Here is a 56,700-nt window from a genome sequence, read left to right on the forward strand (position 1 = left end):
GCATCGAACCGGGCGTTCATGTCCGCCAGGGCCAGACCATCGGCTTCCTCGGTCAGACCGGCCTCTCCACCGGTCCGCATCTTCACTACGAGCTGATCGTCAACGGCACCAAGGTCGACCCGATGCGCGTGCGTCTGCCGGTCGGCAAGGTGCTGAAGGGCGACGACCTGGTCGCTTTCAAGCGCGAGCGCGAGCGCATCGATGAACTGCTCAAGCAGGAAGACAGCAATCCGCTGAAGGTCGCGAGCGCCAAGATCGAAGGCTAATGCATGTCGCCCAGAAGTGTGCCGCGGCTCTGGGACAAGGACATGTGTCAAAACAAAGACTTAAAGCGCGTCGTATGAATCCGTTTCAGCGCGACGCGCTTTAAGCCGTCACACTCGACGCCGGCGAATCATAATCGCCCCATCAGAGCATTCCGAATCGGGTCGGCTCCGAATCAGGTCGACTGCTCCTCTTCGGCTCGTGACCAAGGCAGCTTTTGCCCCGAAACGGTGGCCCAGGCGATAATAGCGGCAAGGAGGCAAAGCACGGCCGTCACTGTCGACACGGCCGCGAACGCCGCATCGCTGGCGGCGAGCCGTGTTGCATCAAGGTCTGACGCCAGGCCGGCCAATGCCGGTTCTCCGAACCCCGGAATGCCCGGCCTGACGCTGGTATCGAGCATCGTCGAATAGACCCAGGCCGCGAGCGAGCCCATCGCCGCCACAGCAATCAGCCCGCCAATGCGCGAAACCGCATTGTTGATGCCGGAAGCGGCGCCGGTATCCTTGTCCTCGACCGCGGTCATGACCGCCGTCGACAGCGGCGACACCACCAGCGCCATGCCGAGCCCCATCACCGCCATCAGCGGAAAGATACCGGTCCAGAAATTGTGCATGCCGGCATGAGTGAGCAAAGCCAGCCCGGCAAAGGCGATGGCGACCACCAGGCAGCCGCTGGCGATCGGAAAACGCGGACCGATGCGATCCGACCACTGGCCGACGAGACCCGACAGCAGCGCGATCAACGCCGACAGCGGCAGGAAGATGAAACCGACCTCTTTGGTGCTCAGCCCCCATCCGGCGATCAACAGCATCGGCAGGTAGAACAGATTGGCCGACAGCGCGAAATACAGGAAGAAGGTGGCGAGGTTGGCGCCGGCGAAGGCGCCGATCCGAAACAGCTTGAGATCGATCATCGGCTCGCGCTGCCGAAGCTCGAAGACGATGAAGATGATAAGCAGCACGGCGCCTGCGGCGATGCTCGGCCCCGACATCAGCCCGCTGCCTTCGGCGCTCATCGAGGTCAGTCCGTAGGCAAGCGCCCCGAAGGCAAGCGTGGCGAGAGCGGCGCCGCCGAGATCGAGGCTTCGCTTCTCCGTCGGCGCGTCGGCGGGAATCTTGGCCAGCAGGAGATAGATCGAGATCAGCCCGAGCGGCAGGTTGACGGCGAAGATCGCCCGCCAGATACCGCCGCCAAAGGCCGACAGGACGAAGCCACCGAGCACTGGACCGAGCGCCGTCGTCAGCGCCGAGGCGGCGGCCCAGATGCCGATCGCCCGGCCGCGCTCCTTCTTCGGATAGGCCTTGGCGATGATGGCGAGGCTGCCCGGCACCATGATCGCCGCACCAAGGCCCTGAATGGCGCGAAAGGCGATGAGCACCAGCGCATTCGGCGCCACCGCGCAGGCCAGCGAAGCGACGATGAACAACGCAATGCCGGCAACGAAGGCGCGCCTGAGGCCAAACCGGTCGCCGGCGGCGCCGCCGGCCAGAATCAGCGCCGACAGCGTCAGCGCATAGGCGTTGGAAATCCACTGGACCTCGGCCAGGCTGGCGCCGAGGTCGACGCGCATTGCCGGCATGGCAATGGCCAGGATCGACCCGTCGATGAAGCCGAGCGCTGACGCAAGGATCGCCGCAACCAGCACGAACTTGCGCTGCGACTGCGGGCAAAATGTACCGTTGGAAAGCGACCTGGTCAGGGGAACGGCTGCGGCTTCACTCGGAGACTTCATCAGCGCCTGCTTAGACTTGTTGCGGGCCGGCAACAACCAGCCAGCGCCCTGCGCTCATGAATCCAGCTTAGATGTCGGCCTGCCTTATGGGCAGGCCGACATCACTGCGCTGGAGCGCTCACTTGCTCCGCAACATCATCGGCCGAGGGACCGCCGACGAACTCGACGGTGACGCCCGGCGACACCAGCTTGGCCAGTTCACGCGCATCCCAGTTGGTCAGGCGCACGCAGCCATGGCTTTCGGTCTTGCCGATCTTGGAGGGATCGGGCGTGCCGTGAATGCCATAGGTCGGCTTGTCCAGCGCAATCCACACCGAGCCGACCGGGCCGTTCGGACCCGGCGGGATGGTCAGGATCTTATCGTTCTGGCCCTGCTTGAAATTGATGCTGGGGTTGTAGGTGTAGTTCGGATCGAGCGCGACGCGCGACACCGTATGGGTGCCGGTCGGCGAGGGCGTGTCGGCTGAACCGATGGTGGCCGGATAGGCCGCGACCAGCTTGCCACCGGCGTCATAGGCGAACACCTGCTTCTTGTCCTTGTCGGCGACGATGCGGGCAACCGGCGTCGCCACCAGCCTGCCGAAATTGGCGACCTTGATGATGGTGCCGGGACGGCTGAAGTCGGCCTCGGGATTGAGCCCCTTCAGGTAGTTCTCGTCCATGTGGAACCGTTCGGCCAAGGCTTCGGTGACGGAGGTGTAAGCCATGCGGTCGAGCTGCGCCTTCTGGCTGTAATCCTCCGGTATCGAGGCGACATAAGGCCCGGCCGCGTCTTCGGGCGTGATCGTATAATTGGCGAAAGCATCGCCACCGGTTTGCGCCAGCGCAGCCTGGATGCCGACCGCGTCGGTCGAGCGCAGATTGCTGCCGGTGATCTGGTTATAGGCGGCAAGCGCCTTGTCGACATTGGAGCCGAAGCGCCCGTCGACGACGCCGGGTGAAGCGCCGGCGCGGTCGAGCAGCACCTGCAAGGCGGCTACATCCTGGCGTGCGCCGAGTGAAAGCGAGGGATCGACCACGGTCTTGCCACCGGCTTTCGGCGGCAGCGCGGCCTGGCCGGCGGGCGCCGCCGGTTCGGCGGGATCGATAGAGGCTTCGTTCAGCGGCTGGCGCTTGACGGGCCGCGGTTCAGCGGATTTCGGCGCTTCCGGATAGGTGTCGCTGTCATTGGCATCATCCTGCGGAGCGGCCCCCAGGAATCTGTCGCTTTCAGGATCGTATTCATCAACCGGCGGGCCGGGGATTCGTCCCTGATCGCCCAGTTGCCTGCGGCGGAAACGCGCCATGTCTTCGGGATCGTCGAGATAGTAGCGGTCGTCGTCTTCGACCGGTGCGCGTCCAAGCTCACGTGCCCGCATTTCCCGGCGCAGCGCGCGGCGGTCGAGCCTGGTCTGCGGCGGCTGGATGGCGATGACCTTGCCGGTCTCGGCATCGACGATGACGCGGTTGCCCCTGGCGTCGTAATAGATGTCGAGATTGCCGTCCTGGGCAAGCACAATGCCGCCGCTATCGGCGGCGCGGACGGCCGGCAGTGCGTTGTCCACAGTCGGCGATGCCATGGCGCTGGACGTGAGCAGCCCGGCGGCGAGCACCGAAAAGGCAAGGATCGTGCGGAACATGGTGGTCAAACTCTCCGGTACTTACAGCGCCGCGCGGCCGTTTGGACGCGCAAAGGACGCTGTAACACTTCATGTCTGCGCATGATCCTTTCCGAAAATCGAATTTCGATTTTCGGGGTCATGCGTAATTGCCGCCGCCCGGCAGTGTTCCCACCAGAACGTTCTCGCCACCGTTTGGATGCGCAAGGAACGCCCTGATCGTCAAAAGCCTGCAGGCAAACCCCTTCGCCAGCAAACCACAACATAAGCTTTCCAACATGAACCGGGCATGAAGATGGCGGATTACTGGTTGCTACAGGCCCAATTCCTTGCGCGTCTGCTTCGTCAGCTTGAGGACGACGAGGCGGTGGCTTTCGCCGAGATAGTCCTTCAGCGCATCATCATCCATGCTCTGGCTTGTCTGACGCTGGATCCATTTCATGCCGCGCGAGGCGAGATAGGGCGCCGGCCGGCAGCCGGGCTGATCCTTCAGCACGTCATAAGCCATTTCAGAGCATTTGAAGGTGACGAAGACGCCACCCTCCCGGTCATGGCCGGCGATGGTGAAGACCTTGCCACCGACTTTCCAGACATCGGCCCCGCCCCACTGCACGACGTGCGTCGTCTGCGGCAGCGAGGCGCAGAAGCTGTTGTAGTCGTCCAGCGTCATCTGCACCCCCGTCAAAGGATTGTTGTTTCATAAGAAAATGCCGCGCGTCCGGTCGGACGCGCGGCGTTGGATCAGGCTGCCGCGTCGGTCGGCACCACAGTGGGCCTGGACCGGAAATTCAACCGGTCGGAGCCGGCGGTGACCTTGACGGTCGAGCCGTCGAGTATCTCGCCAAGCAGGATTTTTTCCGCCAGCGGATCTTGCAGGTCCTTCTGCATCACCCGCTTCAGCGGCCGCGCGCCATAGGCCGGGTCGTAGCCCTTCGCCGCCAGCCAGTCGATCGAATCCTGGTCGAGCGACAGTGTGATCTTGCGGTCGGCTAGCAGGCTTTCCAGCCGCTTGAGCTGGATCTCGACGATGCGGCCCATATCCTGCCGGCGCAGCCGGTGGAACAGGATCACCTCGTCGACGCGGTTGAGGAACTCCGGCCTGAACGAGGCTCTCACCACGCTCATAACCTCGTCGCGCACGGCATCGACGTCCTGCTCTTCGCTGAGATTGACCAGATATTCGGCGCCGAGGTTCGACGTCATGACGATCAGCGTGTTGCGGAAGTCGACCGTGCGGCCCTGCCCGTCGGTCAGCCGCCCGTCGTCGAGCACCTGCAACAGCACGTTGAAGATATCCGGATGCGCCTTCTCGATCTCGTCGAACAGCACGACCTGATAGGGCCGGCGCCGCACCGCTTCGGTCAGCGCACCGCCTTCCTCATAGCCGACATAACCGGGAGGCGCTCCGATCAGCCGGGCGACCGAGTGCTTCTCCATGTATTCCGACATGTCGATGCGCACCATAGCGCTCTCGTCGTCGAACAGGAAATTGGCCAGCGCCTTGGTCAGTTCGGTCTTGCCGACGCCGGTCGGTCCGAGGAACATGAACGAGCCGATCGGCCGGTTCGGATCCTGCAGCCCGGCCCGGGCACGACGCACGGCCTTGGACACCGCCTGTACCGCTTCGCCCTGGCCGACGACTCGCTTGCCGATCTCGTCTTCCATGCGCAGCAGCTTGTCGCGCTCGCCCTGCAGCATCTTGTCGACCGGAATGCCGGTCCAGCGCGACACGATATGGGCGACGTGGTCGGGCGTGACCACCTCTTCGACCATGCCGGCCTTGCCGTCCTGGGCTTCGGCTTCCTTCAGCTTCTTTTCCAGTTCCGGGATCTTGCCATAGGCAAGCTCGCCGGCGCGCTGGAATTCACCCTTGCGCTGGGCAATGGCGAGGTCGTTGCGGGCCGCGTCGAGCTGCTTCTTGAGGTCAGCGGCGAGGCCAAGCTTCTGCTTCTCCGACTGCCATTTGGCGGTGATCTCGGTCGATTCCTCCTCGAGGCCGACGAGTTCCTTTTCGAGACGCGCGAGCCGGTCCTTTGACGCCTCGTCCTTCTCGACCTTCAGTGCCTCGCGCTCGATCTTGAGCTGCATGATGCGGCGATCGATTTCGTCCAGCGCCTCGGGCTTGGAATCGACCTGCATCCTCAGCCGCGACGCGGCTTCGTCGACAAGGTCGATCGCCTTGTCCGGCAGGAAACGGTCGGCGATGTAGCGGTTGGACAAGGTCGCCGCCGCGACCAGCGCCGAATCCGAGATGCGCACCTTGTGGTGCTGCTCGTACTTCTCCTTCAGGCCACGCAGGATCGACACGGTATCTTCCACCGACGGCTCGTTGACGAAGACCGGCTGGAACCGGCGGGCAAGGGCCGCGTCCTTCTCGACATGCTTCCTGTATTCATCGAGCGTGGTCGCGCCGACGCAGTGCAGTTCGCCGCGCGCCAGCGCCGGCTTCAACAGGTTCGAAGCGTCCATGGCGCCATCGGCCTTGCCGGCGCCGACCAGCGTGTGCATCTCGTCGATGAACAGGATGATGCCGCCGGCCGCCGAGGTGACTTCGTTGAGCACGGCCTTCAGCCGCTCCTCGAACTCGCCGCGATATTTGGCGCCGGCAATCAGCGCGCCCATGTCGAGCGCCATCAACTGCTTGTCCTTCAGCGATTCGGGCACGTCGCCATTGACGATGCGCAGCGCCAGACCTTCGGCGATCGCCGTTTTGCCGACGCCCGGCTCGCCGATCAGCACCGGGTTGTTCTTGGTACGCCGCGACAGCACCTGGATGGTGCGGCGGATCTCGTCGTCACGGCCAATCACAGGGTCGAGCTTGCCGGCGCGGGCATCGGCGGTGAGGTCGCGCGCGTATTTCTTCAGCGCGTCATAGCCCTGCTCGGCGCTCGCCGAATCGGCGGTACGGCCCTTGCGGACGTCGTTGATCACCTGGTTCAGCGCCTGCGCTGTGACGCCGGCCTTGGACAGGATATCGGCCGTCTTGGCCGACTTCTCCATCGCCAGCGCCTGCAGCAGCCGCTCGACCGTGACAAAACTGTCGCCGGCTTTCTTGGCCAATTCCTCGGCGGTCGAAAACACCTTGGCCAGCGGCTGCGCCAGATAAAGCTGGCCGTTGCCGCCTTCCACCTTGGGCATGGCCTCAAGGGCGGTCTCGACGCCAAGCTTGACGTCGCGCACGTTGCCGCCGGCGCGCTCGATCAGCGAGGCGGCCAGCCCCTCGTCGTCATCGACGAGGACCTTCAGCATATGTTCGGGAGTGAATTGCTGGTGATTGCGCGAGAGCGCCATGGTCTGGGCGGACTGAATGAATCCGCGGACGCGCTCGGAGTATTTTTCGAGGTTCATATCTGTCTCCTTCCATCACCGGCCCGCTTTGCGGCACCGGATCAGATTGCGGTGACGGACCCGCTCATCCGAGCCGGGTCCAGTTCACGCCAGATATGGGGCGCAAGCCATTGCCGCTCAAGACGTCCGGCTGATGATATTGCATGGCCGAGCAAACGAAAACGGCGGAGATCTCTCTCCGCCGTTTCATCGACTTATGTCTTGTGGGTCAGTTGTTGGCGTCGACGGCGAACGGGTCGCCGGCAGGGCTTTCGGCCGGCGCCGCATCAACCACGTCAACAGCGGCAGCGGTCTCGCCGGCGCCATCCACCACCTGGCCACCACCAGACTGTTCGTCACCGACCTGATCGGCATTGTTGCGCGGGCGGCGCGGACGCCGCGGGCGACGGGCAGCGCCGCTCTCGGCGGCTGCCTCATTGAGTTCGGCCCGGGCGGCAAGAGCCGCCGGCGACAGGTTTTCGTACAGCGGCGCCGACTCGGAGAAACCGCTCTCGGCTTCGGGCTCAACCGCGGAAACGGTTTCCGCCTGTGCCGGGGTTTCGGTGAAGCGCTGCTGGTCGCCGCGCTGGCCGTTCTGCTCGCCACGCTGGGCAAAGTCGCCACGCTGGTCGTTCTGGCCATAGCCGCCATTGGGGCGGCGGTCACGGTTGCGGCCATTGTTGTCGCGGCCGTTGTTGTTGCGGCCATTATTGTCACGGCCATTATTGTCACGGCCACTGTTGTTCTCGCGGCCGTTTTCCTGGCCGTATGCGAGTTCGGCCGGCGTGCCCTCAATCGTCGGCTGCGGACCGTTGCCGTGGTTCGCCATCGGCGCTTGCGTCTCGCCGCCATTGCCGCTGCCGGCATTGTCAAAATCGTCGCGATCTTCATCGTCGTCGAATTCGTCGCGGTTCTGCGGGGCATTCTGGATCGGCATCTGCGCCTGTGCGGCGGCAATGATGCGGTTGTAGTGCTCGGCGTGCTGGAGGTAATTTTCCGCCATAACCCGGTCGCCGGAGCTTTGCGCATCACGGGCCAGAGTGGCGTATTTTTCGGCGATCTGCTGAGCCGATCCACGGATTTTCACGTCCGGGCCGTTGCTCTCGTAGTTGCGCGTCAGGGGATTTGGGCCCTTGCGGTTGTTGTTGTTGTTATTGTTGTTGCCACCGCCGCCGCCATTGTTGTTGCGACCGCGCATGCGCCTGTTCTGCTGTTGTGGCCTCATAAGACTCTCTTCATTTTGAAATTTTCGAAAAACGTTTCACGAACGGAGGCGCTCATGCAGCCAGCCGTTTCGTTTCTTCACCGGCGTTCGCCCGCATCAATTGCGTTGGCGCCACGTGTCATCCCGTTCCGGTTACATCACTTGCCGGACGATTCCCGCACGAAGCTTGGGCGTCGTTTGCGCAAGAAGGCAGCTATTTCCAAGGAAAACCGAATCGCTAAGAGCACTGCCTGCTTCGTCTCATCCGGTTAGGGCGGACCCTAGCCGCATTCCCCGGCATTGCCAAGCGCTTTTTTGCACTGCATCAAGGCTTTCCCTGTTCAAACATAAGAACCCTGTCGTTTCCGCCAAGATCGACGAATGCCCCGGCCAGCCTGTAGCCGGCTGCCGCGAATATGTCTCTGACCTCATTGCGCTGCGAGTGGCCGATCTCGACCGCTATCTTGCCTTCTGCTTCCAGAAACTTTGCCGCCTCGGCGGCGATGATCCTGTAGGGGCCAAGACCGTCCACACCGCCATCAAGGGCTCTGTGCGGATCGAAATCGCGGACTTCGTCCTGCAGATTTCCAATGTCTCCAGACGATATATAGGGAGGGTTTGCGGCAATTACATGGTATCGGCCCGAAACTTTTTCGAACCAGTCGGAATGCAGCCCCACGAACCGGCCGGCGAGTCCGAGTTGCTCGGCATTACGTATCGCGGTTGCCAGCGCGTCTTGTGAAATATCGACCCCGGTGGCGGTCGCGGCCGGAACCGCGCTGAGCAGCGCCAGCGCAATCGCGCCGGTACCGGTGCCGAGATCGAGGATACGGCATTCCCCCAGCCTTTCGGCCGTCGCGCCGGCAAAAGGCAGGATCGCCTCGACCAGCGTTTCGGTGTCCGGCCGCGGCTCCAGCGTTTCCGGCGACAGCGACAGCCGCAGGCCGTAAAACTCGCGAAACCCGAGGATGCGGTGAACCGGTTCGCCGGCCATGCGGCGCTGCAGAGCAGCGCCGATTGCGGCAACCGCACCCGCATCGACCGTCCGTTGCGGGTCGGCGATCGCCTGCGTACGGTCCGTGCCGGAAAAATGCTCGACGATAAGCCTGGCATCCAGCGCCGGGTCGGAAAGGCCGGCCGCGGCAAGCCGCTCCCGCGCCACCCGCAACAACGGCCCGAGCGCGCCGGGCAACATGTCAGCCATCGAAGCCGATATCGGCGAGCAGCTTCGACTGATGGTCGGCGATCAGCGCATTGATGACCTCATCGAGCTCGCCCATCATCACCCGGTCGAGCTTGTAGAGCGTCAGGTTGATACGATGGTCGGTAAGGCGGCCCTGCGGGAAGTTGTAGGTGCGGATGCGCTCCGAACGGTCGCCCGAACCAACCTGCGATTTGCGTGACTCCGAGCGCTCCTCGTCCGCCTTGCTGCGCTCGAGGTCGTAAAGCCGCGCACGCAGAATCTGCATGGCTTTCGCCCGGTTCTGATGCTGCGACTTCTCCGCCTGCACCACCATGATGCCGGTCGGCAAATGGGTGATGCGCACCGCAGAATCGGTGGTGTTGACGTGCTGGCCGCCCGAACCCGAGGCGCGCATCGTGTCGATACGGATGTCTTCGGCGCGAATGTCGATGTCGACCTCTTCGGCCTCCGGCAGTACGGCAACCGTCGCCGCCGAAGTGTGGATGCGCCCGCTGGCCTCGGTCGCCGGCACGCGCTGCACGCGGTGCACGCCGGATTCAAACTTCAGATTGGCAAAGACTCCCCTACCGGAAATGGTGGCGATGATTTCCTTGAAGCCGCCGGCGTCGCCGTCGCTGGCCGACACCGTCTCGAAGCGCCAGCCGCGTTCGGCGGCATAGCGCTCATACATGCGAAACAGGTCGCCGGCGAACAATGCCGCCTCATCGCCGCCGGTGCCGGCGCGGATTTCAAGGATGGCGTTCTTGTCGTCGGCCGCGTCCTTGGGCAACAGCAGGATCTGGATGTCCTTCTGCAGCTCTTCGATTCGCGCTTCGACGCCCGGCAAATCTGCCTCCGCCAGGGCCCGCATCTCGGCGTCGGTGCCCTTGTCGGCAAGCATCGCCTCGAGGTCGGCTTGCTCGCGCTCGACTGAGCGCAGTTCCCTGACCTTGGCCACCATGTCCTGCAGCTCGGCATATTCGGAAGCCATCTTCACATAGGCATCGGCTGCCGGGCCGGCCGACATCTGCGCTTCGAGCATCTCGAAACGCTTGACGACCTGATCCATACGCTCGCGGGGAAGATTGACCATGGCTAATGCTATAGCGGGATGGAGCGGTCGTCGGCGAAGGCCTGCAGCAGCGCCCGCATCGGCAGCCCTTGAGCTGGCGCCATCAGATTGTCGGCAAAGAAAGCCTCCAATTCCTCCAGTGGCAGTTCGGTCAACATCGCCTTGACCGGGCCGATCGAGGCTGGAGACATCGAGATCGAGCGGTAGCCGAGGCCGATCAGCGCCATGGCGGAAATGGGTTTTCCGGCAAGCTCGCCGCACAGCGTCACCGGCGTGTGGTTGCGAACCCCGGCGTCGGCGATCTGCTTCAGAACCCGCAGGAACGGCGTCGACAGCGTGTCGAAGCGGTCGGAGAGCTGCGTGTTCCCCCGATCGACCGCCATGACGAACTGGAACAGGTCGTTGGAGCCGACCGAGACGAAATCGACCGCCTTCATCAACTCGTCGAGCTGGAACAGCAGCGACGGCACTTCCAGCATGGCGCCCACCTTGAGGCTGGTCGGCAGATGGTGGGCAAAGCGGGAGAGATGCCGCACTTCGCGGTCGATGATCTCGCGCGCCTGGGCGATTTCGCCGAGCTCGGTCACCATCGGCAGCATCAGCTTCAGTTCGCGCCCGCCGCAGGCCTTCAGCAGAGCGCGGATCTGGGTCCTGAGCAGACCCGGCCGGTCGAGCGTCAGCCGGATCGCGCGCCAGCCGAGCGCAGGGTTTTCTTCCTGGACAGCGCCCTTGAAGTAGGGCAGCACCTTGTCGCCGCCGATGTCGATGGTGCGGAAGGTGACCGGCTTGCCACGCGCCGCGTCCAGCACGTCGCGGTAGAGCCGCTCCTGCGCCTCGGCGCGCGGGAAGGTCGAGGCGACCATGAACTGCAATTCGGTGCGGAACAGGCCGATGCCGGCCGCACCCGCCTCGGCCAGCTGCGGCAGGTCGACGGCCAGGCCCGCATTCATCAGCAGGTCGACCTGGACGCCGTCCTTGGTCACCGACGGCTTCTTGCGCAGTTCCCGGTAGACTTCCTGCCGGCGCGCCCGGAAGCGCACTTTTTCGGCATAGGCAGCTTCGAGGTCGGGCTGCGGCCGCAGATGGATGGTGCCTTCCTCGCCGTCGACGATGATGGCATCGCCGTTTTCCGCCATGGAAACGGCGCCCTTCATCTGGCCGGCGACCGGAATGCCCATGGCGCGCGCTACGATGACGACATGGCTGGTGGCAGCGCCGTCTTCCAGCACCACGCCGCGCAGCTTGTCCCTGGGATAATCAAGCAGTTCGGCCGCGCCCATCGAGCGCGCGACCAGGATGGCATCCTTCGGCAGTGACGCCGCGACGTCGTCAGGCCCGCGCCCCATCAGCTGGCGCAGCAGCCGGTTGGCGAGATCGTCGAAGTCGCTCATCCTCTCGCGCAAATAAGGATCGGTCATGTGCAGCATGCGGGCGCGCATGTCGCTTTGGACCTTTTCCACCGCCGCTTCCGCTGTCAGGCCGTTGCGGATCGCCTCTTCCAGCCGGCGCACCCAGCCGCGGTCGTTGGCAAACATGCGATACGCTTCGAGCACCTCGCGATGTTCGCCCTCGAAGGCGACATCGCGCCGCTCCAGCATGTCGTCGATAGAAAGCCTGAGCGAACCGAGCGACGTCTCCAGCCGGCGCACCTCTTCCTCACTGTCCTCGTTGAACAGATTGGTGACGACGATGCGTGGCTCATGCAGCACGACATGGCCGAGGCCGACGCCCTCGTTGAAGGACAGGCCGGTAAAGCTGACGGGACGGCGCAGGTCGAGTTCGAGGCCGGGCCGGGTCAGGCGAGCGAGATCGCCGGTGGCGATCATCTCGGCGATCACCATGGCGGTCGTTTCCAGCGCCTCGACCTCGTCGTCGCGGTAGTGGCGCATGGTCTTGTTCTGCACCACCAGCACGCCCAGCGTGCGCCCTGCCCTGAGTACGGGCACGCCGAGGAAGGAATTGTAGATCTCTTCGCCCGTCTCCGGCAGGTAGGCGAAGGCCGGATGTTCCTGCGCATTTGAGAGGTTGAGCGGCCGCGCGCTCGCGGCAATGGTGCCGACGAGGCCCTGCCCCAGCCGCAGCTGCGCCAAATGGACGGCGTTCGGGTTCAGACCTTCGGTGGCATAGAGTTCGAGCACCGAATCGGCGCGCAGCACATAGAGCGAGCAGACCTCGGCGACCATGTTGGAGGCGATGTCGCGCACGATCCGGTCGAGCCGCTCCTGCGGCTCCAGCGGCTCCTGCATGAGCTCGCGGAGCCGTTTCAGCAGAACGCGCGGGCCACTGGCCGTATCACGCATCGCGGCTTCTTCTCCAATGGGCATTTTGCCCGCCGCAGTTTCCACTGCGACCGGCGCACACGCAACAACTCAAATCGCTCTCGCTACTGCTTATCCAGACCGTACACGGAATGCAAAGTACGAACCGCGAGTTCCGTGTAGGGACCGTCGATCAGTATCGAAATCTTGATCTCGGAGGTAGTGATGGCGCGGATGTTGATCGCCTTGTCGGCCAGCGCCTTGAAAGCGGTGGCGGCCACACCGGCATGGCTGCGCATGCCGATGCCGATGACCGAAACCTTCGACATGCCGGCTTCCGACTGCACCACGTCATAGCCGATCGAAGCCTTCAGACGCTCCAGAACGGCCAACGCCTTGTCCACGTCGCCGGACGGCACGGTGAAGGTCATGTCGGTGAACTTGCCGTCCTCTGAGATGTTCTGGACGATCATGTCGACATTGATGTTGGCCTCGGCCAGCGGGCCGAAAATGCCGGCGGCAACGCCCGGGCGGTCGCCGACGCGGCGCAGAGAAATCTGCGCTTCGTCCTTGGCGTAGGCAATTCCGGTGACGACCTGCTGTTCCACGATCTCTTCCTCGTCGCAAATGAGCGTTCCCGGAGGATTGAGCAAATCCCCCATTCCGGGCGCATCGGGATCGTCGAAGGACGACCGCACGAACGTACGCACCCTGTGCACCATGGCAAGCTCGACCGAGCGCACCTGCAAGACCTTGGCGCCGAGCGAGGCCATTTCGAGCATTTCCTCGAACGAAATCTTGCTGAGCCGCCGCGCCTTCGGCTCGATCCGCGGATCGGTGGTGTAGACGCCGTCGACATCGGTGTAGATGTCGCAGCGGTCGGCCTTGACCGCCGCGGCAATGGCCACCGCGCTTGTGTCGGAGCCGCCGCGGCCGAGCGTGGCGATGCGGTTGTCCGGGCCGATGCCCTGGAAGCCGGCGACGACAGCCACCTGGCCCTCGCCGAAGCGCTTGATCAGGAACGCGCCGTCAATTTCGAGGATGCGCGCCGCGCCATGCGCGTTGTCGGTCTTGATCGGGATCTGCCAGCCCTGCCAGGAGCGGGCATGGACGCCCATATTCTGCAGTGTGATCGCCAGCAGGCCGGCAGTCACCTGCTCGCCCGAGGCGACCACGGCGTCATACTCGCGCGCGTCGTGCATGGGCGAGGCTTCGCGCGTCCAGCCAACCAGTTCATTGGTCTTGCCCGCCATCGCCGAAACCACGACAGCGATCTCATGGCCGGCATCGACCTCGCGTTTGACGTGACGCGCCACATTGCGGATGCGGGCGATGTCGGCGACGGAGGTTCCGCCGAATTTCATCACGATGCGCGCCATGGAAGCGAAATGCCTTTGACTGAAGCCGGCCCAGGACCGAAAGGGGAAGTAAGCGCTCGACAGAAGCCGGCCGCTGAATGCGCGCCTCCTTAGCCAAATGATCACGGTTTCGCAAGGCTGGCGGCGGATGCCGGCTTCAGGATCGCGGCATATTGCGTTCGGCCCCGCCGCCGCTTACCAAATGCTGCCCGCGGGAAACTCCTTTTGGTCCGGCATATCGAATGATTGTTCGCCTTCGACGCGCCATGCGGTGGCAATCGCTGCCGCTGTTCATCGGCTTCGCCGTGCTGGCGTTGATCGTCGGCACACGCGCCGTGCTGGTCGAGACCCAGAGAGCCAATCGTGAGGCCGCGCGCGAGGCGGTCGAGTATCAGGAATTGCTTTCCGGTTTGCTTGCCATGGCTCAGGAGGCCGAGACCAGCCAGCGCGGCTATCTCCTGACCGGCGAGAAATCCTACCTCCAGCCTCATCGGCAGGCGGTCGACGCCATTCCGGGCCAGCTTGCGCGCATCGACGGCATGACCGCGCCGGACGACGAACTCGTGCAGCAGATCAACCACGTCAAGGACGCGCTTTCACAAAACCAGGCCGAATTGGCTGAGACGATTGCACTCTACGATCGCGGCGATGCGGCAAAAGCTCTGGAACTGGTCCGCAGCGGCCAAGGCAAGGCCGCCATGGACCAGATCCGGGCCAGCATGGACACGATCCGGCGCATTGGCGGCGCAGCCATCGCCGCGCGCGACGCTCATACCGACCGGGTCGAAAACTGGCTGCGAATCGGCTCGATAGCGGCGCTGCTGGCGATCTTCCTGCTTGGCGCCTACACGGTTCGCCTTTCGCGCCGCCGGTTCCGCGCAGTGGCGATCGCCCAGGAAGAGCTGATGCGCAAGAACATCGAGCTCGGCAACGAAATCCAGACGCGTGAAAAGGCCGAATCGCAGATCCGCCAGATGCAGAAGATGGAGGCTGTGGGCCAGCTGACCGGCGGTATCGCCCACGATTTCAACAACATGCTGGCGGTGATCATCAGCGCCATGAACCTCGCCCAGCGCAAGCTGACGCGGGGCGAGCACGACATCATGAAATTCATCGAAGCGGCGACCGATGCGGCGACCCGGGCCGCAAACTTGACGTCACGGCTGCTTGCCTTCTCGCGCCAGCAGCCGCTCGCGCCTCAGGTTGTAGACGCCAATCGTCTGGTCGCCGGCATGTCGGACCTGCTTCGGCGGGCGCTCGGCGAAACCATCCGCATCGAAACCGTGCTGGCTGGCGGCCTGTGGAAGACCCATGCCGATCCGAGCCAGCTCGAAAATGCCATTCTCAATCTGGCGGTCAATGCGCGCGACGCCATGGGCGAGGACGGCAAGATGACCATCGAGACCGCCAACAGCCACCTCGACGAGAGCTACGCCGCCACCCATGCCGAGGTCAAAGACGGCCAGTATGTGATGATCGCGGTCAGCGACACCGGCGCCGGCATGCCGGCGGACGTCATGGAGCGGGCTTTCGAGCCATTTTTCACCACCAAGCCAGTCGACAAGGGCACCGGCCTCGGGCTGAGCCAAGTGTTCGGCTTCGTCAAACAGTCCGGCGGACACGTCAAGATCTACTCGGAACCCGGCCAAGGCACCACGATCAGGATCTACCTGCCGCGCTTCTTCGGCCCGGAAGAGGCCGCCATATCTTCGGAACGAGCCGGAAATCCTGCCGTGCCGGTCACCGAAACCATCCTTGTCGTGGAGGACGATCCACGCGTGCGGGCTTCCACCACCGATGCCATGCGCGAACTCGGCTACACCGTCATTCATGCCGCAAGCGGCCAGGAAGCGCTGGAAAAGCTGGGCGACAACCCTGGTGTGGCGCTCATGTTCACCGATATCGTCATGCCGGTGATGAATGGCCGCAAGCTCGCCGAGGAGGCGCTGGCGCGCATGCCGAAGCTGAAGGTGATCTTCACCACCGGCTTCACCAGGAACGCCGTCGTCCACAATGGCGTGCTCGACCATGACGTGCATTTCCTGGCCAAGCCCTTCACCATCGAGCAGCTGGCGGCGAAATTGCGCGACGTGCTGGACGCAAGATGACCGAGGCCCTGGAAATCGTCACCTTTCGCCTCAAACCTGGAGCGGAAGCGGGCTTTGCCGCCGCCAACAACCTGGTCGCCGACTGGCTGGCGCGGCAACCTGGTTTCGTAAACCGCTGTCTGGCGCGGCGGGACGATGGCGGATGGGTCGATGTGGTGCGCTGGCGAAGTCGCGAGCAGGCTCTCGCCGCCGCAGGCCGGATCATGGCCGAGATCGGCGATTGCGAAGCGATGCGGGCCATCGATCCCGCAAGTGTTGCGATGGAACATTCGGCAATTGTGATCTCGAGGCCATAGGTCGACTAGCCAGCAGTCGCAAAAACCGGCCTTGACTTTCTTGCCCCGGCACCCGACTTCCTAGCGTCCGAGGAGACCCGCCCCATGCCAGAGGCCCGACGATCGACAATCGATGCCGGAGAAGTGGAACGCTTTTCCGCGCTTGCCGCCGAATGGTGGAACCCGAACGGCAAATTCCGTCCGCTGCACAAATTCAACCCGGTCCGGCTGGCCTATATCCGGGACCAGGTGGCGGCGCGCTTCGGCCGCGATCCGCGGGCGGCGCGGCCGTTCGAAGGCCTGCGTTTCCTCGATATCGGCTGCGGCGGTGGATTGTTGTGCGAGCCGATGGCAAGGCTTGGCGCCGAAGTGGTCGGCGCCGACGCCTCGGCAACCAACATCGAGGTGGCGAAGCTGCACGCGGCCGAAGGCGGCGTGACGGTGGATTATCGCGCTACGACCGCTGAGGATTTGGCCGATTCCGGCGAGAAATTCGACGTCGTCCTCAACATGGAAGTCGTCGAGCATGTTGCCGATGTCGACCTGTTCATCGGCAAGTGCGGCGAGATGGTCAAGCCCGGCGGCATCATGTTCGTCGCCACCATCAACCGCACGCTGAAGGCACTGGGCCTGGCCATAATCGGCGCCGAATATGTGCTGCGCTGGCTGCCGCGCGGCACCCACCAGTTCGGCAAGCTGGTGCGGCCCGAAGAGCTTGAAAAGGCGCTCGGCAGCGCCGCCATGACTATCATCGACCGTACCGGCGTGACCTACAATCCTCTCGCCGACCGCTGGGCACGCTCCAAGGACATGGACGTCAACTATATGGTGCTGGCGGAAAAACGATCGGTCTGAACGAAAGGGGGCGGCCGTGGACACTATGAGGGCCCGAGAGCTGGCGCTCGATCTTCCCGAAACGGTCGAGCAATCGCATTTCGGCAAGGCTGACTTCCGCGTCCGCAACCGTATCTTCGTCTCGCTGCCCGAAGCCGACCGTGCTGTCGTCAAGCTCGACCGGGACCAGCAAGAGATGATGGCCGCGGCTGAGCCATCGGTTTTCAGGCCCGTGACAGGCGGCTGGGGCCAAAAGGGATGGACGTCGATCATGCTCGAAGCCTGCGACGAACAGACATTCCGCAGCGCCGTTCGGACGGCCTGGCGAAACGTCGCCCCGCCGGCGCTACGGAAGCGCCTCGACGCGAGCCAAATTTAAACTTGAGCAGTTCGAGCAAAGTGTGAAGCGGTTTTCCCGGGAAAAGCGCATAGCGCTTTGCCTAGGGAATTGCGTAAACCAAAGACCCTATGCCTTCTGGCTCTGCGCCTTGGTGGTGATGATCACGCCGATGGTGATGATCACCGCGCCGGCCCAGGTCAGCAACTGGTAGTGCTCGCCGAGGAAGATGGTTCCGGCAAACAGGCCGACGGCCGCCGCCACATAGCCGATCTGGCTGAGATAGACCGGACCGCCCACGGCCTGCAGCCGGAAGAAGAAGGCAAACATCGCCGAGGCCGAAGCGACTTGCGCCACGACAACCAGCGGCACGGCCCTGAGCGGGGCGAAGGCACTGAGGCCGAACAGCGCGAGAATGCCGATCAGCAGCAGCGTCGCCGAGGCCAGGTGGCTGCCGACGGCCAGTTCGATCGGACCGGTGCCTTCGGGCCAGTCGACGGTGCGATAGATATTGCCGGCGGCAAGGCTGACCGGGATCAAAAGTCCGACCAGCACCCAGTAGACATCGGCCGGCTGGCCGGCCTCGCCGCGCGTCACCGCCACCATGACGGCGCCGATGAAGCCGACGGCGATACCGATACTGCCGAGCGTATTTGGCCGTCGAACGCCGAGCAGGATCGAAAACACCAGTGTGATGACCGGCGACAGCGTGAACATGATGCCGGTATAGCCGGCGCCGAGATGCGGGATAGCCGAAAACATCAGCAGATTGGGCACGGCGTAGGACACGGCGGCGGTGATGAAGAAATAGCGCAGTCTGTGCGAGGTGAGCCGCATGCGCTCGCCGTTCGCGAGCAACGCGCACAGCAGCACGCCCCCGGCGCCGAACGAGATGACGAAGGCCCAGACCATGGCCGGAACGCCGGCAGCCGTCGCCAGCTTGCCGAACGGCAGGGTCAGGCCGAGCAGGCCGCCGGTGACGACCAGCAGGCCAAGCGCCGATTCCCAGAGAAATTTCATCGGATGGTCCCGTCACTCACTTGCGGCACTGGGTCGAAACTGTATCTTGAGGTAGCATACCACAAAGATTCTTAACGTCAAGATACTTAGCGGTGAGACAGATGGATCGCGCGGCAAAGGCGGTGGAGCAATGGAAGCGGGAACGGCCGGACCTGGAGGTGTCGCCGATGCTGGTGCTTGGGCGGCTGAACGAAGCCTCTTCGCTAATCGCCCGCGAGCGCCTCGCCCCGCTGTTTGCCCGTTTCGGACTGCAGGCCGGCGAATTCGATGTGCTGGCGACGCTGCGCCGCTCCGGCCAGCCTTACGCGCTGACACCGACCGCTCTCTACGAGGCGACGATGGTGACCTCCGGCGCCATGACCAACCGGCTCGACCGGCTTGAGAAGGCCGGACTGATCCTGCGCGGCCCGCACCCCAACGACCGGCGTGGCATTGTCGTGCAACTGACCGAAAAAGGTCTGGCCTTGATCGACGAAGCCCTGACCGCCCACGTCGCCAACGAGCATGAAATCCTCGCCGGGCTCACCGGCACGGAGCGGGGGGCACTGGCTCAGTTGCTTGGCAAATTGATCGATAGCGCCAGCTGATCGCTCAATTGCGCTCCTCGGGAAAACTCGGGATCGGCATGAAATCGATGCCATCCTCGGCCAAGCTCTTGGCTTCGTCCAACGTCGCCTCGCCATAGATGCCGCGCGCATCGCTCTCGCCGAAATGGATCTTGCGCGCTTCTTCGGCAAACTTGTCGCCGACATAGTCGGCATTCTCGCGCACCTTCTCGGCCATCGCCTTCAGTTGCGCCAAAGCCTGCTTCTGGGTTTCGCCCATGGCCAGCGCAATTGTTTCCTGCTTCCGCGCGGTGGAGACGGCTGGCGCCATCAGCGCCTTTTGCACCTTGTGCGAGCCGCAGCTCGGGCAATCGACGAAGCCGCGCTTCTTCTGCGTGTCGAAATCGTCATTGCTGCGAAACCAGCCCTCGAATTCGTGCTCGTGCTCGCAGATCAGGGCAAAGCGGATCACGAAGCCGCGCCCCTGAGCCGCGGCGCTTCCACTGCGCCGGCATTGACGGCAAAATCACGCGCGTTCTTGAGATTGGGGATTTTCTTACGCGCGGCCGACGACTGCGCCGTGTCGATCTCGGCGATGATCACCTCCGGATCGTCATGGTCGGCCTCGGCGAGAATTCGACCCCATGGGTCGACGATCAGCGAATGGCCATAGGTTTCGCGGCCATCCTCATGCAGGCCACCTTGTGCTGCAGCAACCACATAGGCGCCGTTCTCGATGGCACGGGCTCGCAGCAGCACATGCCAGTGCGCCTCGCCGGTCTGGCGGGTGAAGGCGGCAGGCACCGACAAGAGGTCGGCGCCGGCCATCGCCTCGGCGCGGAACAGCTGTGGAAAGCGTAGATCGTAGCAGACGGCAAAGCCGAGCCTAGCGCCGTCGATCTCGGTGACGACGGCCTCGGTGCCCGGCTCATAGGCGGCGGATTCGCGCCAGCTCTCGCCATTGTCGAGGTCGACATCGAACATGTGGATCTTGTCGTAGGTGGCAAGGGTGGCGCCGTCCGGCCCAAACAGCAGCGCCCGGTTGGCGAGCTTGCCGTCGGTGCGCAGGATGGCGGTCGAGCCGATGTGCAGGAAGACGCCGAGTTCGCTGGCGAGCTTGCGCGCGGCCGCCACGACGATGTCCTTGTCTTCCAAGGTGCAGGAAGCAGCCCTGGCTTCCTTGTCGCGGATCAGCGCACCGGTCATTTCCGGGGTCTGGATGTAGGTTGCACCGAGGCCTGCCGCTTCGCGCACCAGCCGTTCGAGATCGACCGCGTTGCGCTCGGGGCTCTCGCCCGAACGCATCTGGATCGCCGCCGCCTTGAAAATACCCATCGTCACGTCCTCTTTGAGCAATTCCAGGAAAAGTGTGTAACGGTTTTCCGTCCGAAATTGCATAAAAACAAAGACATAGAGCGGCCCTACGAACCGCTCTTTGTCGTCGAGCCGTTGGCAAGCAGCCTGTCCAGCTGCCCCCGCGCCTCCAATTCGTGGAGGTCGTCGGAGCCGCCGACATGCGTGTCGCCGATGAAAATCTGCGGAAAGGTCGAGCGGCCATGCGCCCGCGAAATCATTTCCTGGCGCAATTCCGGCGAAAACGAAGCGTCATGCTCGGTGTAAGCGACGCCCTTGCGGTCAAGCAGCCGCTTGGCCGCCGCGCAATAGCCGCACATCATACGGGTGTAGATCGTCACATCGAGCATCGGTCCGTGCCTTTCCTTGCCCTTATATAGTCGCGGACTCGTCGGCCCGAAAGTCCCCCGGCAGGACACGCGCGAAGGTCAGCACATCGACCGCTCCGGCGCCGCCCTTCTTCAGCGCCTTGGCGACCGACCGCACGGTAGCGCCGGTGGTGTAGACATCGTCGACCAGAAGCACGCGGCGCCCAGTGATCTCGATTTCGGCTTCCGCAGGCACACGGAAGGCGGCGCGCACATTGTCCTCGCGCTCCTGCCGCTCCAGCCCGACCTGCTGGCGCGTGAGCTTGACGCGCCGGACCGCCGAGGGCGAGAAAGGCAGCCCGCTAAGCTGCGCAACCGCCCTTGCCAACTCCGCCGACTGGTTGAACTGCCGTCGAAAGAAGCGCCGCCAGTGCAATGGCACCGGTACGACGACATCGGCATCCGCGATCAGCTCGGCCCCGGCGCGCAGCATCCATCGCGCCATCCATGGCGCCAGATCCGTGCGGTCCTGGTATTTCAGCCCTTGCACCATCTGGCGGGCGACACCGGAATAGGCCACAGCCGCCCGCGCCCGCTCGAACGGCGGCGGATCGGCGATCGCCTCGGCCGACAGGAATCCCTCGCCCATATCGTGCGTGAATGGCGTGCCCATCACCGCGCACCATGGCCGCTCCAGCAGCCTGAGTTTCGGCCAGCAGGCACCGCACAAAACGCCGGGTTGCGAGACGTGCCTGCGACAGCCGGCACAGACCGGCGGGAACAGCATCCGCGCCGGCCAGTCCAACATGGCCAGTTTCAACATGGTTTGAGCGAGGCTCTTGATCTCCATCACCGGATCGGCCACGTGGTTTTGACGTCCGCGCCAGGATATCACTAGACGGACAAACAGGGATGTCTACCGTTGCAGCCGATCATCGATACTGAACTTTGGCTGGTGCGCAAGCGCAGGGCGCTGGCCCACCCCGTAGCCGGCGCGGATTTTCTGATGCGGCGGGCGGCGGAAGACCTTGCCGACCGGCTCGGCGCGGTCGAGCGGAAATTCGGCAAGGCCGCGGTGCTGTTTTGCCAGACGCCGGACGCAACGGACGTGGTCGCTGCAAGCGGCAAGGCAGCGGAGATCGTGCGCGTCGAGGCAGATCCAGCGTTTCTGGACGGCCGGCCAGGGCTGATAGCACCGCTGGAAACAGTGCCGTTCCAGCCGGAAAGCCTCGACCTCGTCGTTTCACTTCTGTCGTTGCAGGCGATGAACGACATTCCCGGCATGCTNGACCGAACTCTGTGGCGGCGCCAGCCCGCGTGTCATCCCCTTCACCGATGTTCGCGACGCCGGCGCACTGCTGCAGCGCGCCGGACTGGCGCTGCCGGTGGCCGACGTCGAAACGGTGACCGTCCGCTACGATACCCTCTTCGACCTCATTGCCGATCTCAGGGCGATGGGCGAAACCAGCGCGCTGACTGATCGCAGCCGGCGACCGGGAGCGCGAAAGCTTTTTACCCGTGCCGCCGAAATCTATGCCGAACGCTTTTCGGACGCTGATGGCCGCATCAGGGCAAGCTTTTCCATCGTCTGGATGTCGGGCTGGGCGCCCGATGCCTCGCAGCAAAAGCCCTTGAAACCGGGTTCGGCGAAGGTCTCGCTGAAGACGATACTGGAAAACCCCGGCGGGCGGTGACGGCGCTCCGGATCAATGCTTGGCGAAGGCGTTTGCGAGCCTGCTGTTGTTGTCGCTGAACAGAAACTGGATCGCATTGCTGGCCTTGCCGACACCCCCGACGATGGCAAGCGACAGCACCGCAACGATCAGGCCATATTCAATGGCCGTGGCGCCTGTTTCGTCCTGCAAAAATCGGCGCAGCAATGGCTTCATGATCGTCGATCCCTCTCATCCCCGACCATATCGCCGACCTGTTAAGAAAGGTTAACGGCACAAGCTTAACAGGCTGTGAAATGGGCCTGCGTTGAGGAAGTTCTCAAGCTGGTGTCGACCTTGTTGGTCAGCAGTCGCCGCTGCGTTGGCCGTCGGCGCGGATGATGCAGACTGAGTTCGGTGAGGGCTGCAGCACGCTTCTGCGCAGCGTATAGGTGGCCCGCGAGCCGATCGAACCCGTGCTCATCGGGTCGAGACCGCCTGCAAGAGCATCGCGGCTGGATGATCGCGTCTGGTTGTCCAGCACGGGGACCGCGATCAGCGCCAGCGCCACTGCGGCCGAGCCGAACAACAGCGTGACGCGCAATAAGCCGACGCCGGCGGCGCGAAAGCTGCGATCTGGCCGGATCGAGTCCCATTCCCTGTCGAGGCTCATGCAATCGCTCCCCGCGAACCCGCTTTGCCGCAATTTTTCACGACGAGATAAATCTTCCATTAACGCTGGCTAGATCAGACCGCGAAATGGCTTTGTATCACAACAGGTCGATGAGGAACTGGATCAGCGGCGCGTCGGCCGGCGGCATGGGATAGTCGCGCATCTGCTTTGGCCGCACCCATTTCAACGCCTGCCCTTCCCTGGGCTGCGCGATGCCGCGGAAGCGGCGGCAGACGAACAGGGGCATCAGGAGATGGAAATCATCATAGGAATGGCTGGCGAAGGTGAGCGGCGCCAGGCAAGGAATGTCAGTCTCGATGCCGATTTCTTCCTGCAGTTCGCGGATCAGGCATTGTTCCGGCGTCTCGCCTGGCTCTACCTTGCCGCCGGGAAATTCCCACATGCCGGCAAGCTGTTTGCCCTCGGGCCGCTGCGCCAGAAGCACCCGCCCATCGGTATCGACCAGCGCGCACGCGGCGACCAGCAGCAGGCGTTTGCCGGTGATCTCGCTCATGCGCCCGGCGGCCGGCGATAGTGGTAGCGATAGACTTCGTCGAAGCCCAGCGAGCGATAGAGCGCCAGCGCCGGCGCATTGCCGGCCTCGACCTGCAGCCAGGCTTCGCGAGCGCCACGCAGCCTCGCCCACTTCAGCGCCGACAGGATCAGGTTGCGGCCATGGCCCTGATTGCGCGCCGACTTGGCGGTGGCGATCTCGAACAGACCGGCAAGATCGCCGTCATGGACGCAGATCAGCACCGCCAGAGGGTCGGCCCCTTCCTCCAGCGCAAACAGCCCGACTTCGGGTTGGATAGCGCCGATGATTTCCGAAAGACCGGGCCGCAGCGATGCATCCGAGCCGCTGACCTTGAGCGACGCGCCGAGAAAGCGGCTGATATCCTTCAGCGGAATCTGGTCCATGGCCGGCGCCAGTTGCGCGTCCGCCAGCGGCAGCCGCATCACCAGGGATTCGTCGAATGTGCTCCAGCCCTCATTGTCGAGATGCTTGGCCAGGTCCGGCCCCGACAGCGGCGAGATGCGGAAGGTCAGCGGCCTGCCATAGGCGTCGAAGCGCCGGCTGGCGCGGCCGATGCGCTCGGCAATGTGCTGGGTGTCGCCGGGATCGAGCGGGTTGACCGAGTTCAGCCGCTTGGCCGGATGGCCGGCTGTCAGCCGCACCACCCAGGTGCCGTCATAATGCACGGCCGCCGCCGGCCAGGCGCGAAACCCCGCAGCCTCGTAGCGGCGCACGATGGCGAGCATGCTTGCCGGATGCCTGGAAGCCAACTCCATCAGCTCCGGTAATCGCCATTGATGGCGACATATTCCTTGGTGAGGTCGCAGGTCCACACCGTCGCCTTGCCGCGGCCGATACCGATATCGGCGCGGATGCGAATGTCGTCGCGCTTCATATAGGCCGAGGTCGCTTCCTCGGAGTAGCCCGGGTCGCGTTCGCCCTCATGCGCCAGACGGTTGTCGCCGAACCAGATCGACAGCCGGTCGCGATCGGCCGGCTCGCCGGCCTTGCCGACGGCCATGACGACGCGGCCCCAATTGGCGTCCTCGCCGGCAACCGCCGTCTTGACCAGCGGCGAATTGGCGATGGAAAGCGCGATGCGCTTGGCCGAGCGCGCCGATTTGGCGCCGGTAACGGTGACTTCGACCTGCTTGCGGGCGCCCTCGCCGTCGCGCACCACTTGCAGCGCCAGCGATTTGAGCACCTTGCCCAGCGCCCGGCGGAACGCGCCGAGACGCGCATCCTTGGGATCGCTGATGGCGGGCGCGCCGCGCTTGGCAGCGGCTCCGGTGGCGAACAACAGCAGCGTGTCGCTGGTCGAGGTGTCGCTGTCGACGGTGACGGCGTTGAAGGTCTTGGCCGTGCCGCGCGACAACAAGTCCTGCAGCACGGGGGCGGCGATCGGCGCATCGGTGGCGATGAAGGACAGCATAGTCGCCATATCGGGCGCGATCATGCCGGCGCCCTTGGAGATGCCATTGATGATGACGTCGGTGTCGCCGAGCTTGACCGTCGCTGTCGCCACTTTCGGATAGGTGTCGGTGGTCATGATGGCCTTTGCGGCCTCGGTCCACAGATCCGGCTTGCCGTCCTTGACCAGTCCGGCGAGCAAATGGCTGAATTTGGTGGTGTCGAGCGGCTCGCCGATTACCCCGGTAGAAGCGAGGAACACTTCGCCTGGCGTGCAGCCTGCGGCCTTGGCCGCGGCCTCGCCGGTCAGTTGGGTGGAGGCGCGGCCCTTCTTGCCGGTGAAGGCGTTGGCGTTGCCGGAATTGACGACCAGCACCCGTGCCTTGCCGGCGCCAAGGTTCTCGCGGCAGAAGTCGACCGGCGCCGAGGGGCATTTCGACTTCGTGAACACGCCGGCAACCGCTGTGCCGGCATCGAAGACCATGGCCAAGAGGTCGGTACGGTTCTTGTACTTGATCCCGGCCTCGGCGGTGGCGATGCGCACGCCCTCGATGGCAGGCATTTTGGGATATTTCTTCGGCGCGAGCGGCGAAATCGTTGCGGACATTGGAGACCTCGGGCGAGGGAAAAACGCTGGGCGAAGGCCGGTTTGCCCGATAGCACGGCCCGGCGCAAGGGCGTTTTCTTGGCCGCCGCTGTCGGCAAGCCACCAGGGATTAAGCTTGCATTTCAAATCCGTTGGCGTCACCGGGGCCTCTGGCGTTATGATATCGGCCATGGGCAGGCTGGTGATCTTGGCGGTGGCGTTTATGGGGCTTTTGCTCCTGAGCGCCGATGCGCAGCCGGAACGGCGCGTGGCGCTGGTCATCGGCAATGGCACCTATGCCGAAGCCGGCACGCTCACCAATCCGGTCAACGATGCGCTCGATATTGCCGGCAAGCTCCGCTCGATCGGCTTCGACGTCATCGAGGGCAACGATCTCGGCAAGCGCGAACTCGAGCGCAAGATCGGCGAATTTTCCGATGCGCTGGAAGGTGCGGGCGTCGGGCTTTTCTATTACGCCGGCCACGGCCTGCAGGTGGAAGGGCGCAACTACATCGTGCCGGTCGACGCCCGGCTCGACATGCCGGTCAAGCTGCAGCTCGAAGCCGTGCCGATCGACGAAGTCCTCGACATCATGGAGCAGCAGACCAAGGTCAGCCTGGTCTTTCTCGATGCCTGCCGCAACAATCCCTTTGCCCGCAGCCTGAGCCGCACCGCCACCACGCGCTCGGCAACGGCGCTTGCCGGTCTGGCGCAGTTCGATTCGACGCGCGGCTCCTTCATCGCCTTCTCGACGGCGCCAGGCGCTGTCGCCATGGACGGCACCGGACGCAATTCGCCGTTCGCCGCCGCCCTGCTGCGGCACATGGCCGAGCCCGGCCAGAGCATCAACGACATGATGATCGCGGTGCGCCGCGACGTGGTCTCCGAAACCCGCGAGGGACAGCGCCCATGGGAACAGGGTTCGCTGCTCGAACGGTTTGAGTTTGTGCCCGGCGGCGAAACGGTTGCACAGCCGAAGCCCGCCGTCCCCCCGGCGCCCGAAACAAAGGTTGCGGCACTCGAACGGTCTGTAGGCGACGACAAGACCGCAATCGAGAAATTCCTGCGCGACGACTATCTTGCGCCCGATGCCGCGGCGATCGGCGAGACCGTCAAGCGGCTCTATGCGCCTTCCGCCACCATCTTCGGCACGCGCTATGACAGCGACGCCGTCGTCAAGCTCAAGACGGACTGGTTCGCGCAATTTGCATCCTGGTCGTTCAGTCTCGAGCCCGGCAGCCTCAATGTGACGCCGCAGGGCGAGAATCGCGCCGAAGCCGTGTTCGCGATGAGCTACGACTATATGTCGAAAGACAAATCGGCGGCGCGCATGACCGGCAAGGCACGAGTCACGCTTGGGCTGGTGAAGAGCGACGGCCAGTGGCGGATCGCCTCGGAAACCTCGCAAGCGATGAACTGAAAATGCCCGCGAAGGGCGAACGTGAGGCCTGCTTCTACAAGCGCTGGAAACGGGCCGTTTCGTTTGCCTGCCAGCTCACCTATATTGCCGGCGAGATTGTTGGCGAGGACAGACATGGGCGAGGATCCGGCGCGCAGATCGATCGGGGCGCGGCGCAACCCAGACAGCGCCGAGGCCATTCTCAAGGCCTCGGAGGCGGTGCTGGTCGAGGCCGGCTATGCCGGCTTCTCCATAGAGGCCGTGGCGCGGCGGGCGCGCGCCGGCAAACCCACGATCTATCGCTGGTGGCCGAGCAAGGCGGCCCTGCTGCTGGAGGTCTACAAGCGGCAAAAGCGTGTCGACGTCCCCGATACCGGCAGTCTCGAAGACGACCTCGTCGGTTTCCTGAGGAACCTCTTCGCGCATTGGCGCGACACATCCTCGGGCAGCGTATTCCGCTCGCTGATCGCCGAGGCCCAGTCGGACGAAGCGGCGGCCGCGGCCCTGACTGGCTATGCCGATGGGCGCGTGTCCCACACCGCTCGGATCATCGAGCGCGCCAAGGCGCGCGGCGAGGTTGCGGCCGATATCGACGCAGCGCTGGTCGCCGACCTCATCGCTTCCTATGCCTGGAAACACCTTTTGACCAACCGGCTGGACGAAGATGAGGCGACAATCCGTGCCACTGTCCGCTATGTGATGTCAGGCATCTCCCGCAATTGAAAAGGGCGCCGAACGGCGCCCTTTGCATGTTTTTTCGGTGCCGGCCTTACTTGCCGGCTTCCATCGTGTCGACGGCCTTCTTCAGATTGGCGTCGGGGATTTCGACCTTGGCGGCGCCGCGCAGCTGCTTGACCAGTGCGAAATACTTGTCGCGGATCACCGCCTGCTTGGCCTGGTCCTTGACGTCGTCGAAGGCCGGCGGCTGTTTGGTGCGCTTGTCCTCGAGCTTGATGACATGCCAGCCGAATTGCGTTTGCACCGGCTCCTTGGTGTATTTGCCGATTTCGAGCGCAACTGCCGCCTTGTCGAATTCCGGCACCATCTGCCCCGGGCCGAACCAGCCGAGATCGCCGCCATTGGTCTTGCCCGAGGGATCGCTGGTATGCTCGTTGGCGAGCTTCTGGAAGTCGGCACCGCCATCGAGCTGCTTGATAATCGCCTCGGCCTCTTCCTTCGTCTTCACGAGGATGTGACGGGCATGAATCTCATTGACCGGCGGCGTGCTGGCGATTTCCTGGTCGTAGCGGGCGCGCACCTCGGCATCGGTAACCTTGTCGACGACGCCCTTCTCGACCATCTCGCCATGCAGCGCGCGCTGCTGTAGGAACGCCATGCGGCGCTGGAATTCGGGATCCTTGTCGAGCCCGGTAGCGACCGCCTGGGCGGCCATGACGCGGATTTCGATGGCTGCCGAAAGGGCGGCGGCGCGGCGCTGCTCGGGTGGCAACTGCGAGAACTGCTGCGACAGCTCGCCCTCGGCAAGCCCAAGGTCCGCCTCGGTCAGCTTCTGGCCATTGACGGTAGCGATGACGGCGTTCGGATCGACGGGGGCTGCCGCCGGCGCTGCTGCGGCATCGGCCGGGGCGGGAGCGGCTTCCTGGGCCATCAGCGGAGACAGCGACAGGGCCGACAGGCCGAAAGCCAAGCCAAGGCTGGCGAGCGACGCACGGCGAAACAGTAAGGACATCAAGATTAACTCCAAGGGGGGATTGGTAGGGCTTGCAGATCAGCCGGATTGTGGCGGAATTTGGCGCTGCCCATAGGGCTAACGCGGCGTTGACATCAGTTGAGCCCCCTCTTATCTGTCCAACGACTTTGCGTCCAGAACCGTTTTCCGGGCGCTTTTTGTGTTTGTCCGCGTTTCACGCGGAATTGATGGGGCCGGCCGGCGCTCATCTCAAAATTGAGAATTCTATCGAAAGGACCATCGGATGGTCAGTCTCGGCGGTCTCGCCCGTAAGGTTTTCGGTTCCTCCAACGATCGTCGCGTAAAATCGACCCGGCCGCGTGTCGAGGCGATCAACGCCATGGAAAACGAGATGCGGGCGCTGTCCGACGCCGAGCTTCAGGCCCGCACGGAAAAATTCCGCCAGGATATCGCCAACGGCGCCACGCTCGATGACCTGCTGGTGCCGGCCTTCGCCACCGTCCGCGAGGCATCCCGCCGCGTGCTCGGCATGCGCCCGTTCGACGTGCAGCTGATCGGCGGCATGGTGCTGCACAATGGCGGCATCGCCGAAATGCGTACCGGCGAGGGCAAGACCCTGGTCGCCACCCTGCCCGTTTATCTCAACGCGCTTGCCGGCAAGGGCGTCCATGTCGTCACCGTCAACGACTACCTCGCCACCCGCGACTCCGAATGGATGGGCCGCGTCTACAAATTCCTCGGCCTCTCGGTCGGCGTCATCGTCCATGGCCTGTCCGACGAGGAACGCCGCGTCGCCTACGCGTCCGATGTTACCTATGCCACCAACAACGAGCTCGGCTTCGACTATCTGCGCGACAACATGAAGTATGAGCGCGCACAGATGGTGCAGCGCGGCCACAATTACGCGATCGTCGACGAAGTCGATTCCATCCTGGTCGACGAGGCGCGCACGCCGCTGATCATTTCCGGTCCGCTCGAGGACCGTTCGGAAATGTACAACACCATCGACGCCTTCATGCTGCAGCTCGGCCCGGCCGACTACGAGATCGACGAGAAGCAGAAGACCTCGATCTTCACCGAGGAAGGCACCGAGAAGCTGGAAAACCTGCTGCGCGCGGCCGGCCTGCTCAAGGGCGAGTCGCTCTATGACGTCGAGAACGTCGCCATCGTCCACCACGTCAACAACGCGCTGAAGGCGCACCGGCTGTTCCAGAAGGACAAGGACTACATCGTCCGCAACGACGAGATCGTCATCATCGACGAATTCACCGGCCGCATGATGCCGGGACGCCGCTATTCGGAAGGCCTGCACCAGGCGCTCGAAGCCAAGGAGCATGTGGCGATCCAGCCGGAAAACCAGACGCTGGCCTCCGTCACCTTCCAGAACTATTTCCGCCTCTACAAGAAGCTGTCCGGCATGACCGGCACGGCGCTGACCGAGGCCGAGGAGTTCGGCAACATTTACGGCCTCGAAGTCACCGAGATCCCGACCAATCTGCCGGTCATCCGCAAGGACGAGGACGACGAGGTCTACCGGACGGTCGAGGAGAAGTACAAGGCGATCGTCAAGGAGATCAAGGAAGCGCGCGCCAAGGGCCAGCCGACGCTGGTCGGCACCACCTCGATCGAGAAATCCGAGCAGCTGGCCGAGCGCCTGCGCAAGGAAGGGTTCAAGGATTTCGAAGTGCTGAACGCCCGCCATCACGAGCGCGAAGCGGCCATCGTCGCCCAGGCCGGCAAGCCCGGCGCCATCACCATCGCCACCAACATGGCGGGACGCGGCACCGACATCAAGCTCGGCGGCAATGCCGAGATGCGCATCGAGGACGAACTGGGCGACATGCCTGCTGGTCCCGAGCGAGAGGCGCGCGAAAAGGAAATCATTGCCGATGTCGAGCGCCTGAAGGAAAAGGCGCTGGCCGCCGGCGGCCTCTACGTGCTCGCCACCGAGCGCCATGAATCGCGCCGCATCGACAACCAGCTCCGCGGCCGCTCCGGCCGCCAGGGCGACCCCGGCCGTTCGAAATTCTTCCTGTCGCTGCAGGACGATCTGATGCGCATCTTCGGCTCCGAGCGCATGGACGGCATGCTGCAGAAGCTTGGCCTCAAGGAAGACGAGGCCATCATCCATCCGTGGATCAACAAGGCGCTGGAAAAGGCGCAGAAGAAGGTCGAAGCGCGCAACTTCGACATCCGCAAGAACCTGTTGAAATACGACGACGTCTCGAACGACCAGCGCAAGGTGGTGTTCGAGCAGCGCATCGAATTGATGGACGGCGAAGGCCTGTCCGAGACGATCGCCGAGATGCGCGAAGGCGTCATCGAGGAGATCGTCACCAAGAACATCCCCGAAAACGCCTATGCCGAGCAGTGGAACGTCGCCGGCCTCAAGGCCGAGGTCGCCGAATTCCTCAATCTCGACCTGCCGGTCGAGGACTGGGTCAAGGAAGAAGGCATTGCCGAGGACGACATCCGCGAGCGCCTGACCAAGGCCGCCGACGCCGCCGCCAAGGAGCGCGCCGAGCGCTTCGGCCCAGACGTGATGAGCTATGTCGAACGCTCGGTGGTGTTGCAGACGCTCGATCATCTGTGGCGCGAGCACATCGTCAACCTCGACCATCTGCGTTCGGTCGTCGGCTTCCGCGGCTACGCCCAGCGCGACCCGCTGCAGGAATACAAGAGCGAGGCGTTCGAGCTGTTCCAGGCTCTGCTCGGCAATCTGCGCCAGGCCGTCACCGCGCAATTGATGCGCGTCGAACTGGTCCGCCAGGCCGCCGAAGCGCCGCCGCCCGAAGCGCCTGAAATGTTCGGCAGCCACATTGACGGCACCACGGGCGAGGACGATTTCGAGGGTGGCGAGACCGCACTTCTGGTCCGCCAGGAGAGCAACGCCATCGTCGCTCCCGAAGACCGCGATCCGAACAACCAGGCGACCTGGGGCAAGATCGGCCGCAACGAAGCCTGCCCCTGCGGCTCCGGCAAGAAATACAAGCACTGCCACGGCGCGTTTGCCTGATCATTCGTTAGGTCGGCGGGACAGCGCCCCCCTCTGTCCTGCCGGCTTTCGTCGCTCGGAAAGCCAAGCAGTTGGCTTTCCGTCCGCTAACGCGGACCACGCCTCAACCCCCTCAAGGGGGGAGATCAGCAGCTTCGGCGCCGTGTCTTCTTTCAATTTCGACAATTGGCGAAAGCCGCAATGACAGCCAATCTCCCCCCTTGAGGGGGAGATGTCCGGCAGGACAGAGGGGGGCGCGAAGGATCGCCGACCTTCGCGTTCGTCAAACCTCACAACAACCCTGAATCCCTTGCCGCCGCCGTCGCTTCGCCGCGCGAGACCGCGTCCAGCTTGCCCAGCACCGCCGAGACATGGTGATCGACCGTCTTTGGCGAAATCGTCAATTGCTCGGCGATCCGCTTGTTGGACAGGCCGCGTTCGATCAGCTGCAGCACCTGCATCTGGCGCAAGGTGAGGCCGGCCAAATTGGCGCGCGTCGAGCGGCGCGGGCCGCGGGCGATGCCGCCAACGCCGTTCCTGCGCATGATATTGCGCAGGCGCTGGGCCGCCGGCCTTGCCCCCAGGCCGTCGAAAATATCCAATGCCAGACGCTGCCCCTCGTCATCGCCGAGGATGAGCGCCAGTCCGCGCTCGTATGGCGCATTCAATTCGGACCAGAGTGCCGAAGCCGAACGCCAGTCGCCGGTCAGGAGCAGCCGGTATGGTGTCGCCATCTTGGCGGTGTCGCCGGCCGGCATATCGGGAGAGAGCAATGTTCGCCACAGAGCCAGCTCCCCGACATGGGCACGCGAGCGCACCGGCGTTTCGGCGCGGGTGATCAGCGCCAGCGCCTCTTGCCTGTCGGCCAGGCCCAGCCATGCCTGCTCCGCCATCAGCGCTGCGTAAGAGCTCAGCATCTGCAGGTCGCCGCCGCTTCCGACCAGACGCGCCATTTCGGCGAACAGCGGCTCGGCCGAGGGATCGCCGCGCCTCAGGCGCAGTTTCGCCAGTGCCAGCAGCGCCGGAAACCGGCTCACGGTGGTTGTCCGATCATTATCGATGACATCGCTTGCCGTCGCGGCGGCCTCATCCCATTGGCCCTGACGCAGCTGCACATCGGCCAGCATGCCCCTGAGATAGTCGCGCCAGGTGCCGAGGTCGTTCTCGGTGCAATAGTGGATGCCGCTCTCCAGCACCGGACGCGCCGCGTCGTAGCTCATCTGGGTGATCTCGAAACAGGCGCGGTTGGTGAAGGCGCGCGCGGCATGTTCCTGGAAATTGCCTTGGAGCGCAATTTCAAGGCTTTGGTCGAGGCGCAGGCGTCCGGCATCCGGATTGAGCCACTGCTCGACGCAGCCGACATTGTTGAGGGCATGCGACGCGATGTCGGGACGGTTCATGCGCGCAGCCAGCGCCGCTGCCTTCTCGCCATAGAACAGCGTGTCCTCCACCCTCTCCGACAGCATCGCCAGGTGTGAAAGGTTCGAATAGGCCATGGCGAGTTCCGGCCCGGCGGGAGCCGCCTCCAGCATCGCCACCGCCTCGGCGCCGAAGGCGGCGGCCGCCTCGCGGTCATCGGCCATTTCGCTCAGCCGGGAGAGCCATCTCAGGCTGTCGCCCTCCTTCAGCCTGTTGCCGCCTGCCTGATGCAACCGGCGCGCCTCGCCCTGCGCTGCAAGCGCGTCGTCGATCTTGCCGATGAGATGGCACTCGAACGCATGGCTTTCGTAGAGCGCGGCGCGGTCAATCACCGGCAGGCTGTCGGCCTGCTGCAAGGCGATCTCGTAATAGCCGGCGGCATCGCGATGGGCGCCGACGCGCGACGCCTCGCACGCGGCGATCGGCGCAAGTTCGCGCACCGCCGCCAGATTGTGCGCCTCGACCGCATGATGCACCAGGCGGCCTGTGGAGACGTCGCCATTTTCGAGCAGTGCCGCCAGCGCACGCTGGTTGAACTGCCGCCTGTGCGACGTCGTCAGCATCATTTCGATGGCGCGTCGCGCGATGTCGTGGCGGAAGGCGTAGCCGTCGCCCAGATCGTCGAGCAGCCCGTTGGCGACACACTCGGCCAGTTGGCCGGCGCTGGCGACGCCGCACAGGCCCTGCAGGGCCCAGGCGTCGGCGCGGCGCGGAAACACCGACACCGCGTCGAGCATTGCGCGGGCGCCTGGCGACAGCCGTTCAGCCCGCGCCAACACGGCGTCGCGCACGCTTGCCGGCAGCGCCGTTTCGTTTTCGGCCGACAGCAATTCGGTGACGAAGAAGGCATTGCCGGCGGTCGCCCGGTAGATGGCGTCGCCATCGCGTCCGGCCGCATCGGCGAGCGACAGCACGGCCGCCTGGCTGAGCAGCGGCACGTCGATGCGCGCCACGCTGCCGGCCGGGATTTCGCCCAGGGCGCGGCGCACCCGCATCTGTCCCTCGCTGCGGTCGGTGCGCGCCGTCAGCAACAGCAGGATGTGGGTGTTGACGATACGCCGGCCGAGGAAGCGCACGAAATCGAGCGTCGCATCGTCGGCCCAGTGCAGGTCTTCGATGATCAGCAGGCACGGCCCCTTGGCCGCAAAAGCGTCGAGCGCATCGGAAAACAGCGGCAGTCTCTGCCCATGCCGGGCGTCGATTGCGCGCGGCAGCGCCCATTGCGCCTCACGGGCCAGATCGTAAAGCGGCCCCAGCGGATCGGGGATCGACAGATCCTCGCAAGCGCTGCGCAACGTCGCCGCGCTCTCTCCGACACGGGCCGCGAATGCCTCGACAAGCGCCGTCTTGCCGGCGCCGGCCTCCCCGGCCAGCACGGCGACGCGGCCATGGCCGCCTATTGCATCGCCAAGCAGGCTCTCCAACTGCTGCAGCTGCGTCTGCCGTTCCAGAAGCATCATTGTCATCGTCTCACAGGATCGGAGTTTTCCCACCATGGCGGGCCGCTCACGATTAGCCCGTGAAGAAAGCGACGCAATGTGACTTTGCACACATTGCCGTGCCTCTTTCCACAAAGAACGACGCCAATATAGGGAATCGTCCCGTCCAATATGGGGAATCGTTCCGATGCGCGGGCCGGGCGGGCGTGGTCAACGTCCAGCCGCGCTCCGATCGAGCGTGAACCAATGGAAAAGGAAACCTTCCATGCCTCGCTACCTGATTGAACGCACATTTCCGGACGGCCTCAACATACCGATGACCGACATCGGCGCCAGCGCGGTGGGCGGCGTCGTCATGCGCAATGCCGAAAAGGGCGTCACCTGGATCCAGTCCTTCGTCACGCCCGACAAGAAGCACAGCTTCTGCATCTACGACGCGCCGACGCCCGAAGCGATCCGCAGCACCGCTCAGAAAAACTCGCTGCCGGTCGACAAGATCACGGAGGTGCGGGTTCTTGACCCTTACTTTTACCTCTGATCCTGCGTTCGGTCGCCACGGTGATGAGCATCAAACTGTCCTTCGCGGCCATGGCGAACTGCCTGATGGCCTGCCGCTCGGTGGAATCGGGCCTGTCCTGGGAAAGACCGGCCGGCCAACCTCCGTGCTCGGCCGTCTATGGCGGTTCGCGTCGAAGCTGCCTGCGTATCTGTCTGAAAGGCGGCGCTTGCCCCCGGAAGGCGACTATCTGAGGCGCGACATCGGGCTATCGGAGCGGGACGTCCCGCAGGAATATTGGCAATATTACTTTTGGGATCGTTGATTTTTCACGGTTTTTAAGGGCTGCGGCCAAAGCCCGGCAACGGAAGCCGCATCGCATGAACCGGGACGGACAAACCAAATCCTAAACCAACGCCGCAGGCGTTTCGGCATCGGCCGCCGTCGCCTCAAGCGTCAACAAACGAACGGAAGACCATGACCAAAATGCTTTGGACGACACGCTTCGCGGCTTTCGCCGCCATCTCGATCGCGGCGGGTGCGGCCGCCCAGGCGCACGACGCCAACCCGTTGGCCGAAAAGGTGCGCGCAGCCAACAGCCGCTTCGAAAATGTGGCAGCCGCCACCGCCGAAGGCTATGCCCCCATCCCTTGCGCCAGCGGCATCACCGGCGGCGCCATGGGCATCCACTATGTCAACGGCGCCTATCTCAAGGACGATGCCGTCGATGTCGCCAAGCCCGAAGCGGTGATGTACGAGCCGACGGCCGACGGCAGCCTGAAGCTGATAGCGGTCGAATACATCACCTCGAAGGGCCCGGCCTCGCTCGAAGGCCAGCTGTTCAACTTCAACAGCGCCCCCAATCGCTACGGCCTCGGCCCGTTCTACGAACTGCACGTCTGGGCATGGAAACAGAACCCGACGGGCGCCTTTGCCGACATGAACCCGAACGTGTCGTGCGACGCCATGAAGGGGATGTAACGCCTCACATGTGACACCTCGGGCACCGGACATCCGGTGCCTGGCCATCCCCCTTGGCGGGGGAGGGGCGAGCGAAACGCCGACCGGCTCCCCAGTCTTCCCCGGCGTTCGCTCGCCTTTTATTATGCCCCGGCATACGATGACGCACCTTGCACACGCGGCCGTCCTTGGCCCCTCGGCGCACCCGCACCTGCCCACCCTTTCTTAAGGTGTTTCGGATACATCGAAAGCTTGGAAACAGGCGGAAAACGGAGAGACATCGGGGTGCGCTTTTCCGCGGCGACGACGGCCGGGCGGTTCTTGCCGCAGCGCTTGGCGTTGCGCATGGGGCCGCTGCTTGGCCGGATCGATGCGGTGCTGTTCACCGCCGACGAGCGCGGCGAAGCCGGGCGCATGTCGCTGATCGCCTTTGCCATCCGCATCGTCAGCGCCGTCATCGCCTTCATCAGCCAGGTGCTGATGGCGCGCTGGATGGGCTCGTTCGAATACGGAATCTTCGTCCTCGTCTGGGTGACGATGGTCATCGTCGGCAACCTCGCCTGCCTCGGCTTCCACACTTCGGTGATCCGCTTCATCCCCGAATACCGCGAACGCAACATGCTCGCCGAACTGCGCGGCATCGTGGTCGCCAGCCGCCTGTTCGTGCTGATTGCCTCGACCGCGATCGCCGGGCTTGGCGCACTGGGCGTCTGGCTGTGCGCGAACTGGATCGAGAGCTACTATGTAATGCCCTTCATCCTCGGCCTGTTCTGCCTGCCGATGATCGCCATGGGCGATCTGCTGCAAGGCCAGTCACGCGCCAATTCCTGGGCGTTGTTTGCGTTGTCGCCGACCTATCTGGTGCGGCCGGTGCTGATCCTGGCGCTGATGGCGCTGATGCTGGCAATGGGCTATGCGCCCGACGCCAGGACAGCGATCTTCGCCTCGATCGCCGCCACCTACGCCACCACGCTCGGCCAGCTCATCGGCGTGACCACGCGCATGGGCAGGAATATCCCGTCCGGGCCGATGAAGGTGCATTTCGCCGAGTGGTTCATCGTCTCGCTGCCGATCTTCCTGGTCGAAAGCTTCTTCTTCCTGCTCACCAACGCCGACGTGCTGATGGTCGGCGCCTATCTCCAGCCCAATGACGTCGCCGTCTATTTCGCCACCGTCAAAACGCTGGCGCTGGTGCATTTCGTTTATTTCTCCGTCAAGGCCGGCGTCGCCCAGCGTTATGCGCAGTTCACCCATGGCGAACCGGAAAAGCTCGCCGCCTTCGCCCGCGAGACCGTGTCGTGGACGTTCTGGCCGTCGCTGCTGATGGCGCTGCTGGTGCTGGCGCTCGGCGAACCGATGCTGGTGCTGTTCGGGCCCGAATTCACCGACGGCTATCCGCTGCTGTTCCTGCTGGTGTTCGGCGTCGTGGCGCGCGCCGCCGTCGGCCCTTGCGAAAGCCTGTTGACGATGAGCGGCAACCAGAACATCTGCGCCGCCGTCTATGCCATGACGCTGGCCTTCAACATCGGCCTCAACGTGGTGCTGATCCCGCTCTTTGGCCTGTGGGGGGCGGCGATCGCCACCAGCCTCGCCATGGTCTTCGAGGCCAGCGCCCTGTCCTTCACCGTCTGGCGCAAGCTCGGCATCGTCATGCTGATCTTCGTGCCCGCTGCCGAGGAAGCCGCCTGATGGCCGCCATCCCGCTGATCGAGGAAACCAGCGGCGGTCCGGCCGGCGCCATGGTGTCCGGCCTTGCCGGCCTGGCGCGCGACGCCGATCCGGCGCACCTTGAGATCCTCGCCAACAACCGGCCGCTGCGCAAGCTGGCGATCTATCCGGCTTCGGCCGGCTTCGAACTGGTCGAGGAACTCGACTATCTGTGCACCCGCACGATCGAGCCCAACGTTTTCTTCAACCCGCGCTTTCTGGCGCCGGCCATGCCCAGGCTGGAAGATCGCGAGGTCAAGCTGGCGGTGATCCGCGACGGCGACGAATACCGCAACCGGCTGCGCCTGCTGGTGCCGTTCTCGGTCGAACGGCCGGCCGTGCCGCTCGGCGTTCCGGTGATGCGCACCTGGTCGAGCCCGTTCGGCCCGATCGGCACGCCGCTGGTCGACCATGACGACCCGATCGGCGTCGTCGAGGATTTCTTCGGCATGCTGTCGCGGCCGCATCTGAAGCTGCCGAAGGTCTTCGTGCTGCCCGACATGCGCCTCGACGGCCCATTGGCCAGCGTGCTGGCCACCGTTGCCGAGACGCGCGGCCTGACAATGGTCACCACCGGCAAGGCGGACCGGCCGGTGCTCGAAAGCACCCTCGACGGCGAGGCCTATTTGAAAGCATCGCTGCGCGCGCACCACTACCGCGAATTCCGCCGCCTGAAACGGCGCCTGGGGGATCTCGGCAGGCTGGAACATATCGTGGCGCGGGGACCGGACGAAATCCGCCACGCCATCGAAAGTTTCCTGACGCTGGAGGCGGCCGGCTGGAAGGGCCGCGAGCGCACCGCCATGGCCATCGACCGCTACCGCGCCGCCTTTGCCCGCGAAGCCGTGCACCGGCTGGCCGAGCACGACATGTGCCGCATCCATTCGCTGACGCTGGACGGCCGCACGATCGCCTGCCTGGTCGTCTTCGTCGAAGCCGGCGTCGCCTACACCTGGAAGACCGCCTATGACGAGACGCTGGCGACCTATTCGCCGGGCACGCTGCTGATGATCGAGGTGACCAGGCAGCATCTCGACGACCCCAACATCATGATGACGGATTCCTGCGCCGTGCCCGACCACCCGGTGATGAGCCGGCTGTGGAGCGAGCGCAAGCCGATGGGCTCGCTGGTGATCGGACTGACGCCGGATGCCGACCGCCTCGCCCGCCAGGCCGCCTCGCAGCTGCATCTCTACCGCGAGACCCGCAACATGGCCCGTCTGCTGCGCAACCGCGTGAAGAGTTTGCTGGGACGGCGATAGCCACTGGATCAACGGCAAGACACCAGCTATGGCTCCGGCGGCAATTTCGGCCGGCCTTCACGACAAGCCATCCTGATGATCAGAACCTTTTTGCGTCACGCCGGTCCCCGTGCGGCCTTTTTGCTGCTTGCGCTGCTGCCTGTCCGCGCCTGGGCCGATAGCTGTCCCGAGGATTGCAGCGAGCCCGCGCCGTCCATCAACATCTACAGCCACACCGCCGCCAGCCATCTCGGCCCGGCCACGCTGGGTGCACTGCCGCGCGTCTATGTGCCGAACCGCTCCTCCAACAGCGTCACGGTGATCGACACCATGACACTCAAGGAAGTCGACAGGTTCCCGGTCGGCAGCAAACCGCAGCACGTCGTGCCGTCCTGGGACCTGAAGACGCTCTGGGTCGCCAACAATGGCACCGGCAAGAACGGCAGCCTGACGCCGATCGACCCGATGACCGGCAAGCCCGGCCCGCAGATCGCCGTGGACGATCCCTACAATTTGTATTTCATGCCGGGCGCGGCCATCGTCGTCGACGAAGCCCTGGAGCGGCTCGATTTCCGCGATCCTCACACCATGGCGCTAATGTCGAGCCTGCCGACGCCCACTTGCCCCGGCATCAACCACGCCGAATTCTCGGTCGACGGGGCCTACGCGATCTTCACCTGCGAATACGGCAATGGCGGATTGGCAAAGATCGACCTGAAGAACCAGAAGGTGCTTGGCCATCTCGACTTCTCGAAAATGGGCATGCCGCAGGACATCCGCCTCTCGCCCGACGGCAAGGTTTTTTACGTCGCCGACATGATGAATGACGGCGTGTTCCTCGTCGATGGCGACAGTTTCAAGGAGATCGGCTTCATCCCGACCGGCATCGGCGCCCATGGCTTCGTCGTCAGCCGCGACGGCAAGCGGCTCTATGTCTCGAACCGGGGCTCGCACAAGATGGAGCAGGGCCAGGCAAAGGGACCGGGCAGCGTGACGGTGATCGACTTCGCCACCCGCGCGGTCGTCACGCAATGGCCGATCCCCGGCGGCGGCAGCCCCGACATGGGCAATGTCAGCGCCGACGGCAAACAACTATGGCTGTCCGGCCGCTTCGACAGTGCCGCCTACATGATCGACACGACATCGGGCGCGGTGACCAAGTTTCGGGTTGGCTCAGAGCCGCACGGCCTGACGGTGTGGCCGCAACCGGGACGGTATTCCCAAGGCCATACGGGGAATATGCGCTAAGTCCGTGTTCGAGGCGCGGCTCGAACGCAAAAGGTCGCAAGGGCAACCGCCCATCGGCCGGGACCCGGAACGAGCAGGGGCTTTCCTTGGAAACCGCGAAGCTGTAGCTCCACACACTGGTTTCGGATACTGCCAGAAGATGAACCTTCGCCGCATCGTCCTCATCGTCGCGCTTCTCAATCTTGCCTATTTCGGGATCGAGTTCGCTGTGGCGCTCGCCATTGGATCAGTGTCCCTGTTCGCCGACAGCATCGACTTTCTTGAAGATGCTTCCGTGAACCTCCTTATCCTGCTCGCACTTGGGTGGTCTGTGCGCTCCCGTGCGCGGGTGGGGATGGCATTGGCGCTCATCCTTCTCATGCCGGGTCTGGCAACGCTCTGGACGGCTTGGGAGAAGTTCAACGTGCCGGTGCCGCCGCAGCCCATCGCCTTGACCTTGGCGGGACTTGGCGCCCTCGCCGTCAACCTGTCCTGTGCCTACATGCTGGCCGCGCACCGGCATCGTGGCGGCAGCCTCACAAAGGCGGCCTTCCTGTCGGCCCGCAACGACGCCTTGGCCAACATCGCCATTATTGCCGCAGGGTTGGTCACGGCCTTGCTCTGGCATTCCGCGTGGCCCGATTTGGCGGTGGGATTGGGGATCGCGGTCATGAACGCCGACGCGGCCCGCGAAGTGTGGGAAGCTGCCCGTGAAGAACACCGTGCGGCGGCCTGAGAGCACGTAGAGCTTGGCTACCGGCCGCCGCTGATTGGCGCTATCGCTGTCATCCTCAGCAGCCGCGGTTGGCTCTGTGTTCGAGGCACTGTTCGAACCCGGAGGGTTCGCAAGGGCGACCGCCCGTCGGCCGGTCAGGCCGCCCCATCGGAGCCCGTGAGCGAAGCGAACTGGCGTGAGATAAAAAATGGTGCCCCTAGCCGGAATCGAACCAGCACTCCTTGCGGAACTCGATTTTGAGTCGAGCGCGTCTACCAATTCCGCCATAGGGGCTCAGGCCCAAAGGCCTGGATGGGCGCGGACTATACGGTTGGAGGCCTGTTCGTCAACTGGCCAAATGCGCCGCCGTGCCCTGCTTGCGGCAAAAGCCCGCCTTTCTGTTTCATGAAGCTCCTGCCATTGTGCGGCGCGGGAAATCTTTCTAAACAGACGCGCATCAAAGCGCGTTGCGTGTGGCAACCTGCATCCAGGAGAGCCGATGCTTCGCGGACTTTACGACTGGACCTTGTCGCTGGCGGCCCGCAAATCCGCCGAATGGTGGCTGGCCTTCATCGCTTTCGTCGAAAGCTCGGTGTTTTTCATACCTGCCGACGTCTTGTACCTGCCCATGGCGTTGGCGCGGCCCGAACGCGCCTATCGGTACGCGCTGACCGCCACCGTTGCGTCCGTGCTGGGCGGCATTGCCGGCTGGCTGATCGGTTACTATGCCTACGACACGATAGCACGGCCGATGCTGGAGCACTTTGGCGGCCTTGACGCGTTCGAGAGGTGGCAGTCGGCCGGCACCGGGCTGATGCTGGTGCTGCTCGTCACATCGGGTGCCGCCCACCTGCCGCCGATCAAGGTGGTCACCATTCTGGCAGGCGCCCTCCACGTCAATCTTTTCGTCTTCATCGTCTCCGCCATCCTGGCGCGTGGCGCTCGTTTCCTGCTTCTTGCCTGGCTGCTGCGCCGCTATGGCGAAGAGATCAAGGAATTCATCGAGAAGCGTTTGGGATTGATCGTCGGCGCCGGCGCCGCCGCCCTGATTTTGCTCTATATCGTCGTCAAATACGCCTTCTGACCGCCCAAGGCGGGCGGTGGGTCAGGACTATGCCGGCGGACGGCGAATTCAACGGACGAAACATGACAGCCACGATGACAGCCGATACCGGACGCCAGCGGACGCGCACCGCTTTGTTTCTCGCCGTCGCCATGGCCGCCACGGTCGGCTCCGCGCTCGCCTTCCAGCACATAGGCGGCTACATCCCCTGCCATCTGTGCCTGGAGCAGCGCACGCCCTATTATATCGGCGCCCCGCTGATGCTGCTGGCGGTGATCGCCTCGATGTTCAGCGCACCCGCATGGCTGACGCGCGGCCTGCTTGCCGTCGGCGGCCTGCTGATGCTCTACGGGCTCTATCTCGGCGTCTATCATTCTGGCGTCGAATGGGCCTGGTGGCAGGGCCCGGCCGATTGCACGGCCGGCGCCGGCCCGGTCGACACCGGCGGCAAGGGCGTGCTCGACGCGCTCGACAAATTCGTGCCGCCATCCTGCGACAAGGCAGCCCTTCGTATCCTCGGCCTGTCGCTGGCCGGCTGGAACGCCATAGCCAGCTTCATCCTCGCCGCCGTCGCCTTCCGCGGCGCGCTGGCGCGCGACTGATCTAGCGACGCGAGAAACAGAACTCGCACCGCCCATTCTGCGGCTGGGCTTGAACGGTTGCGCCGCCCCTCATTGCCCTGCCGGGCATTTCTCCCCGTATAGCGACTGGGAGAAAGACACTTTCATCCATGCTTTCGCCAATTTTCAACGTTGCAGAACGAGCGCCGAGGTTGCAGCCAATTCCCTTTTCCCCGTCACTATAGGGGGAGAAGGTGGCGGCAGCCGGATGAGGGGCAGCACCTGACATCGGCGATTGCCCTGGCAAGGCCGATCGCGCCAATCCCTACGGCTCCAACTCCACATCCCAGTAGAGATAATCCATCCAGCTTTCATGCAGATGGTTGGGCGGGAACAGCCGGCCATTGTTGTGCAGGTCGTGCACGGTCGGCTGGTATGGCTTCTGCAGCGGCCACATCTTGGCGTGCGCCGGCATCATGCCGCCCTTCCTCAGATTGCAGGGTGAACAGGCGGCCACGACATTCTCCCACGTCGTGGCCCCGCCGCGATGGCGCGGGATGACGTGGTCGAAGGTCAGATCCTCGGGCGTGCCGCAATACTGGCACTGGAAGCGGTCGCGCAGGAACACGTTGAAGCGGGTGAATGCCGGGTGCCTCGACGGCTTCACATAGGCCTTCAGGCTGACGACGCTGGGCAGCTTCATCGAAAAGGTCGGCGAAGACACCGCATGCTCGTATTCGGCGACGATGTTGACCCGGTCGAGGAACACCGCCTTGATGGCGTCCTGCCAGGACCAGAGCGACAAGGGGTAATAGCTGAGCGGACGGTAATCCGCATTCAGCACCAGCGCAGGAAGCCCATCCGGAGATACGGCAACCGTCACCTTGTTGACCTCCTCGTTCTAGAACCGATCGGCGCGGATACTGTAAGCCCGACATGACAGGGATGTGAAGCGGATTGTCATCAGCCAAAAGCGGCAAAAATGCAGGATTTTCATGCTTTTTTACGGTTTCAGGCCGGAGGTGCTGCGTCCCGGCCCCTGGTTTCGCGATAATAGGACCAGAAAAGCCGCGATGCGACGCCTCGCCACGGGCTCCATGATTCGGCCAGGGCGATCAGCGTTTTCTCCGGCGGACGCGGCTCTATGCCGAGCGCGTGGCCAACCGCGCTCTGCAGCGCGACGTCGCGCGCGGGGAAAATATCGGGGTGGCCGGCGGCAAACAGGAGATAGACTTCCGCCGTCCACGGGCCGATGCCCGGCACCGCGATCATAGCCGCGATCGCCTCTTCGGCGTCGAGCGAACAGAGGTGATGCAGGTCGAGCCCCTCAACCACGGCCTGCGCAACCGCGATCAGACCGCGCTGCTTCGGCCGCGACAGCCCAGCCTCACGAAACATGTCCTCGCCGGCGGCAAGGATCGCCTGCGGCGTTAGCGGATCGACCAGTTTCACCAGCCGGCCGAAAATGGCATCGGCGCTCGCACGGGATACTTGTTGCGAAACGATAATGGAGGCCAGGCTTCGAAAGCCGGGCTCCGACAGCCGCAGCGGCACCTCGCCGGCCATGCCGCGCACCTTTTCCAGGCGCGGATCGATTGCGCAAAGCGCATCCAGCCCGCGCGCAATATCGTCCAGTGTCGCGATGCGTTGCATGTTTTCTTGTTCCTGAACCGACCTCACGGTAGCAATTGGCAAAACCGCTGCACAACCCGATTGCCGCTTGTGAGATGACGCTCCTGACATTCCGCTTCGCGCCGAGCCCGAATGGCGAACTGCATCTCGGCCATGCCTATTCGGCACTGCTCAACCAGCAACTGGCGCGTGCGGCCGGCGGCCGCCTGCTGCTGCGCATCGAGGACATCGACACGATCCGCTGCACGCCTGAATTCGAGGCCGGCATCTTTCGCGACCTCGAATGGTTAGGTCTCGAATGGGAACAGCCGGTGCGGCGCCAGGCCGAGCATTTCTCCGACTATCAGGCCGTGCTCGACCGGCTGGTCCGCGAAGAACTCGTCTACCCTGCCTTTATGAGCCGTGGCGAGATCAGGGCCTTCATCGCCGACAGCGAAAAGCGCGGCCGCGGCTGGCCGCGCGACCCGGACGGCGTGCCGCTTTATCCCGCCGCCGACAAGGCGCTGCCGGTCAGCGAACGCAACCGCCGCATCGCCGAAAATGCGCCCTTCGCCTGGCGCCTCGACATTGATGCAGCGCTGGCGCGCGTCGGCACGGATTTGTCCTGGCGCGAATTCACCAACGAGACGCTTTCGGCGACGCAGCGAGTCGAGGCGCGTCCGCAGGACTGGGGCGACGTCATTCTGGCGCGCCGCGACATCCCGACCAGCTATCACCTGGCCGTGGTCGTTGACGACGCTCTGCAAGGCGTCAGCCATGTCGTGCGTGGCCGCGACCTTTATTCCGCGACCGGCATCCAGCGCCTGCTGCAGGAACTGCTCGGCCTCGGCCAGCCGCAGTATTTCCACCACCGTCTCATACTCGGACCGGATGGGCGCAAACTGTCGAAGAGTTTTGCTGATACCGGCCTTGCCGCGCTGAGGCCGGCAGGCATGTTGCCGGACGATGTCAGGCGGCTGGTCGGGCTCTGACTAAAGCCGGGCCAGCCCCGCCTTGAGCAGCGCCAACGCGCCTATAAACGCGAAGGCGCCGCCCAGTCCCCAGGCAACCGCGAGCTTCAGATCTCTCAGGACGATGCCATGTTCGTTCGCGGCCATGACCGCGGCGAAAAAGCCGAGCGTGAACAGCAATGTGTTGCCGGTCGACCCAAAACCGTCCTCCTGCATGATGGCGTCGAGCGCTGAACCGAAGAAGAAGCCGAACACGGCCACACTGGCCACCGTCATCAAAAGCCAGCTTGTGTCGAGATGCAACAGCATGCGCGCTCCCTGTCGAAGCCAAAACGCCATGTCGCCGGATCCATCGACAGAAGTCGATTGCCCTGACGCCGCCCTTTGAATTCGGCCACCTCCTACATCAGGATGAGCTTATGTACCAATTGTTTCGCTTTGCTTGCCGGATTGAACCGCATTAGAGCAATTGCCGTATTTGTCTCTTCACCGAATCGGACCTCTCCACCGGAAACGGCTTCCCCGAAAATGCACAGTCTCAAGCGGTTCATCCCCGCCTCGTTTGTCGTCCTGTGGGCGACAGGTTTCATCGGCGCGCGCTACGCCATGCCCTGGGCGGAGCCCTTCACCTTTCTGGCGGCCCGCTTTGTCATCGCCGCCTTGCTGCTTGCCGGGCTGATGCTCGTGCTTGGCTCGAAGCGAGCCACAAGGGCAGAAGCGCTTCACGCCACGGTCGCCGGCATCCTCATGCATGGCATCTATCTCGGCGCCGTGTTCTGGGCGATCCACAGGGGCATGCCCGCCGGGCTTTCGGCGCTGATCGTCGGCCTGCAACCGCTGATCACCGCCGTGCTTGCCGGCCGGTTCCTCGGCGAGGACATCCTGCCGCGCCACTGGGCCGGCCTTGCCGTCGGCCTTGTGGGAGTGATCATCGTGCTGTGGCCGAAGCTCGGCGCTCTCGGCGGCGGCGTTACGCCCGAAACCCTGACGGCGTCGCTGGTCTCGGTGCTGGGCATGAGCGCCGGGACCATCTGGCAGAAGCGCTATGCCTCGGGTGGCGACCTGGTGGCGGCGACGATGTGGCAATATATCGGCGGCGGCTCGCTGATGATCCTGGCTTCGCTGGCACTGGAGACCCACACGGTGATCATCAACGGCGAACTGATCTTCGCCATGGCCTGGCTGGTCCTGGTGCTGTCGATCGGCGCCATCTTCCTGCTGATGGTGATGATCCGCGACGGCGAGATGTCGAAGGTCGCGTCGCTGTTCTACCTGGTGCCGGCCGTCACCGCTGTCATCGCCTGGGCGCTGTTCGGCGAACAGCTCAGCCTCGTGCAGATCGTCGGCATGGCAATCGCGACGCTCGGCGTCGGGCTGGCCACGGCTCGGCCAGCCAAAACCTAGCTGCCGACCCGTGCGCGCGCTTCGAGAAAGCGGCTGATCGCCGCATTGAGTTCGCCGCCGAGGATGAAGATCGCCGACAGCATATAGAGGAAAACCACGGCGATCATGATCGAGGCGAGGCCGGCATAGGTCGTCACATAGGACGAGAAATGGTCGAGGTAGGTCGCGAACATCGTCGAGCCGACAAGCCACGCAGCCAGAGTGAAGATGATGCCAGGCACCAGCGAGACAAAGCGGCGCTTGCCCGCCGGCAGCCAGTAGTGGACGGCAAACAAGCCACCAATGATGACGGTTGAGGCGATGACGTAGCGCCACAGCGTGATCGTGCCCGTATAGGGTTTGATCCACTCGAAATGAGCTTCCGCCAGCCGCGCCAGCAAAGGCGCAAAGACCAGGAGCACGCTGATCGCCAGGAAACCGGCCGTCGCGATCAGCACGAAGAAAATGCTCTGCACCCGGCGGTAGATGATGCCGCGCGTTTCGGCGACGCGGTAGGCGCGGTTGAGCGAGGTGCGCAGCGCCTCGATGCCGTTGGAGGCGAAATAGGCCGCCAGAAGCACGCCGTAGGTCAAAAGATCGGTGCGCCGCACGGTCAGCACGTTGAGCACCTCGCGCGCGATAGGCTTGGCGATCTGTTCGGGCCAGGTGTCGAAGACCAGGTGCACGGCAGTATCGGCGAACGCCTGCGCACCGAGGAAGCTCGCCAGCGTGGTGGCGAAGATCAGGAACGGGAACAGCGCCATCAGCGAAGTGATCGCCAGATGGCTGGCCATGGCCCAGCCGTCATCGGTGTTGAAATGGCCAAGCGCGTCATAGAGCACGCGGCGCAGCACGACGATATTCCGCATCAAGAGCCGCGTTCCCTTCGATTGTCTCGACGCCGCGAATATGGGAAGGGATTGTGGCAAATGGCAACCCTTGCTCAAACCACGATGCCGCCTGCCAAAGAGTTGCGCACCATCATCGTCACCGGCGCCTCGTCCGGGATAGGCGCCCACTGCGCCCGTGCGCTGAAGGCGGATGGCTGGCGCGTGTTTGCAACGGCGCGCAAGCCGGATGACATAGCCGCACTTGAAGCCGACGGCATCGAGGCCTTTTATCTCGACTACCGTGAGCCGGATTCCATCGCAGCACTTGCGGCATCGGTGCTGGAGCGGACAGGCGGACGCCTCGACGCCCTGTTCAACAACGGCGCCCATGCACAGCCCGGCGCCGTGGAAGACCTGCCGGTTGCGGCATTGCGCGAGCAGTTCGAGGCCAATTTCTTCGGCTGGCACGACCTCACCCGACGCATCGTACCGGTAATGCGTCGCCAGGGACATGGCCGCCTCGTTCATTGTTCCTCGATCCTTGGGCTAGCGCCGGTGCCTTTTCGCGGCGCCTACTCAGCCTCCAAGCACGCGCTCGAAGGCCTGATGCTGTGCATGCAGCAGGAACTCAGGGGCAGCGGCATCCATGTCTCGCTGATCGAACCGGGGCCGGTGACCTCGAAAATGGCCAGCAACGGGCTGTTCTGGTTCCTGAAAAACATCGACCACGAGAATTCCGTCCACCACGTCGCCTATGCCGCGCAGCTGGCGCGGCTTCGGGCCGGCGGCAGCTCATCACGGCTGAAAAAGGGGCCGGAGGTGGTCTATGCGGCCTTGCGCCATGCACTTCTGTCGCGGCGCCCGCGCCCGCACTATGTGGTAACAGTGCCGGCCAGGATTGGCGTGATGCTCAAGCGCATCCTGCCGGCATCGATGCTCTACCGCGTTCTGGCCGGACGCGCCTGATCGCAACAGAACTGGGAACAGATCATGGCAACCGTCATCAAAGTCCTCCTCGTCCTCGTGATGGTCGCCGTGGTGATCGTGCTTGTCCGCGGCCTCATCAACATGATGCGCGGCGGCTCCGGTGTGAGCTCGAACAAGCTGATGCAGGCACGCGTGCTGCTGCAGGCGCTGGCGTTGGCACTGATCCTGCTGGTGGTGTATTTCACCCGCAAGTGACGGCCGTTCGGGAGGCGACGTGGTCAAGCTCAACAAGATCTACACCCGCACCGGCGATGACGGCACCACTGGCCTCGGCACCGGTGAACGCAGGCTGAAATCCGACCTGCGCGTCGATGCCTACGGCACCGTCGATGAAGCCAATGCCTGCATCGGTATCGCCCGCCTGCACACAGCGGCAAGTTATCCCGCCATCGACGCCATGCTGTCCCGCATCCAGAACGATTTGTTCGACCTCGGCGCCGATCTCGCCGTGCCCGACGACGGCAAGCCGCTGGGCTACGAGCCGCTGCGCATCATCGCCTCGCAGACCGACCGCGTCGAAAAGGATATCGACCTTCTCAACAAGGATCTGCAGCCGCTCAAATCCTTCGTGCTCAATGGCGGCACGCCGGCGGCGGCAGCACTTCATCTTGCCCGCACCGTGGCGCGACGGGCCGAGCGGATCATGGTGGCGCTGGCGCAGGACCCGGCCGAACATGTCAATCGCGAGGGGCTGAAATACATAAACCGCGTCTCGGACTTTCTGTTCGTCGCCGCTCGTGCGGTCAATGACAACGGAAATGCCGACGTGTTATGGGTGCCCGGCAAGAACCGCTGAATTTTCGAAGGCGGGAAAGGGCTTGGGGCATGTTCATCCCGCTTTACGACTCCAACAGGTTGCGCCACATCCGGCTGCAATATGTGACGATCGGCCTGATCGCGGTCAACGCGCTTGTGTTTCTCATCACCACGATCGGCGGCGAAAATTTCAACAACGCAGCCGTGCTCGGCTTCGGCTTCATTCCTTCGGTTGTCCACGACACGGCAGAACTCTCGCCCCAATTCGTCGTCATTCCCGAGAGCCTGAGTTACCTTACCTATGCCTTCCTGCATGCCGATATCTTTCATCTCGGCGGCAACATGCTGTTCCTGTGGGTGTTCGGCGATAATGTCGAGGACGCACTCGGCCACATCCGCTACCTCATCTTCTACCTGCTTTGCGCCATCGCCGGCGCCTTCTTCCAGGGGCTCGTCGCCTGGAGTTCGGAGGTTCCGCTGATCGGTGCCTCCGGCGCCATTGCCGGCGTCGTCGCCGCCTATCTGGTCCTCTACCCCCGGGTGAAAGTGTGGGTGCTGGTCTTTGCCCGGATTCCGCTGCGTATCCCGGCCTTCATCCCGCTGATCCTGTGGATCGGCTTCCAGGTGGTGATGTTTGCCGCCGGCGGCGAAAACCAGATATCCTGGGCCTGCCATATTGGCGGCATCATTGCCGGTGGCGTGCTGGTGCTCATTATGCGCAGCCGCGGCGTGCCGCTGCTCGCCGGTGGCGACGGCGAGCCGCAACCCGCCGATCAGCCAGCCGCTTCTACTGGGCCGGCGCCAGCCGGTCCCGCTCCCGTGCAACCTGAGACGCGTTGGGGCCGGGGTGGCGCTTCCGGTCACAAGTGAACCGATTTGGGTGGTTTGGCCGCTGCCGTGGCATATTGACGTGTTGCGTCGCCACAACTACGGAGAGCGCCACCGCTAGGCGGCAGAAGACCAGAATTCGTCCGGCCAGGATTCCGTTTGGCCGGAATTCAGTCAGGAATGTCGGCTTTCGACAACTCTGCGGAGGCGCACGCTGCTATAGCGCGCCCGGATATCTCAGGAGAGGTGACAGACAATGAAGATCCTTGTGCCCGTGAAGCGGGTTGTGGATGCGAACGTCAAGGTTCGCGTCAAGGCCGATGGTTCGGCGGTGGAACTCGCCAACGTCAAGATGGCGATGAACCCGTTCGACGAGATCGCGGTGGAAGAGGCGCTCCGGCTGAAGGAAGCCGGCAAGGCCGAAGAGATCATCGTCGTTTCGGTCGGCCCGCAGCAGGCGCAGGAAACGCTCCGCACCGCGCTCGCCATGGGCGCCGACCGCGCCATCCTGGTCAAGACCGACGAGCAGACCGAGCCGCTCGGCGTCGCCAAGGTGCTGAAGGGCGTCGTTGACGCCGAACAGCCCGGTCTCGTGATCCTCGGCAAGCAGGCGATCGATGATGACTCGAACCAGACCGGCCAGATGCTGGCCGCCCTGCTCGGCTGGGCACAGGGCACTTTCGCCTCCAAGGTCGTGATCGACGGCGACAAGGCCAAGGTGACGCGCGAAGTCGACGGCGGCCTGCAGACGGTGGAACTGAAGATGCCGGCGATCATCACCGCCGATCTTCGCCTCAACCAGCCGCGCTATGCCTCGCTGCCCAACATCATGAAGGCCAAGAAGAAGCCGCTCGACGAAAAGAGCCCGGCCGATTACGGCGCCGACGTCAAGCCGCGCCTGAAGGTGCTCAAGACCGAGGAGCCCAGCGGCCGCAAGGCGGGCGTGAAGGTCAAGAGCGTCGCCGAACTGGTCGACAAGCTGAAGAACGAAGCCGGCGTGCTCTGAGACTGGAAGGAACAGATAAAATGACCATTCTCCTCATCGCAGAACACGACAACGCAACTCTTTCCGACCAGACCGCCAAGGCGCTCTCGGCGGCGCTGCAGATCGGTTCGGACGTGCATGTGCTGGTCGCCGGCAAAGGCGCCAAGGGCGCGGCCGACGCCGCCGCCAAGCTCGAGGGCGTGAGCAAGGTGCTGCTGGCCGAGGCCGACGAACTGGCCGAGCGCCTCGCCGAACCGCTCGCCGCACTCGTTGTCTCGCTGGCCGGCGCCTACGACACCATAATCGCGCCGGCGACCTCGTCGGGCAAGAATGTCGCGCCGCGCGTGGCGGCCCTGCTCGATGTCGCGCAGGTGTCGGAAATCATCGAAGTGATTTCGCCCGATACCTTCAAGCGTCCGATCTATGCCGGCAACGCCATCCAGACGGTGCAGTCGAGCGACGCCAAGAAGGTGATCACCGTGCGGACCGCTTCCTTCCAGGGCGCGCCCGAAGGCGGTTCGGCCGCGGTCGAGACGATCCAGGCAGCGTCCAATCCGGGCCTGTCCACCTTCGTCGAGAACAGGCTGTCGGAGACCGACCGTCCGGAGCTGACCTCGGCCAAGATCATCATTTCGGGCGGCCGCGCGCTCGGCTCCTCGGAAAAGTTCCAGGAAGTCATTCTGCCGGTCGCCGACAAGCTCGGTGCAGCCGTCGGCGCCTCGCGCGCTGCCGTCGACGCCGGCTACGCCCCGAATGACTGGCAGGTCGGCCAAACCGGCAAGGTCGTGGCGCCGGACCTCTATATTGCCGTCGGCATTTCCGGCGCCATCCAGCACCTTGCCGGCATGAAGGATTCGAAGGTCATCGTCGCCATCAACAAGGACGAGGAGGCGCCGATCTTCCAGGTTGCCGATTATGGCCTCGTCGGCGACCTGTTCGTCATCCTGCCGGAACTGCAAAAGGCGCTTTGACGCTCTCTGCCAAAGCGTATTAAATTGTGAAAGGGTGGGGTAGACGAAGCTACCCCACCCTTTTAGTTTGCACTGCACAAAAAGCAGGCCGCAAGGCCTTTTCGACGGGATCGCTGCAAATGGCCAAGATCGAGACGATCGGCATCATCGGCGCCGGCCAGATGGGCGGCGGCATCGCGCATGTATCAGCACTTTCGGGTTTCAAGGTGCTGATCTACGACGTCTCGCCCGACCGTATCGAGAAGGGCATTGCCACGGTCAGCGGCAACATGGCCCGTCAGGTCGGCTCCGGCAAGCTTGAGGAAAAGCTGCGTAACGAAGCGATGGCGCGCATTTCCGCAGCCCCCACCATGGCTGATCTCGCCGGTGCCGATCTGGTTATCGAGGCGGCGACCGAGGACGAGACGGTCAAGCGCAAGATTTACGCGCAGCTCTGTCCCCAGCTCAACCCGGAAGCCATTCTGGCGACCAACACCTCGTCGATTTCGATCACCCGGCTTGCGGCGCAGACCGACCGTCCCGAGCGTTTCATCGGCATACATTTCATGAACCCCGTGCCGCTGATGAAGCTGGTCGAACTGGTGCGCGGCATCGCTACCGAGGATCAGACCTTCGAAGCGGCCAAGGCCTATGTGAAACAGCTCGACAAGACGATCACCGTCTCTGAAGATTTTCCGGCCTTCATCGTCAACCGCATTCTATTGCCGATGATCAACGAGGCGATCTACACGCTCTATGAGGGGGTCGGCTCGGTCGATGCCATCGACACCGCCATGCGGCTCGGCGCCAACCATCCGATGGGACCGCTGCAGCTCGCCGATTTCATCGGCCTCGACACCTGCCTGTCGATCATGCAGGTGCTGCATGACGGCCTGTCGGATTCGAAATATCGCCCCTGCCCGCTGCTGGTGAAATATGTCGAGGCCGGCTGGCTCGGCCGCAAGACCGGGCGCGGCTTCTACGATTATCGCGGCGAGCATCCGGTTCCGACGCGCTAACCACCAGACCGAAAGTTCCGTGCTACCTCAGGACGCCGCTGCAAGCGGCGGCTCTGCTTGGCCTCTTGACCCGGTATCGTCAGGCGCCACGGAAACACAGCCGCGGCCGGCGGCCTTGGCCGCATAGCAGGCAGCATCGGCCCGGGCGATGATCTCGTCGACTTCACCGCTGTTGCTGTGGATCGGCGCCAGCCCGATGCTGGCGTCTATCGCATGCGGCCGGCCGTCCCAGGTGAACTGCAGGGCGCGGATCGCTTCAATGATCGAGCGCGCGGCAATCCTGGCGCCGGCGCTCGAGCCGGCTTTCAGGACGACCGCGAATTCGTCGCCGCCGAGGCGAGCCACGATATCCTCCGGCCCAAGCGCACCGCGAATGGCCTCGGCAACCCGCTTCAGCAAGGCGTCGCCGGCGGCGTGGCCGCCAGTGTCGTTGACCAGCTTGAAATGATCGAGATCGATGAACATGAAATGATGCTCGCCCGCCGGCCTGGCCGTGCCGGCCTTGCGGCTCCGGTCGACCAGTTCCTCCATGGTGCGGATAAAGCTCGAACGGTTGGCAAGGCCGGTCAGCGCATCATGCGCGGCGGCATAGGCGAGTTGGCGCTGCAAGGCGCGCGCATCTGTGAAGTCCTGGAAGACGATGACCAGGCCGCAGAACTCCTGGCGGTCGTTCATGATCGGCGACACCACCTGGCGGATGCTGCAGCGCGTGTCGTCGCGACGGATGAGGACGGCGCGACTGTTCTGGTCGGCAGGGCTGGCGCTGCCGAGCGCCGGCCGCGTCATGCCGATCCTTTGCCCGGTTTCTTCGTCCACTGCCCAGTAGACATGGCCAAGCGTCTTGCCGAGCGCCTCCGCGCCAACAACGCCGGTGAGCTTTTCGGCGACAGGGTTCATGAAGGTGATGCGGTTTGCGGCATCGGTGCAGATGACGGCGTCGCCGATCGACTGCAGCGTCACCCTCAGCCGCTCCTTCTCGTCGGCCAGCATTGCCGCCGATACGATGAGGCTTTCCTCGGTTTGCTTGCGCTGGGTGATGTCGGTCAGGCTGCCGATGGCCCTGACCAACCTTCCGTCCTTGTCGCGTTCGAGCGTCTTGCCGCGATCAAGGATCCAGACCCAGTGGCCATCCTTGTGGCGCATCCGGAACTCGGCTTCGAAGAACGGTGTCCTGCCCTCCAGATGGGCACGATCGGCTTCGGCCACGTTTTCGCGATCGTCGGGGTGGATCATCGCCAGCCAGCGGTCGGGGTCGCCGTCCAGCTCGCCATCGGCATAGCCCAGCATCTTCACCCAGGTGGCGGAGTAGGTGGTGCCACCCTTGCGCATGTCGAGGTCCCAGACGCCTTGTCCGGCGCTGGCCAGGGCAAAATTCCAGCGCGTTTCGGCCTCGGCTATGCGCGCCTCGGATTGCTTGCGCGCGTCGATATCCTCGATCTGCGAGACCAGGTAGAGCGGGCTCCCGCTCTTCTCGTCGCGAATGACGGAACCGGCAAGATGGGCCCATACCGGCGTGCCGTCCTTCCTGAGGTAGCGCTTTTCGAAGTGGAAGGAGTTGACGGTGCCCGCCCGCATGCCGTCCATCGTCTCACGGCCGATCTGCACATCGTCGGGATGGGTGATCTGAAAGAAGGTCAGCGCCTCGATCTCCTGCTTGCTGTAGCCGAGCATGGCGGCGAAGGCCGGGTTGGTTTCGTGGATGCGGCCGTCGAGGCCGACAATGGCGATGCCGATCGCCGAATCCTCCATGGCGCGGCGGAAACGCTGCTCGCTTTCGGCGATCTGCCGGCGATCGTCCAGTATCCGGTAAATGAACAGGGCGGCGAGAATCAGCGCCACGGCGGCGACCGGCACCGATATCTGCAGGCATAGCTTCAGCACTTCGGCGCTGACATCGAGCCGCGACAGCAGGAGCGCGACCACGGCAGCGCAAAGCCCTCCGGCCGCAAGCACCAAAGCCACGTGACTGTCAGCCCGCAGGCTTTTTCGCTCTCGCCGCATCACTGTGCATGCCACCCCATGCGCAACACATTTCTGCAAAAAACACTGGATGATCGATTTTAAGGAAAGGTTGCGCCGGAGCCACCGGCAACACGGTGAACCCGCAAACAATTGCCGGCATGATTAAGGATCGGTGATTATTGGGCGATCTTGAACGGCCCGGTCACCAGCGCACGAAGAACCGTCCCCCGAGCGCGCCCAGACCGGCGAGGACGGCGATGGCGAGCGTGTACCAGGTGGCGACGAAAAGCGGCGAATCGTCGAAGCAGTGCGCGGCGTAGAAGGTCGCCGCCAGGCCGCCGGCGAGCAGTCCCGCGACCGCCCCGGCCAACACCGGCCGCGTCGGCGCGCCATAGCGCAGCATCCACAGGAAGACGGCAAGCGGGCCGATGCCGATCAGCGGGATGAAGCCCATGCAGATCATCATGTTGGAGCCGACCATGCNGGAAGACGGCAAGCGGGCCGATGCCGATCAGCGGGATGAAGCCCATGCAGATCATCATGTTGGAGCCGACCATGCGCGTGCTCCACATCGGCTCCGGCACCATGAACAGTTCGAGAGCCACCGCCACGGCCACCAGCAGCGGCGCCGCCAGCATCCAAGCCGCGGCTCTTGCCGTCGAAGCGCCCGGCGTCGACAACGCCCGGACCAGGCCAAAGGCGGTGACGGCGAGCACGATGGTGAACACGAACTTCGCCAGGAACCGCATCGTGTGCATGGCGGTCATTATGTCGGGACGCGGGCCGATGGTGAGAAAGAAGACCAGAGCCGCGATCACCGCCGCGGCTGCCGCCGCCATCAACCAGGCCGAGCGCAGCGGCATCGCCTTGCTGCTTGTGTCGGCGTCGAGTGCCTTGATGAGATCCTCCGTCCTCATGTCACTGCCGCCCGAAGCGCCCCTGCCCAAATCGCTTGGCGATCGCGGCAAGCCCGCGATGCAGCGACACCCGCACCGCCGTCTCGCTGACGCCGAGCGTGGCCGCCGTCTCGCCGATGGAGCGGCCGTCGACCGAGATCGAAGAAACGACGGAACGCTGCGCAGCCGGCAGTCCGTCCAGCGCCCGGTTGATGTCGCGTTCGCTGACGGTCTCGGTTTCCGGCTCGGCAAAGGTCTCGGCGATCTCGTCGATCTCGATTTCGATGCGCCGTCCGCGCCGCCGGAAAGCATCGATCAGCTTGAAGCGGGCTATCGCATAGATCCATGGCAACACCGGCGCGTCCTGGCGCCAGGTATGCCGTTTCACATGAATGGCCAGCAAGGTTTCCTGCACAACATCCTCGGGATCGACCCCGCCCTGTACGATCTTGCGCCTCGCAAAGCCGCGAACCAGCGCGGCGATCCGGTGCAAAAAGTCGGCGTAGGCCCTTTCATCTCCCGCGATCGCGGCCCGCATCAGCCGGGAAAGCTCGGCCTCATCCTTGCCGCTCACAAGAGTTCACTCCCCGATCTTCGCGCCTCGGCACCGATTTGTTACGTGTCCGGCGAAATGATGTCCAAGCCAAAGTGCCGCAAAATCACGAAAGTTTGCGGGAGCGGCGACCGATTGAAGCAGCCGAGCAATGTTGACTACTGCTGTCAGGTATCGATAGGTGCAGCCTGCGAAACCAGAACCACCGAGATTGAGGATGACGCCATGAGATACACGCTCTCCACCCTAGCGGGGGCCACAGCGCTGGCCGTGAGCATGATCGCCGGGCCGGCGATGGCCGCGGATGCCGGCATCATCGTCTACAACGCCCAGCATGAGAGCCTGGCCAAGGAATGGGTCGAAGGTTTCACCAAGGAAACCGGCATCAAGGTCACGCTGCGCAATGGCGGCGACAGCGATTTCTCCAACCAGATCGTCGCCGAGGGCGCTTCTTCGCCGGCCGACGTGTTCCTGACCGAAAAC

At 64.0% G+C, this 56,700-nt stretch carries 55 protein-coding genes, 1 tRNA gene and 2 pseudogenes (2 of these 58 only partly in view); 29 read left to right on the top strand and 29 right to left on the bottom strand.

Features of this window, described 5'->3' with window-relative positions; genetic code table 11:
• On the top strand, positions 1–266 hold the 3' end of the coding sequence (locus X771_RS160850) for a M23 family metallopeptidase (RefSeq protein ID WP_023686664.1). The gene continues 1,705 nt to the left of window position 1, outside the view; only the last 266 of its 1,971 coding nucleotides appear in the window; its start codon lies off the left edge, out of view; the stop codon is at positions 264–266.
• Positions 267–439: 173 nt separating this feature from the next.
• Here X771_RS160850 and X771_RS160845 read toward each other — a convergent pair whose 3' ends face one another.
• The 9 genes from X771_RS160845 to X771_RS160805 all read right to left on the bottom strand — a co-directional run bounded on the left by X771_RS160845 (position 440) and on the right by X771_RS160805 (position 14,020).
• Positions 440–1,999 (bottom strand): MFS transporter, encoded by a 1,560-nt coding sequence (locus tag X771_RS160845; protein WP_023686665.1) that lies wholly within the window; start codon positions 1,997–1,999, stop codon positions 440–442.
• Between the two features lie 101 nt (positions 2,000–2,100).
• Complete coding sequence (locus tag X771_RS160840; RefSeq protein WP_023686666.1) at positions 2,101–3,618, bottom strand: L,D-transpeptidase family protein; 1,518 nt, start codon at positions 3,616–3,618, stop codon at positions 2,101–2,103.
• Between the two features lie 292 nt (positions 3,619–3,910).
• The gene (locus tag X771_RS160835) at positions 3,911–4,267 is read right to left on the bottom strand and encodes an MmcQ/YjbR family DNA-binding protein (RefSeq protein ID WP_023685771.1); all 357 of its coding nucleotides are present in this window, start codon (positions 4,265–4,267) and stop codon (positions 3,911–3,913) included.
• Between the two features lie 71 nt (positions 4,268–4,338).
• On the bottom strand, positions 4,339–6,945 hold the full coding sequence (gene clpB / locus X771_RS160830; RefSeq protein WP_023686667.1) for an ATP-dependent chaperone ClpB: 2,607 nt from the start codon (positions 6,943–6,945) through the stop codon (positions 4,339–4,341).
• A gap of 208 nt (positions 6,946–7,153) precedes the next feature.
• The gene (locus tag X771_RS160825; RefSeq protein ID WP_023686668.1) at positions 7,154–8,149 is read right to left on the bottom strand and encodes a DUF4167 domain-containing protein; all 996 of its coding nucleotides are present in this window, start codon (positions 8,147–8,149) and stop codon (positions 7,154–7,156) included.
• Between the two features lie 304 nt (positions 8,150–8,453).
• Entirely contained in the window at positions 8,454–9,332 is an 879-nt protein-coding gene (gene prmC / locus X771_RS160820) for a peptide chain release factor N(5)-glutamine methyltransferase (protein ID WP_023686669.1), read from the bottom strand.
• Complete coding sequence (gene prfA, locus X771_RS160815) at positions 9,325–10,404, bottom strand: peptide chain release factor 1 (protein WP_023686670.1); 1,080 nt, start codon at positions 10,402–10,404, stop codon at positions 9,325–9,327. The genes prmC and prfA overlap by 8 nt, the downstream gene beginning before the upstream one ends.
• Positions 10,405–10,412: 8 nt before the next feature.
• Positions 10,413–12,683, bottom strand: a complete 2,271-nt coding sequence (gene ptsP, locus X771_RS160810; RefSeq protein WP_023672972.1) for a phosphoenolpyruvate--protein phosphotransferase — start codon at positions 12,681–12,683, stop codon at positions 10,413–10,415.
• 83 nt (positions 12,684–12,766) lie between these two features.
• A complete protein-coding gene (locus tag X771_RS160805; protein WP_023686671.1) occupies positions 12,767–14,020 on the bottom strand; it encodes an aspartate kinase in 1,254 nt (417 codons plus the stop codon).
• A gap of 221 nt (positions 14,021–14,241) precedes the next feature.
• On the opposite strand from X771_RS160805, the gene X771_RS160800 reads away from it, so the two are divergent.
• The 4 genes from X771_RS160800 (at position 14,242) to X771_RS160785 (ending at position 17,595) form a co-directional block, all read left to right on the top strand.
• Positions 14,242–16,107 (top strand): CHASE3 domain-containing protein, encoded by a 1,866-nt coding sequence (locus tag X771_RS160800; RefSeq protein ID WP_245262512.1) that lies wholly within the window; start codon positions 14,242–14,244, stop codon positions 16,105–16,107.
• Positions 16,104–16,403, top strand: a complete 300-nt coding sequence (locus X771_RS160795; RefSeq protein WP_050587395.1) for a hypothetical protein — start codon at positions 16,104–16,106, stop codon at positions 16,401–16,403. Before X771_RS160800 ends, X771_RS160795 begins: the two co-directional genes overlap by 4 nt.
• Before the next feature lie 84 nt (positions 16,404–16,487).
• A complete protein-coding gene (gene ubiG, locus X771_RS160790) occupies positions 16,488–17,237 on the top strand; it encodes a bifunctional 2-polyprenyl-6-hydroxyphenol methylase/3-demethylubiquinol 3-O-methyltransferase UbiG (RefSeq protein ID WP_023672976.1) in 750 nt (249 codons plus the stop codon).
• Positions 17,238–17,262: 25 nt separating this feature from the next.
• Positions 17,263–17,595, top strand: coding sequence for an MmcQ/YjbR family DNA-binding protein (locus X771_RS160785; RefSeq protein WP_023685781.1), 333 nt, complete (start codon positions 17,263–17,265; stop codon positions 17,593–17,595).
• Positions 17,596–17,682: 87 nt separating this feature from the next.
• On the opposite strand, the gene X771_RS160780 is transcribed toward X771_RS160785, so the two are convergent.
• Positions 17,683–18,573, bottom strand: coding sequence for a DMT family transporter (locus X771_RS160780; protein WP_023686674.1), 891 nt, complete (start codon positions 18,571–18,573; stop codon positions 17,683–17,685).
• A 101-nt stretch (positions 18,574–18,674) separates the two neighbouring features.
• Here X771_RS160780 and X771_RS160775 point away from each other — a divergent pair, with 101 nt between their 5' ends.
• On the top strand, positions 18,675–19,160 hold the full coding sequence (locus X771_RS160775) for a MarR family transcriptional regulator (RefSeq protein WP_023672979.1): 486 nt from the start codon (positions 18,675–18,677) through the stop codon (positions 19,158–19,160).
• Between the two features lie 4 nt (positions 19,161–19,164).
• On the opposite strand, the gene X771_RS160770 is transcribed toward X771_RS160775, so the two are convergent.
• From X771_RS160770 to X771_RS160755, 4 genes are all read right to left on the bottom strand, one after another.
• Complete coding sequence (locus X771_RS160770; RefSeq protein WP_023672980.1) at positions 19,165–19,590, bottom strand: DUF1178 family protein; 426 nt, start codon at positions 19,588–19,590, stop codon at positions 19,165–19,167.
• On the bottom strand, positions 19,587–20,453 hold the full coding sequence (locus X771_RS160765) for a carbon-nitrogen hydrolase family protein (protein ID WP_023686675.1): 867 nt from the start codon (positions 20,451–20,453) through the stop codon (positions 19,587–19,589). The genes X771_RS160770 and X771_RS160765 overlap by 4 nt, the downstream gene beginning before the upstream one ends.
• 86 nt (positions 20,454–20,539) lie before the next feature.
• Entirely contained in the window at positions 20,540–20,821 is a 282-nt protein-coding gene (gene grxC / locus X771_RS160760) for a glutaredoxin 3 (RefSeq protein ID WP_023672982.1), read from the bottom strand.
• Positions 20,822–20,843: 22 nt separating this feature from the next.
• Positions 20,844–21,602: a ComF family protein gene (locus tag X771_RS160755; RefSeq protein WP_245262518.1), complete on the bottom strand. Its 759-nt coding sequence runs from the start codon at positions 21,600–21,602 to the stop codon at positions 20,844–20,846.
• A gap of 99 nt (positions 21,603–21,701) precedes the next feature.
• Between X771_RS160755 and X771_RS01000000164660 the strand changes: the two are divergent.
• A pseudogene (locus tag X771_RS01000000164660) lies at positions 21,702–22,473 on the top strand (SAM-dependent methyltransferase).
• 12 nt (positions 22,474–22,485) lie between these two features.
• On the opposite strand, the gene X771_RS160750 reads toward X771_RS01000000164660, so the two are convergent.
• The 5 genes from X771_RS160750 to argJ all read right to left on the bottom strand — a co-directional run bounded on the left by X771_RS160750 (position 22,486) and on the right by argJ (position 25,635).
• Positions 22,486–22,668: a Flp family type IVb pilin gene (locus X771_RS160750; RefSeq protein ID WP_023686678.1), complete on the bottom strand. Its 183-nt coding sequence runs from the start codon at positions 22,666–22,668 to the stop codon at positions 22,486–22,488.
• 127 nt (positions 22,669–22,795) lie between these two features.
• Entirely contained in the window at positions 22,796–23,104 is a 309-nt protein-coding gene (locus X771_RS160745; protein ID WP_023686679.1) for a hypothetical protein, read from the bottom strand.
• 97 nt (positions 23,105–23,201) lie between these two features.
• Positions 23,202–23,618, bottom strand: coding sequence for an 8-oxo-dGTP diphosphatase MutT (gene mutT, locus X771_RS160740; RefSeq protein ID WP_023686680.1), 417 nt, complete (start codon positions 23,616–23,618; stop codon positions 23,202–23,204).
• On the bottom strand, positions 23,615–24,364 hold the full coding sequence (locus X771_RS160735) for a GNAT family N-acetyltransferase (RefSeq protein WP_023713717.1): 750 nt from the start codon (positions 24,362–24,364) through the stop codon (positions 23,615–23,617). Before X771_RS160735 ends, mutT begins: the two co-directional genes overlap by 4 nt.
• Before the next feature lie 29 nt (positions 24,365–24,393).
• Positions 24,394–25,635, bottom strand: a complete 1,242-nt coding sequence (argJ, locus tag X771_RS160730; protein WP_023672988.1) for a bifunctional glutamate N-acetyltransferase/amino-acid acetyltransferase ArgJ — start codon at positions 25,633–25,635, stop codon at positions 24,394–24,396.
• A gap of 169 nt (positions 25,636–25,804) precedes the next feature.
• Here argJ and X771_RS160725 point away from each other — a divergent pair, with 169 nt between their 5' ends.
• Together X771_RS160725 and X771_RS160720 are read left to right on the top strand one after the other, a co-directional pair.
• Positions 25,805–27,034, top strand: coding sequence for a caspase domain-containing protein (locus X771_RS160725; protein ID WP_023686681.1), 1,230 nt, complete (start codon positions 25,805–25,807; stop codon positions 27,032–27,034).
• Positions 27,035–27,148: 114 nt separating this feature from the next.
• Positions 27,149–27,736: a TetR/AcrR family transcriptional regulator gene (locus tag X771_RS160720; protein WP_023686682.1), complete on the top strand. Its 588-nt coding sequence runs from the start codon at positions 27,149–27,151 to the stop codon at positions 27,734–27,736.
• A 46-nt stretch (positions 27,737–27,782) separates the two neighbouring features.
• Here X771_RS160720 and X771_RS160715 read toward each other — a convergent pair whose 3' ends face one another.
• Entirely contained in the window at positions 27,783–28,703 is a 921-nt protein-coding gene (locus tag X771_RS160715) for a peptidylprolyl isomerase (RefSeq protein WP_023686683.1), read from the bottom strand.
• Between the two features lie 244 nt (positions 28,704–28,947).
• On the opposite strand from X771_RS160715, the gene secA reads away from it, so the two are divergent.
• A complete protein-coding gene (gene secA / locus X771_RS160710; protein WP_023672992.1) occupies positions 28,948–31,680 on the top strand; it encodes a preprotein translocase subunit SecA in 2,733 nt (910 codons plus the stop codon).
• Between the two features lie 269 nt (positions 31,681–31,949).
• On the opposite strand, the gene X771_RS160705 is transcribed toward secA, so the two are convergent.
• Positions 31,950–34,538, bottom strand: coding sequence for a LuxR family transcriptional regulator (locus X771_RS160705; RefSeq protein ID WP_031202420.1), 2,589 nt, complete (start codon positions 34,536–34,538; stop codon positions 31,950–31,952).
• A 244-nt stretch (positions 34,539–34,782) separates the two neighbouring features.
• On the opposite strand from X771_RS160705, the gene X771_RS160700 reads away from it, so the two are divergent.
• The 7 genes from X771_RS160700 (at position 34,783) to X771_RS160675 (ending at position 40,884) form a co-directional block, all read left to right on the top strand.
• Positions 34,783–35,055, top strand: coding sequence for a DUF4242 domain-containing protein (locus X771_RS160700; protein WP_023673765.1), 273 nt, complete (start codon positions 34,783–34,785; stop codon positions 35,053–35,055).
• A complete protein-coding gene (locus X771_RS1000000166285) occupies positions 35,033–35,338 on the top strand; it encodes a hypothetical protein (protein WP_081731383.1) in 306 nt (101 codons plus the stop codon). Before X771_RS160700 ends, X771_RS1000000166285 begins: the two co-directional genes overlap by 23 nt.
• Before the next feature lie 152 nt (positions 35,339–35,490).
• Positions 35,491–35,994: a hypothetical protein gene (locus X771_RS160695; RefSeq protein ID WP_023686685.1), complete on the top strand. Its 504-nt coding sequence runs from the start codon at positions 35,491–35,493 to the stop codon at positions 35,992–35,994.
• A gap of 264 nt (positions 35,995–36,258) precedes the next feature.
• Complete coding sequence (locus X771_RS160690; protein WP_023686686.1) at positions 36,259–37,662, top strand: lipopolysaccharide biosynthesis protein; 1,404 nt, start codon at positions 36,259–36,261, stop codon at positions 37,660–37,662.
• Complete coding sequence (locus X771_RS160685; protein WP_023673759.1) at positions 37,662–38,942, top strand: GNAT family N-acetyltransferase; 1,281 nt, start codon at positions 37,662–37,664, stop codon at positions 38,940–38,942. Before X771_RS160690 ends, X771_RS160685 begins: the two co-directional genes overlap by 1 nt.
• A 75-nt stretch (positions 38,943–39,017) precedes the next feature.
• Positions 39,018–40,169 (top strand): YncE family protein, encoded by a 1,152-nt coding sequence (locus tag X771_RS160680; protein ID WP_023686687.1) that lies wholly within the window; start codon positions 39,018–39,020, stop codon positions 40,167–40,169.
• Between the two features lie 139 nt (positions 40,170–40,308).
• Entirely contained in the window at positions 40,309–40,884 is a 576-nt protein-coding gene (locus X771_RS160675; protein WP_023673757.1) for a cation transporter, read from the top strand.
• Between the two features lie 188 nt (positions 40,885–41,072).
• On the opposite strand, the gene X771_RS160670 is transcribed toward X771_RS160675, so the two are convergent.
• A tRNA-Leu gene (locus tag X771_RS160670) sits at positions 41,073–41,157 on the bottom strand.
• 205 nt (positions 41,158–41,362) lie between these two features.
• Here X771_RS160670 and X771_RS160665 point away from each other — a divergent pair.
• Both X771_RS160665 and X771_RS160660 read left to right on the top strand, forming a co-directional pair.
• Entirely contained in the window at positions 41,363–41,947 is a 585-nt protein-coding gene (locus X771_RS160665) for a YqaA family protein (protein WP_023673756.1), read from the top strand.
• A gap of 62 nt (positions 41,948–42,009) precedes the next feature.
• Entirely contained in the window at positions 42,010–42,528 is a 519-nt protein-coding gene (locus X771_RS160660; RefSeq protein ID WP_023686688.1) for a disulfide bond formation protein B, read from the top strand.
• A 283-nt stretch (positions 42,529–42,811) separates the two neighbouring features.
• Here X771_RS160660 and X771_RS160655 read toward each other — a convergent pair whose 3' ends face one another.
• On the bottom strand, positions 42,812–43,369 hold the full coding sequence (locus X771_RS160655; RefSeq protein ID WP_008874122.1) for an HNH endonuclease: 558 nt from the start codon (positions 43,367–43,369) through the stop codon (positions 42,812–42,814).
• 128 nt (positions 43,370–43,497) lie between these two features.
• Positions 43,498–44,139, bottom strand: a complete 642-nt coding sequence (locus X771_RS160650; protein ID WP_023685318.1) for a DNA-3-methyladenine glycosylase — start codon at positions 44,137–44,139, stop codon at positions 43,498–43,500.
• Positions 44,140–44,213: 74 nt separating this feature from the next.
• Here X771_RS160650 and gluQRS point away from each other — a divergent pair, with 74 nt between their 5' ends.
• On the top strand, positions 44,214–45,089 hold the full coding sequence (gluQRS, locus tag X771_RS160645; RefSeq protein ID WP_023686689.1) for a tRNA glutamyl-Q(34) synthetase GluQRS: 876 nt from the start codon (positions 44,214–44,216) through the stop codon (positions 45,087–45,089).
• Here the strand turns inward: gluQRS and X771_RS160640 are convergent, their stop codons facing one another.
• On the bottom strand, positions 45,090–45,377 hold the full coding sequence (locus tag X771_RS160640) for a hypothetical protein (RefSeq protein WP_023671677.1): 288 nt from the start codon (positions 45,375–45,377) through the stop codon (positions 45,090–45,092).
• 219 nt (positions 45,378–45,596) lie between these two features.
• Between X771_RS160640 and X771_RS0133275 the strand changes: the two genes are divergently transcribed.
• Complete coding sequence (locus tag X771_RS0133275; RefSeq protein WP_031195766.1) at positions 45,597–46,472, top strand: DMT family transporter; 876 nt, start codon at positions 45,597–45,599, stop codon at positions 46,470–46,472.
• On the opposite strand, the gene X771_RS0133280 is transcribed toward X771_RS0133275, so the two are convergent.
• Positions 46,469–47,320, bottom strand: a complete 852-nt coding sequence (locus tag X771_RS0133280; RefSeq protein WP_023671675.1) for a YihY/virulence factor BrkB family protein — start codon at positions 47,318–47,320, stop codon at positions 46,469–46,471. The genes X771_RS0133275 and X771_RS0133280 overlap by 4 nt on opposite strands.
• Positions 47,321–47,380: 60 nt before the next feature.
• On the opposite strand from X771_RS0133280, the gene X771_RS160635 reads away from it, so the two are divergent.
• The 7 genes from X771_RS160635 to X771_RS160605 all read left to right on the top strand — a co-directional run bounded on the left by X771_RS160635 (position 47,381) and on the right by X771_RS160605 (position 52,806).
• Entirely contained in the window at positions 47,381–48,247 is an 867-nt protein-coding gene (locus X771_RS160635) for an SDR family oxidoreductase (protein ID WP_084566707.1), read from the top strand.
• Positions 48,248–48,271: 24 nt separating this feature from the next.
• Positions 48,272–48,463 carry a twin transmembrane helix small protein gene (locus X771_RS160630; RefSeq protein ID WP_023671673.1) on the top strand — a complete coding sequence of 64 codons (192 nt, stop codon included), beginning with the start codon at positions 48,272–48,274 and terminating at the stop codon, positions 48,461–48,463.
• Positions 48,464–48,482: 19 nt separating this feature from the next.
• The gene (locus X771_RS160625) at positions 48,483–49,064 is read left to right on the top strand and encodes a cob(I)yrinic acid a,c-diamide adenosyltransferase (RefSeq protein ID WP_023671672.1); all 582 of its coding nucleotides are present in this window, start codon (positions 48,483–48,485) and stop codon (positions 49,062–49,064) included.
• Positions 49,065–49,093: 29 nt separating this feature from the next.
• Positions 49,094–49,894: a rhomboid family intramembrane serine protease gene (locus X771_RS160620; RefSeq protein ID WP_023685321.1), complete on the top strand. Its 801-nt coding sequence runs from the start codon at positions 49,094–49,096 to the stop codon at positions 49,892–49,894.
• A 214-nt stretch (positions 49,895–50,108) separates the two neighbouring features.
• A complete protein-coding gene (locus tag X771_RS160615) occupies positions 50,109–50,858 on the top strand; it encodes an electron transfer flavoprotein subunit beta/FixA family protein (RefSeq protein WP_023686691.1) in 750 nt (249 codons plus the stop codon).
• Positions 50,859–50,878: 20 nt separating this feature from the next.
• Entirely contained in the window at positions 50,879–51,808 is a 930-nt protein-coding gene (locus tag X771_RS160610; RefSeq protein WP_023686692.1) for an electron transfer flavoprotein subunit alpha/FixB family protein, read from the top strand.
• A 119-nt stretch (positions 51,809–51,927) separates the two neighbouring features.
• Positions 51,928–52,806 (top strand): 3-hydroxybutyryl-CoA dehydrogenase, encoded by an 879-nt coding sequence (locus X771_RS160605; protein ID WP_023671668.1) that lies wholly within the window; start codon positions 51,928–51,930, stop codon positions 52,804–52,806.
• Positions 52,807–52,833: 27 nt separating this feature from the next.
• Here X771_RS160605 and X771_RS160600 read toward each other — a convergent pair whose 3' ends face one another.
• The 3 genes and pseudogenes from X771_RS160600 to X771_RS160595 all read right to left on the bottom strand — a co-directional run bounded on the left by X771_RS160600 (position 52,834) and on the right by X771_RS160595 (position 56,238).
• Entirely contained in the window at positions 52,834–54,768 is a 1,935-nt protein-coding gene (locus X771_RS160600) for a PAS domain S-box protein (protein ID WP_050587396.1), read from the bottom strand.
• Between the two features lie 202 nt (positions 54,769–54,970).
• Positions 54,971–55,685, bottom strand: a pseudogene (locus tag X771_RS01000000164665) (NrsF family protein).
• Between the two features lies 1 nt (position 55,686).
• Positions 55,687–56,238 (bottom strand): sigma-70 family RNA polymerase sigma factor, encoded by a 552-nt coding sequence (locus X771_RS160595; protein WP_023685326.1) that lies wholly within the window; start codon positions 56,236–56,238, stop codon positions 55,687–55,689.
• A gap of 204 nt (positions 56,239–56,442) precedes the next feature.
• Here X771_RS160595 and X771_RS160590 point away from each other — a divergent pair, with 204 nt between their 5' ends.
• A protein-coding gene (locus X771_RS160590) for an iron ABC transporter substrate-binding protein (RefSeq protein ID WP_023685327.1) crosses the window boundary here: on the top strand, positions 56,443–56,700 show its beginning. The gene runs 750 nt beyond the window's last position; 258 of the gene's 1,008 nt are visible here — the first part of the coding sequence; its start codon is at positions 56,443–56,445; the stop codon falls past the right edge of the window.

The organism is Mesorhizobium sp. LSJC269B00 (assembly GCF_000502815.1).
Classification (GTDB): Bacteria; Pseudomonadota; Alphaproteobacteria; order Rhizobiales; family Rhizobiaceae; genus Mesorhizobium.

Coding starts and splice junctions, on each gene's coding strand:
- gluQRS (WP_023686689.1), top strand. CDS start 44,214: ATGACGCTCCTGACATTCCGCTTCGCGCCGAGCCCGAATGGCGAACTG.
- X771_RS160755 (WP_245262518.1), bottom strand. CDS start 21,602: ATGTTGAAACTGGCCATGTTGGACTGGCCGGCGCGGATGCTGTTCCCG.
- X771_RS160795 (WP_050587395.1), top strand. CDS start 16,104: ATGACCGAGGCCCTGGAAATCGTCACCTTTCGCCTCAAACCTGGAGCG.
- X771_RS160640 (WP_023671677.1), bottom strand. CDS start 45,377: ATGCTGTTGCATCTCGACACAAGCTGGCTTTTGATGACGGTGGCCAGT.
- prfA (WP_023686670.1), bottom strand. CDS start 10,404: ATGGTCAATCTTCCCCGCGAGCGTATGGATCAGGTCGTCAAGCGTTTC.
- X771_RS160635 (WP_084566707.1), top strand. CDS start 47,381: ATGGCAACCCTTGCTCAAACCACGATGCCGCCTGCCAAAGAGTTGCGC.
- X771_RS0133275 (WP_031195766.1), top strand. CDS start 45,597: ATGCACAGTCTCAAGCGGTTCATCCCCGCCTCGTTTGTCGTCCTGTGG.
- X771_RS160735 (WP_023713717.1), bottom strand. CDS start 24,364: ATGCTCGCCATCGTGCGCCGCTACGAGGCTGCGGGGTTTCGCGCCTGG.
- clpB (WP_023686667.1), bottom strand. CDS start 6,945: ATGAACCTCGAAAAATACTCCGAGCGCGTCCGCGGATTCATTCAGTCC.
- ubiG (WP_023672976.1), top strand. CDS start 16,488: ATGCCAGAGGCCCGACGATCGACAATCGATGCCGGAGAAGTGGAACGC.
- X771_RS160650 (WP_023685318.1), bottom strand. CDS start 44,139: ATGCAACGCATCGCGACACTGGACGATATTGCGCGCGGGCTGGATGCG.
- X771_RS160720 (WP_023686682.1), top strand. CDS start 27,149: ATGGGCGAGGATCCGGCGCGCAGATCGATCGGGGCGCGGCGCAACCCA.
- X771_RS160700 (WP_023673765.1), top strand. CDS start 34,783: ATGCCTCGCTACCTGATTGAACGCACATTTCCGGACGGCCTCAACATA.
- ptsP (WP_023672972.1), bottom strand. CDS start 12,683: ATGCGTGATACGGCCAGTGGCCCGCGCGTTCTGCTGAAACGGCTCCGC.
- X771_RS160845 (WP_023686665.1), bottom strand. CDS start 1,999: ATGAAGTCTCCGAGTGAAGCCGCAGCCGTTCCCCTGACCAGGTCGCTT.
- X771_RS160805 (WP_023686671.1), bottom strand. CDS start 14,020: ATGGCGCGCATCGTGATGAAATTCGGCGGAACCTCCGTCGCCGACATC.
- secA (WP_023672992.1), top strand. CDS start 28,948: ATGGTCAGTCTCGGCGGTCTCGCCCGTAAGGTTTTCGGTTCCTCCAAC.
- X771_RS160620 (WP_023685321.1), top strand. CDS start 49,094: ATGTTCATCCCGCTTTACGACTCCAACAGGTTGCGCCACATCCGGCTG.
- X771_RS160695 (WP_023686685.1), top strand. CDS start 35,491: ATGACCAAAATGCTTTGGACGACACGCTTCGCGGCTTTCGCCGCCATC.
- X771_RS160780 (WP_023686674.1), bottom strand. CDS start 18,573: ATGAAATTTCTCTGGGAATCGGCGCTTGGCCTGCTGGTCGTCACCGGC.
- mutT (WP_023686680.1), bottom strand. CDS start 23,618: ATGAGCGAGATCACCGGCAAACGCCTGCTGCTGGTCGCCGCGTGCGCG.
- grxC (WP_023672982.1), bottom strand. CDS start 20,821: ATGCTCGATGTGACGATCTACACCCGTATGATGTGCGGCTATTGCGCG.
- X771_RS160840 (WP_023686666.1), bottom strand. CDS start 3,618: ATGTTCCGCACGATCCTTGCCTTTTCGGTGCTCGCCGCCGGGCTGCTC.
- X771_RS0133280 (WP_023671675.1), bottom strand. CDS start 47,320: ATGCGGAATATCGTCGTGCTGCGCCGCGTGCTCTATGACGCGCTTGGC.
- X771_RS160630 (WP_023671673.1), top strand. CDS start 48,272: ATGGCAACCGTCATCAAAGTCCTCCTCGTCCTCGTGATGGTCGCCGTG.
- X771_RS160800 (WP_245262512.1), top strand. CDS start 14,242: ATGATTGTTCGCCTTCGACGCGCCATGCGGTGGCAATCGCTGCCGCTG.
- X771_RS160835 (WP_023685771.1), bottom strand. CDS start 4,267: ATGACGCTGGACGACTACAACAGCTTCTGCGCCTCGCTGCCGCAGACG.
- X771_RS160660 (WP_023686688.1), top strand. CDS start 42,010: ATGACAGCCACGATGACAGCCGATACCGGACGCCAGCGGACGCGCACC.
- X771_RS160765 (WP_023686675.1), bottom strand. CDS start 20,453: ATGGGTATTTTCAAGGCGGCGGCGATCCAGATGCGTTCGGGCGAGAGC.
- X771_RS160675 (WP_023673757.1), top strand. CDS start 40,309: ATGAACCTTCGCCGCATCGTCCTCATCGTCGCGCTTCTCAATCTTGCC.
- X771_RS160615 (WP_023686691.1), top strand. CDS start 50,109: ATGAAGATCCTTGTGCCCGTGAAGCGGGTTGTGGATGCGAACGTCAAG.
- X771_RS160785 (WP_023685781.1), top strand. CDS start 17,263: ATGAGGGCCCGAGAGCTGGCGCTCGATCTTCCCGAAACGGTCGAGCAA.
- X771_RS160610 (WP_023686692.1), top strand. CDS start 50,879: ATGACCATTCTCCTCATCGCAGAACACGACAACGCAACTCTTTCCGAC.
- X771_RS160605 (WP_023671668.1), top strand. CDS start 51,928: ATGGCCAAGATCGAGACGATCGGCATCATCGGCGCCGGCCAGATGGGC.
- X771_RS160705 (WP_031202420.1), bottom strand. CDS start 34,538: ATGATGCTTCTGGAACGGCAGACGCAGCTGCAGCAGTTGGAGAGCCTG.
- X771_RS160775 (WP_023672979.1), top strand. CDS start 18,675: ATGGATCGCGCGGCAAAGGCGGTGGAGCAATGGAAGCGGGAACGGCCG.
- X771_RS160665 (WP_023673756.1), top strand. CDS start 41,363: ATGCTTCGCGGACTTTACGACTGGACCTTGTCGCTGGCGGCCCGCAAA.
- X771_RS160715 (WP_023686683.1), bottom strand. CDS start 28,703: ATGTCCTTACTGTTTCGCCGTGCGTCGCTCGCCAGCCTTGGCTTGGCT.
- X771_RS160725 (WP_023686681.1), top strand. CDS start 25,805: ATGGGCAGGCTGGTGATCTTGGCGGTGGCGTTTATGGGGCTTTTGCTC.
- prmC (WP_023686669.1), bottom strand. CDS start 9,332: ATGGCTGACATGTTGCCCGGCGCGCTCGGGCCGTTGTTGCGGGTGGCG.
- X771_RS160750 (WP_023686678.1), bottom strand. CDS start 22,668: ATGAAGCCATTGCTGCGCCGATTTTTGCAGGACGAAACAGGCGCCACG.
- X771_RS160685 (WP_023673759.1), top strand. CDS start 37,662: ATGGCCGCCATCCCGCTGATCGAGGAAACCAGCGGCGGTCCGGCCGGC.
- X771_RS160825 (WP_023686668.1), bottom strand. CDS start 8,149: ATGAGGCCACAACAGCAGAACAGGCGCATGCGCGGTCGCAACAACAAT.
- X771_RS160745 (WP_023686679.1), bottom strand. CDS start 23,104: ATGAGCCTCGACAGGGAATGGGACTCGATCCGGCCAGATCGCAGCTTT.
- X771_RS160680 (WP_023686687.1), top strand. CDS start 39,018: ATGATCAGAACCTTTTTGCGTCACGCCGGTCCCCGTGCGGCCTTTTTG.
- argJ (WP_023672988.1), bottom strand. CDS start 25,635: ATGTCCGCAACGATTTCGCCGCTCGCGCCGAAGAAATATCCCAAAATG.